This window comes from Pediococcus ethanolidurans (assembly GCF_964062635.1).
Taxonomy (GTDB): domain Bacteria; phylum Bacillota; class Bacilli; order Lactobacillales; family Lactobacillaceae; genus Pediococcus; species Pediococcus ethanolidurans.
Window position 1 is genome coordinate 1903162 of record NZ_OZ061250.1, and the last position, 57671, is coordinate 1960832.

Consider the following 57671-nt stretch of genomic DNA (forward strand, 5'->3'; position numbering starts at 1 on the left):
GTCAGTATCACAATAAAATCCATGTTCCACATTTCCCTTTGTTCCAAAATGAATATCAGGATAAGTTTCGTGAACTGCTGCCTCTAAAACTACAGCTGCCGTATTCCAAACAACTTGTAATCCTTCATTTGAATCCTTAGTAACAATTTCAAGTTTGGCATCTTCGTTTAATTTTTGGTCCAAAGAAACCAACTGATCGTTAAGTTTTCCAGCAACAGCTTTCTTAGCTAAACTAACACTAATTTCTTTTGCAACATCTAACACACTTGCACCGTTTGCAACGGAACGTTTTGCTCCGTCAGCTAATGTAATTTCAATATCTGCCATATTTGCTTCGCTTCTTTCTAATTTTTGGTATAAAAAAAGTCCAAAATACACTTTCATGTACTCGGGACGTTATTAACGCGGTTCCACCCAAGATTGCAAACAATCCGTCTGCATCTCATTGGGTTCGATAACGGGAACAATCCGTCCTGATATTTCCACCAGGCTCAGAAAAGTGGTAGTCATTGGCACTCATAGGTGACTTCCAGTTATAGCCACCACTCTCTGGATGATTTAACAATGATCATGTCTTTTCTTTGATTTCAAAACTAATTAAACCACACTCTGAAAAAAAGTCAATAACAGATTTCACATTTCATTTTAAGAATTGTGCAATTAAGATTGGCGACGATTAACACCTACCATGGTAATTTCAGTAGCTAAAAACTTAATTCTTTCCATCAAACGTTTGGCCTTCAAAGGTTCTGACTCCCCACGTTGATTAACCTGAAGATGTTCTTTTTCTAACTGATTCATTGAAAAATTAGAGCTGAAAAACGTTGGTAATTCATTTTGCATACGATATTCTAAAATAACACCTAATACTTCGTCACGCACCCAACTAGACATTGCATCAGCCCCTACATCGTCTAGCATCAAAATGGGTGCTTTTTTAATGGCATTCAATTTTTCCGTTAAATTATTCTCGCCAATTGCATTTTTCATTTCAACTGCAAAACTAGGGAAATGAACTAAAGTAGACACAAATTCCTGTGACGCCAGTTCATTAGCAATCGCACCTAACAAATAAGTTTTTCCAACACCAAAACTTCCTGATAAATATAACCCCTTATGAAACTGCTGTGGGTTTGCTTCATAGGCTTGAACAAAATCCAACGCCGCGTTTAGAGCAGATTGACGATTGGCATCTGGATAAAAATCTTCAAATCGTGCCCGTCGAATCATTTTAGGCATATTGACAGACTTTATGCGTGAATTAAATGCGCGCTGTTTTTCATCTGCCAACAGTTGTTTACTAGGACGATATGAAACCTCAATTAAATGATTATTTACAATCAAAATCGGCTGGTATCCTGGCATCAAAGTTGGTTCATGACGATTATATTTATTTCTTTCCTGAACATATTCATATAGCTTAGATGCTGAACGAGCCACACTATCAGGTGATAATTCTGTTTTGTGTTTCTGACAAAATGCTAAAACATCGGGATCCTCATACACAGCAGACATTAGATCCTGAAACTTAGTATCTAACTTACGTTTGCTCATAAGTTCTTTTAATACTTCGCGCACATTTTCCATGTCTACTTGTCCTCCTTGTGTTGTTTTCGAAGTGCATTTAACCGTTGATTTAACCGTTCTTGATCATTCTTGTTAATGGTCGTTGTCTGCGTAGATTTATCATTTTTTGCCCAGTCAGGTAAGGTCTCTTTAGTCACTATTCTGCGTGCATTTGCCTGCTTTCGCGTTGTTGCTTTAGATTTTGCAAAGTTTTTAATCTGTAACACAGCCGCCTCTGGAGTTGTGACATGAGCCCGGCTCCAATTATTTGCCATTGTATCAACAAGTTTGTTAGGTAATGTTGTAATTTCACGATCAACCACAATATAAGAAATCAAAATATTAATTACACTAACCGGAAACAAATTACGATCGATTAAATCCTTTAACAATTGTCTTTCACTGTACGTCACATAACCGCCATGAATTGAAAGTTTTAGATTTTCCAAATAAGTTGCCGGTGCATACGCTTTAGCAGCTTTAATTAGTTCTTGATCTTCCTTAGAAAGCTCAGACTTATCCTCTTTACTGACAATTTCTGGTTGCTCGGCTCCGGCAACATACTTCTGTGTTTCCGTACTATGTGCTGTAAAGTCCTTTGAAATCTGCAATTGCAGTTTTTTTGTGTTCAATTTATTGGAAATCAAATCAGTGGCCTGTCCAATTTGACGAGCCATTTCAACCTCATCAATTCCATATAAAAGATGCTCACTTAAAATTAATTTTTGCGCCTCATCTACGGAACTCCACTGGGTAAACCCCTTGCTTACCAACTCTTTTAACAGTTTGAAATCAAAATTTGTATTCTTTAAACTTATCTCTGTTGCCTGATTGGTTTGACTAGCTTTTTTAAATTCTGCCTGAGTTTCACGAATTAAAGAATTGGGTTCTTTAAGCGTTTGTTCAGAAATATGAAAAGCCGTTAAAAAATCAGTTGAAACGTTTTTAAGATCTTTGTTATTAGTTTGAATCAATTTAAAATGATCTGCCAATTCCGAAAAACGTCGCTCGCCAACTGCTTCAAGCAATAGACTGCTTAACAAAGCATCTTTGAAAAAACTATCTGGAAACACCGGTTTATCAAGTTGATAAACAAAAAAGTGTCCAAGTGAATCTTCTCCCTCAAACGACTTTAGCAAACCAATTCCTTCAAGTTTTTGACGGCTTGCATAAAATTCTGGTAAATCACAATTTAGAATATCAAATAATTCTAAATGAGATTTTCTTTCTGAACGGATCCCCACTGGATTCATTTCTGTCCAAAGTGTCAGAAACAAACTAAAAGCCTTTGCTCCTATGATTGGTTGATACAAATAAGTCAGTACTTGTTGATCAAAATTACTCAGATATGCTTGTTGGGTAACTAAAAAACCATCCTTGGGACTTAAATTTGCCCACCCTTTGTTCATTACGCTTCGCCACCATCGTTTTTATCTTTGCCTGTGGTTGTCTTCTTTGTATCTTTTTCTTTTGCCATCATATCTTTTAGTTCTTTCATAAAGACATTCATATCTTTAAATTGGCGATAAACACTAGCAAATCGAATATACGCAATTTCATCTACTTTTGCGAGCAAATTCATGACGTACTCACCAATAATTTGACTTGAAACTTCATTTTCACCTAATCCGCGAACTTTATTTTCAACTTCATCAACAATCTTAGACATTTCATCCGCGCCAACTGGTCGTTTCTCAGCAGCTCGAATAAGCCCACGAAGAATCTTCTCGCGATTAAATTCTTCTCGGGTACCATTTTTCTTAATCACCAATAATGGTGATGCTTCAATACGTTCAAACGTTGTAAATCTAAATCCACATGCTTCACATTCTCTTCTTCGTCGAATAACACGACCATCATCTGTTGGACGGCTATCGACAACACGTGAACCATTATGGTGACAGTGTGGACATCTCATGGGCTACTTACCTCCACTTATTAACGTAACTTACTATTGTCAAGCCATTTTAACACTTGCCGGTGGGTTTCTTCAATAGACGTACTGTTGTCAATAACAACATCAGCCATCAATCGTTTCTTCTTTTGCGACCATTGACTCGAAATTCGTGCTTGTGCTTCTTTCATTGACAACCCATCTCGTTGTCGTAACCGTTGTAACTGAACTGTTGGTGAACTTACTACTACCATAACCTGATCAACCAAGAATTGATAGTTCTGTTCTAAAAGTAAGGGTGCATCCAAAACAATCAATTTTTTTGAACTTTTTTTCAGTTTCTCAATTTGCCGAATAATTTCGGTTTTAATTGCTGGTTGCATTATTTCATTTAGTTTTTTCATATTTTCGGAATCAGAAAACACTAATTGACCAAGTTTTTTTCGATTAAGCTCATCATTATTATCAAATACTTGATCACCAAAAGTTTGTCGCAATTTTTGTGTGGCGATCATTCCTGGCTTCACAACTTCACGGGAAATTAAATCAGCATCAACAACTGGAAAACCCAATTTTCTTAAATACTGACTAACTGTAGACTTTCCTGTTGCAATACTGCCGGTCAGACCTAATACTTGCACCATTAGTCATCAACCTCAACTAATTTTTGACAAAACGGGCAAAAATGAGTTCCACGTTGAGAAACTTTAATTCTTTCAATGGGTGTCCCACACCGTTCGCACGGTTGGCCAGTTCGTTGATAAACGTGCAGTTGATTTTGGAAGCTCCCTGCATGTCCGCTAGCATCTAAATACGAAAAAACTGTCGTCCCTTTGGCGCGAATCGCCAAATCAAGTTCATCAAAAATCTTTTGTCTTAGAATTGCAATTTTATCAACTGGTACTGTATTGGTTGGTTGTAATGGGTGTATTTTGGCTAACCATAAGACTTCATCGCAATATATATTGCCAAGACCAGCAATCATATTTTGATCAAGTAAAAAGGACTTAATCGCCTTATGATGTTTTTTCATCGTTGTTGTTAAATAATCAAGACTCAAAGTTGCTGGTGTTGGTTCAGGTCCAATTGTTTTTAAACCGGCAACCGAATACTCTTCACCAGTTGGTACTACTACCATTCGACCAAATTTTCTTGTATCGTTATAGCGCAACTCTGTTCCATCAGTAAATTCAAAAACAACATGATCATGTTTATTTAGGGGCATTTCATGAGAATGAACAGAGTACTTTCCCTCCATTCGCAAATGAGAAACCATTGACACATTTTGGTCAAAATGAAAAATTAAATATTTACCTCGACGTTCAATTTTTTGAATTGTCCTATTTGTTAATTGTTTAACAAACTCGGTTTCATTAGGCAATACCATTTTAGGATAATAAACATCAATTTTTTTAATTTTTTTACCAGTTACAAGCGCTGTCAATCCACGTTTAACTGTTTCAACTTCAGGTAATTCAGGCATAGTAATTCCTTCTTATTATTTACTATTTAGCGTTGTACCAACTTTTTCCAAAGGCACTTTCTACTTTTAAGGGGACATCAAGTTTTATTGCTGAATCCATTATACTTGGAACCAATTTTTTGATTTCCTCTAATTCGTCATTGGGCACTTCAAAAATTAATTCATCATGCACTTGCAACAACATTTTGGTTTTTAGCTTGCGTGTTTCTAATTGTGCCTGCATTCTAATCATCGCAATTTTAATAATGTCTGCAGCGCTTCCTTGAATTGGCGTATTCATTGCCGTTCGTTCCGCAAATGCGCGCTGATTGTGGTTACTTGAATTAATATCTGGTAAATAACGGCGACGGTGGGCAATCGTTTCAACGTAACCCTTGTCACGTGCGCTTTGTACAATATTTTCAATATATTTTTTTACACCCGGAAATTCTTGAAAATACGTATCAATAAAGGCCTTCGCTTGTTTACGCGAAATACCAATATTTTGTGATAAGCCATAATCACTAATGCCGTAAACAATTCCAAAATTAACCGCTTTAGCCTGACGACGAATATTAGGTGTCACCTCAGAGGCATCTTTTAGGCCAAAAATTCTTACTGCCGTACTAGCATGGATATCCTCATCGTTTTTAAAAGCCGCTTGCAGATTTTTATCACCCGTAATGTGAGCCAAAACACGCAGTTCAATCTGAGAATAATCAGAAGAGAAAATCTGTGAATCTGTTTTACTGGGAACAAAAGCTTGACGAATTTTTCGTCCTTCTTCTAGTCGAATGGGAATATTTTGCAAATTAGGATCAATTGAAGACAACCGTCCCGTCTGTGTTAAGGTTTGCAAATAGGTGGTGTGTACTTTTTGATCAGTTGAATGCACCACCTTCAACAAACCTTTTACATAGGTAGATTGAATCTTAGAAATTTGTCGATAAACTAAAATGTTATCAATAATTGGTGCTTGTCCTCGCAATTCTTCCAAAACACTAACTGCAGTTGAATAACCCGTTTTTGTTTTTTTAGAACTTGGTAATCCAAGCTTTTCAAACAAAATCGTCCCCAATTGCTTAGTCGATTTGATATTGAAGGTTTCACCTGCTTCGTTATAAATGGTTTGCTCAATTTCGCTTAATCGCTCTGTAAACTCACTTTGCATTTGCTCAAGACGATCAGTATCTACCTTAATGCCAGCAATTTCCATTTTTGCCAAAACCAATGCTAGTGGCAATTCAATATTGGTGTATAAATCGAGTTGTTCGTTTTGCTTCAGTTCAACCTGAAGTTGAGGAACCAACTGCTGAATTGCCCGTAATTTAGTTGCCAAATGTTTAAAGAAAAGTGAATCATCCTCAGGAATATGACGTTTCACGCCAGTGCCATAAACTTCTTCATCAGATTGAATATCCTGATAACCATGGCGGTGTGCTAAAGCACCTAAATCATTTGAATTATCGTTGGTATCCAATAAATATGATTGTAATAGAATATCATTTTTTCCATTTGTAAATAAAACACCTAATCGATTTAAACCCACATAAGTCCGCTTCAAATCAAAAACATTAATTTGTTTTTGAGAATCTGAAAACAGTTGTTTGAAAGTGGCATCTGACAATAGGTCTACATTTCGTGAAACATACCATTTTTCATCGCATCCAATTCCAAATCCCGCAAAACTCGACGTATGGTAATTCTTATCAGGCATCTCAAGATAAAACGAAAGCTCACTTGGTAGTTTGGTTACCTCGATTAAATTTTTGGGTGTCAATTCTACGTATGAAATTTCTTGAACTGTTTGCTGATCTTCAAAGCCTTCTGTCGAACGCATTTGTTTTAGAAAAGACTGAAAATTCATTCGTTCATAAAAATCAACCAAAGTAGCCGTATTTTTACCCGAATACTGCAAATCATCTAAGGTTACCTTGATTGGTGCTTGGCGATTAATTGTGGCCAATTTTTTGCTCAGAAAAGCATTGTCGCGATCTTCAACAAGATGTTCTTTAAGCTTAGAAGGTTTCATTTCATCTACGTGCTCATAAACACCTTCAACCGTATCGTACTGTTTCAAAAGTTTAATTGCCGTTTTTTCACCGACTTTAGTGACTCCGGTATAATTGTCAGACGTATCGCCGGCAAGTCCCTTCATATCGATAATTTGTGCTGGTCGTAAACCAAGCTTTTCTTGCACATGAGCTGGTGTATAATGTTCAACTTCGCTAACACCCTTGATCGTCACCGAAACGGTCGTCTTATCACTGGATAACTGCGTCAAATCACGATCCCCAGTAACAACTGTAACTTCATAACCGGCCTCTTCACCTTGTTTGGAAAGTGTGCCAATAATATCATCGGCTTCATAATTAGCTAATTCATAGGTTTTAATGCCATAGCCCTTTAACAATTCCCGTAAATACGGCATCTGTTCGGAAAGTTCGGGTGGCGTTTTCGACCGTCCTCCCTTATAGTTATCAAACATTTCTGTTCTAAAGGTTGTCTTGCCAGCGTCAAAAGCAACTAATGCATCAGTCGGTTGCACAATCTCTAAAATATGATCCAGCATTTTATTAAATCCATATATCGCATTGGTATGTAACCCATCTTGATTTGTAAATTTACTTAGCGCATTATGCAACGCAAAAAACGCCCGAAAGGCCACACTATTTCCATCAATCAAAAGCAATCTTTTATCGGCCATTGTATTCTCCTTTTGTATTCATAATTCCATTTTAACAAATTCCGGACGTTTATTGTGACTATTCGTTTCATAACTTAGATTGGTCAACTCTTTGTATAAAAAAACTAACCTGCAATAACTGCAAGTTAGTTCTAGTAAACTCTATTTAGTCACGGCTGCCAAAGCCACCAAAGATTTGCAATAGGAATTGGAACAGGTTCAAGAAATCCAAGTACAATTGCAATGCCCCTTGAATAGCTAAGCCGCTCATAGAAACCTGATCACCATATTGTAAGTAAAGAGCCTTCATTTTGTTGGTATCAGTCATTGACAATCCAGCAAAAATCATAACACCCACAAAAGAAAACAGATAGTTAATCATCGCACTTCTTAAGAACATATTCACGAGCATAACAACAAACAAAGCAATCAAAGCTGCAAAAAGTTGATTACCAATTTTTGTCATATCCTTGTGAGTTGTGGCTCCAATCACCGACATCGACACAAACGTAATGGCAGCTGATACAAAGGCTGAGGCAATCGTAGGTAAATTAAACGTTAAAAAGATAAACGAAAATTCTAATCCAAAGAACAAGGCAAACAACGTCAGCATCAGAAACCCTGTACTAGCATCCTGAAGCGCTTTTCTGCTTGCCGTTCCACTGAAGACTAGTAAGCCAAGTAAGACAATCAAAAAGATAAACGGATGTCCTGAAAGGATTGGCATAACCTGTGCTCTAAACACGACACCACTCAAATAAGCAACAATTGCGGAAAGTGCCACGGCATATCCCATAAATCCATACATTCTCGTCATAAACGTACTGAGACCAACCTCAGTATTAACAAGATTTCGCGGTTCTTGCATACCAAATTCCTTCTTTCATTCATTTTGAATACATTCTATCAGATTAAAAAAATGAATCAAGGAAAAAGGTCAAAATTAGTCAGTTTTTTTAATTATTTTTAAAACTTAAATTACTAAGTAGTTCTTCGTATGACTTTTCATAACGTTGAACATCCCCAGCACCCATGAAAACAACTACAGCATTATGATAATCCAAAAGTGGTGACATATTATCTGCCTGGAGAATTTCGCCGCCCTTATTAATTTTAGCTCCTAAATCAGCTGATGAAACTTTGCCGTTTTTTTCTCGAACTGAGCTGAAAATATCAGTTAAATAAACTTTATCAGCTAAATTCAAGCTTTTCGCAAAGTCATCTAACAAAGCAATGGTCCGACTAAACGTATGGGGCTGAAAAACAGCAATGATTTCTTTTTCTGGATACTTTTGACGTGCTGCATCAAGTGTCGCCTTAATTTCAGATGGATGATGCGCGTAATCGTCAATAATAGTCATATCTGCAACTTTCTTTTCAGAAAAACGACGCTTAACGCCCTTAAAGTCTAATAATTCATCTTTAATTTCGTTTAAATCAACCTTTTCAAAGTAGGCAACTGCAATAACTGCCAAACTATTCAACACATTATGTTCGCCATACAAATGAATTTGATAATGACCCAGAAATTCATCTTCATGATAAACATCAAATTCTGAACCTAAAGTTGTTCGTTTAATATCACGCGCCTGAAAATCATCATTTTTACCAGTTCCGTAGTAATAAATCGGTACATCAGCTTTTAAGCGACGTAAATTAACATCGTCACCCCAAGCAAAGATTCCCTTTTTAACTTGTTGCGAAACATCTTGGAAAGCATGGTAGACATCTTCAATACCGGTATAGTAATCAGGATGATCAAAATCAATATTGGTCATGATCATATAATCTGGATGATAGGCCATAAAATGACGGCGGTATTCATCTGCCTCAAACACAAAGAAACGTGCATTTGGCGTGCCTTTTCCGGTTCCATCTCCAATCAAGTAACTGGTTGGTGCGACACCGCTTAAGACATGCGAAAGTAATCCGGTTGTGCTTGTCTTTCCATGTGCCCCAGCAACACCAATACTGGTATAACCTGACAACATTTTACCCAAAAATTCATGATATCTAGTGACTGGTAAGCCCATGGCACGCGCTTTTTTTATTTCGGGATGATCATCTGTAAAAGCATTACCTGCAATGACAGTTAAGCCTTCTTTAATATTGTTTTCGTCAAATGGTAAAACTTCAATTCCAGCTTGCTCTAATCCACGCTGAGTAAAAGTATATTTATCAATATCGGAACCCTTTACTGTATAACCTTCATCATGAAGAATTAATGCCAATGAACTCATTCCAGAACCTTTAATACCTATAAAATAATATGTTGTCTTGTTATCCAATTTTCTCTTCCTCTTTATCAGTTTTGTTAATAGTTTACCACAATAAAAAAGCGTTTTTACCGAAATTAAGGCTGTACATCATGAATCTTTTTCAAATCTGTTTGAGTAAAATAAACTTCACGTGGTTTTGATCCACGTGCTGGTGAAACATAATTTTGATTTTCAAGTTGATCAATAATCGTTGCGGCATGATTATAACCAATTGAAAACACTCGTTGTAACTTAGAAGTTGATATCGTATCTTCATCAGCAAGGTACTCTAAAACATCAGGTAATAAATCATCCTGTTCATCAATTTGTTCAACCTGTTTTTTTAACGAATCTGGATCAAATTCGTAATGTGGTTGTGATTCTGACCTAATAAAATTCGTGATTTCGTCAATCTCACCATCTACGTAAGACCCTTGCAGACGAATAGGCGTACTGGCACCATTACCAAGAAACAGCATATCGCCGCGACCAAGTAACCTCTCTGCCCCACTGTGATCCAAAATTGTACGTGAATCAATTTGACTTGAAACCATAAAGGCAACTCGAGTTGGGATATTATTCTTAATTAATCCGGTTACCACATCAACACTTGGTCGTTGCGTTGCGATAATCAGATGAATTCCCGCTGCTCTTGCTTTTTGTGTGATTCTTACAATATAATCTTGCACTTCGGATGAGGCCACCATCATCAAATCCGCTAATTCGTCAATGACAACCACTATATAAGGCAAATAATCAGCAGCATGCCCAGTATTTTCAGCCTTTTGGTTAAATTGTTCAATATTTCGAACACCGGCAGCAGCTAATTTTTCGTAACGTTCATCCATTTCATTGGTAACCCATTTTAAAGCAGCAGATGCTGATTTGGGATCCGAAATAACTGGTGCCAACAAGTGAGGTAAGTCATTATATGGCGCTAGTTCAACGGTTTTAGGATCAATTAAAAGTAATCTGACTTGCCGTGGTGTCGCTTTATACAGAATCGAAATTAATAAACTATTAATAAACACACTTTTACCAGAACCAGTAGCACCTGCAATTAATCCATGTGGCATTTTCCTCAAATCATAAATTCTTGGCTGTCCAAACAAGTCCACTCCTAAAGCAATGGTCAACGGTGATTGACTTTCTTTAAAAGCAGTTGAATTTAGCACTTCCGAAAGCATAACTGGCCGTGACTTAAAATTAGGTACTTCAATTCCCACAGTACTTTTGCCTGGAATTGGAGCCTCAATTCGAATGTCCTTTGCCGCTAATTGCAGTTTTAAATCATCCGTCAAATTAGTAATTTTATTGACCTTTACGCCGCGTCCCAGTTCAATTTGAAACTGTGTTACTGTGGGGCCCACTGTCCAGTCTACAACTTTAGCATCTACCCCAAAAGCGTTCAGAGCACTATTCAAACTCTGAACTTGAGATTTTAGCCATTCTGATTGTGAACTTGCATCTAGTCGTACTGGTGGTTTTAACAAACCAACGGAAGGAAATTGATATCCTTGAGTACTGACCTCTGAAGATGCAATTGCGGAATCCGTTTGACTGGTCGTGGCTATTTTACGAGACTCAAACTGTCGTTCACTTGAAAAAGCTGGATCAGCCTCCACATCAATTTTTGCGGAAGAAACGCTGACTAAGTTCGCGCTTTGAGAGCTTGCAGATACCTCTTTTGTAACTGCTTTAGTTACAGGTTGAGCCGCACTAAAAGCTTCTGTTTCAAAGTTGTCTTCAGCGGGTTTTGAATAAGGTGCTTCCGCCAATGAAGACAAGGAGATCGCCGTACTCTTTGCTCCACTACTTGCCGCACTAGATTCATTTGACTGACTCTTTACTTCAGCCATCGACTGTAAAATTACTCGTTTATCCAAGTTATGAGGCTGCATTGCAGTAATATCAGGCTTAGTCCGCTCACTATCTAAAAATGGCACATTCGTGTGCGTTTGTTTCTCAATCAATGGTTTCCGTCGTTTTTCGCGTTTTTTATTCACTTGTTTATTTAGTGAATCCTGATCTTTTCGAAAAAAAGCAGGACCATCATAGTGTTTCATAATTCTATTCACCCAACTTTATTTTGTGTTAAATAGTTTTGCACCCCGGACAAAATCAAATGGTGTTCCAATTTTAAAATCATCATTTTCAGGTAAAATTAACGCACCTTTTTTCTGTGGTGCATTTGGTAACTGCAATTCTCTTCCAGAACAAATCATACCAAAACTGTCGACACCACGAAGTTGGCCTGGCCAAATTATTAAGCCATTGGGCATCATGGCACCCACTTTGGCCACAACCACTTTAATTTTAGCCTTCATATTAGGAGAGCCACTCACAATTTGTACCCTTTTGCCTTGATCCACAATCGTCTGCGTAATCAACAAATGATCTGAATCAGGATGGGGTTCAGCCGTTTCTACAAAACCAACAATAAATTTGCTTTCAGTGTCTGGTTCAAGTTCTGGTGAAAATTCATTTTCTTTCAAATAATCATTTAATTTGGCAACCTGTTGAGCGGTCAAAACAATTTGGCCGTTTTTAGTCAGTTTGCCAAGTATCTGAGAAACTTCTTTGAAATTAAACCCTAAAGTAACATTAGTCTTGAAATCAAAAATACGTGTCACGTTTCCTTTTGTTTCTACTGATTGCGTTTCTGAGTCCGGATTTAAAATACAAACTAAAACATCACCCAGCTCTGTGGGATTATAACTACTGATTAACATGGTTGTTTCCTTTCTACTTTAACTCATTCTGATATGTTATTTTAAACGATCTTGTTATACTATAACTATAAATAAGATCTTAAAGAGGAGTGATTCATAATGTCAAAACCAGAAACCGCCATTACACAACTCACGATTGGCTCTCTTGGGCTAGCCACTGGTGTTTTAGCAAGTTGGTTTTTATTTCATAAAAAACATGTTTCCGCTAACGATATTTTAGAAACCGTTCGGAAGGCATTTCTAAAAGAAGGTCCAATTGAGGGTTCTTGGATTGAGATGAAACAAGCTCCGTTACAAAAAGTCGCCATCAAAACCACTGTTTATTACGGTGGAATCACTCGCTATGAAGATGGTAACTTGATTCAATATGAATTTTTGGCAGACGCTAAAACTGGCACCATTATTGATATTTACCGTCTCTAAAAGTGTCCCTTTAATTTATAAATTCGTTGACCTTTTTCACTAAACTTATGTTCATATTCTGTTTCGACATTTTCAAGCGCCTCATCACTATGATGAAGATCCAAATAAACACCATCAAAAATAATTCCAAAATTATTCATACTCAAAAGCGAGTATTCGAATAATCTCTGATTATCTGTTTTTAATTCAATAACACCGTGTTCAACCAAAATTGTACGATAAACCTGTAAGAAAGTTTTATAGGTTAATCGTCTTTTTTCATGTCTTGTTTTTGGCCACGGATCCGAGAAATTCAAATAAACTCGATCAATTTCACCGTTGTCAAAATACTCATTTAAATCTGCGCCATCAGCTAGCACCAGTTGAAGGTTGGGTAACGTCTTTGGTAACGCCTTTTTTAAAGCAATAGCTGCTACAGATCGTTGAATTTCAATGCCAATAAAATTTATTCCTGGGTACTTCAAAGCCATTTCAATAATGAAGTGGCCTTTTCCCATGCCAATTTCAATTCGAATGGGTTGAATTTTTTTAAACCGTTTTTGCCAGTTACCTTTGAGTTTTGCAGGTTCCGTAATTATCATTTCTGGATGAGCTTCAATCAGTGGTTCTGCCCACGGTTTGTTTCTAACTCTCATTATATTTCCTCAAATTTTCTTTCAAATTCAGTTACCAATTAATTCTATAGATTGTCCTTAACCCCGTCAAGAATTCATTTTTTTGATTCGGCCTGGAAAATAAAGTTTAATTAAAATCCAAATTTCCACCCCACCTAATAACAAACTTAAAATAGCTTGAATTAGCGAAATATTAGAAATTCCAACTACTACCGCAAACAAAAGCGACGTTGCAATCAGTAATCTTGCGAGTAACCAGTTAAAACCAGCAATTTTAATTGCATTTTTTATTGGATACAAGTGTGTAAATACATTTTCATTATAATTAACCAACAGTGGAAGTAATTGAAAGCTAATCAAATAAATAAACACCACTTGTAAAAATAGTGACAAATAAAGATTAGGCACAAAAACTAAAAGAAGCATTCCTAGAAGTGTCAAGCGAAAATATAATCCACTGTACACGGTACTACGGAGCAAAGCACGAGAGAACAGATACACATATGTGTTATTAGATCGCCGATTAATCATTGACAAAATTCCATCCAAGTATTTACGACGATGCACTGTTCCATGCACATTGGGAACATCAGTAAATAAATTGAAGAATCGATAAATTCGTAACATGCGTTGTTCTTCAATCGTAACCGCTAAATGCCAATTCAATGATCTAGTTGTCCACTGCCGGTTTTCTTGAAAAACTTCTATAAAGCTTTGTACTAATGCAAGAATAACTGCCAGCCAAACATTTACATAAATGCCCACAATAAACCAACAAATTGGCAACAGCCATCTAGTTCCGACCCATAACCACCAAATAAAGGTATGATTTTGGTACAGTTGATTGAGTTCAATTGAAAGTTCACCAAATTTCAAAATAATCAAAGCAAGTCCTAGACCAGCAACCTGCCAACCAGAAAAATGAAACGTAATTACAATAAAAGGAAATAAAATTGCTGTCCCCAAAATCTCGATACAGATACCGAAAAACAAACTGTGCAACCGAGCTTGCTTTAAATAAGCATGCATATCATGTTCACGTGGTAACAAGAAAACGGGATCCGCTTTTTTCAACAGACTCGCTAAACGACCGATTTGTAAAATGATCACTAAGCAAAAAATGATAAGGGGGCCTGCCCACCAACTCGTAGTATGAAAAGTCTTCAAAAAATTTGAATACCCATAGCCAAGTCCACCAACTAAAAACATTAAAGCAATCACAAAATGGTCATTTAAAACGTATCTTAAATATTTCAACATTTCCAGAAAATGAGCATGCTGTCTTCTTTTCCAAAGATCACTCATGCGTTTCACCCTCTCTTGCCAAGCCAAGATAAATATCAGTTAGTGATTGTCCTAATGAAGGATTTTGTTTTCGTAAAGAAGCTAAGTTTCCTTGTGTTTGAATCTTTCCATTATGTAATAAAATGAAACGATCACAATACTTTTCTGCAGTATCCAAAACGTGAGTTGACATTAAAACAGCAGCCCCATGTGATTTTCGTTCGTCAATCAGTTTCAATAAATCATCAGTCGCTAACGGATCTAGACCTAAAAATGGTTCATCAATAATATATAATTTAGCCTCCGTCAAAAAAGCACAGACAATCATTACTTTTTGTTTCATTCCTTTAGAAAAATTATCCGGAAACCAATCCAATTTATTAGCAAGCCGAAAAGTTGTCAAAAGTTCATTTGCACGTTGCCAAGCTTTTTTAGCATCTAATCGATAAGCCATAATAGTCAGATCGATATGTTCCTTCAAAGTTAATTCAGGATATAAAACAGGGAGTTCTGGAATATACGCAATTTGTTTTTTATAGGTGTCGCTATCTTGATAGATAGTTTTATCATCAATTGTAATTTTTCCCTTTTGTGGTGTTAGCAAACCAATAATATGATTGATGGTAGTAGACTTACCGGCTCCGTTTAGCCCGATTAGACCAACTAGTTCACCCTCGTGCACTTCAAAATTAATGTCTTTTAAAACAGGAATTTGTGAGTAACCGCCAACCAAATGTTCAATTTTTAAAACCATTTTAGTTTCTACCTCTTTCAATACTTGATTTGAATTGATTATATCATGAACTCCTTGTTTTCACAGATTTCATGAGCAAGGTTCTTTTGGGCTTCCCCTTAAATATTGGTATAATGAAGCTAATTAAGAAAAAGAGGTAATGAATATGACCAACAAACGTGATGCATCTTGTGTTTTTTGTAAAATTATTGATGGCGAGATTCCAAGTTACACAATATATGAGGACGAGAACATTAAAGCTTTTTTAGACCTTTCTCAAGCTACACCCGGACACACACTGATCGTTCCTAAGACACATGTAAAGGATATTTTTGCATATGATTCAGAGCTGGCAGCTAAAACATTTGCAAAAATTCCAATGATTGCTCAGGCTATTAAAGCTAGTAATCCCAAAATTATTGGCATGAACATTGTCAATAATAATGGTTCAGTAGCTTATCAATCAGTTTTTCATTCTCATTTTCATTTGATCCCCCGTTATTCAGAAACCGATGATTTTAAAATGATTTTTGGTGATCACACAGATTCTTATTCACAAGCACAACTTGGTGAAATCCAAAACGAAATCAAAGCTAATTTAGGAGCGTAAAAAATGGCAAAAAAAAATAAACATCGTTTACTTAAACTTACCTTTCTATCCATCCTTGGATATCATAGTGGTAAATATGTTTTGTCACACCCTAACCTTTTAAATAGTATTCAACAAAGCTTTAAAGAAACCATAGAAAGCATTCGTCAGTTTAGTCGTGCCACTACTAACCTAAAAAAAAGTACTGAAAAGCTACAACAAGCAATTAGTGACAGTCAGCCTACCCTAAATGCCATCCAAAAAGATGTGGATCATTTTCAATATAAATTACAACCACGGCTTGACCGCATTGAACAACTAACCCAAGATATTAATAATCAACTAGATTCAGTTGACAATGAAAAAACTAACAAATAACGATTCGTGAATATAGTTTGAATTTTTATTAAAGATTCATACAGACTTATAAAACGAACTGTTTGTATGTTATGATGAGAATTGAAGTTTTTTCAAACAATTAAGTTAGGATGTGTTTATGGATGAAGAAATGGTTAATTGCATTAGCCAGCGTTTTCATGGCAGTGACTTTAGCTGCCTGCGGTAACAAAACCGTTGCAACAACAAAGGGTGGAAAAATTACTGAAAGTGCTTATTACAGTAGCTTGAAGTCAACTTCGAGTGGTAAACAAGTCCTTCAGCAAATGATTCTGAACAAGGTTCTTGAAAAGGACTATGGTAGCAAAGTTTCCAAAAAGACGGTTACTAAGCAATATAATGCTTACAAGACCCAATATGGTAGTCAATTCAAGAGTGTATTGACACAAAACGGTATGACAGCTTCAAGTTTTAAAGAAGAAATTCGTTCTAACTTGCTGTTGAAGGAAGCCGTAAAGGATAATGATACGATCACAACGGCTGATTTGAAAAAAGAATGGAAGACTTATCAACCAAAGGTTACGGTTGCTCAAATTCTTGTTTCAAAGAAATCAACTGCAGAGACGGTCATCAAAAAGCTTAACAAGGGCGAAAGCTTTACTAAGTTAGCTAAACAGTATTCTACAGATAGTTCTACTAAGAACAAAGGTGGAAAGCTTTCAGCATTTGATGATACAAACACAACTTTAGATTCAAGCTTTACTAAAGCTGCCTTTGCCCTTGACGAGGGTAAGTACACAACAACTCCTGTTAAGACTACTTATGGTTACCAGGTTATTAAGATGCTCAACAAGCCTTCTAAGGGCAAGATGAGTGATCATACTAAAGCTCTTAAAGAACGTATCTGGACAGCTGACATGAGCAGCAGTTCTAAGTTAAAGAGCGTTGTTGCTAAGGTTCTTAAAAAAGGTAACGTTTCAATTAAGGATAGTGACTTGAAGAATGTTCTCTCGGATTATCTTTCAAGCTCAAGTTCTTCATCTAATTAGTTTCATTTCATTATAAAAAGCCCGCTGCTTTCATTTTTGAAAGCAACGAGCTTTTTTATTATCTCTTTATTCCGTTTGATGGCCAATTCGTTTATAGAAGTTACGACCATCCATTCCAAAAATACGTTCCGAAAAAGTACCATCTTTCGTATGACTTAATGCTCCTGTAACCATTTGAATAGAGGCATCCAGATCATCTAATGCATGCAGGACCACCGCTTCTAAAAGCAATGGTTCGATTGGTGAACCATATTCTTTTAAACCATGGTGAGAAACGATCATGTGCCGCAATAACAAAATATCTTCACTACTATCACTTATTTTGAGTTCTTGGCAGGCCTTAACAATCTCACCATCCATGATTACAATATGGCCCAGTAAATTTCCTTCAACAGTGTACGTTGTCGAAACAGGCCCTGATAATTCAATTGTTTTGCCAAGATCATGTAGTATAGCTCCCGCATATAATAACGAACGATCTACTTGCGGATATTGATCACTTACATTCTTTGCCAATCTTAAAATAGAAAGCGTGTGAAAAGCCAATCCGCCTTGAAAAGCATGGTGATTCGTTTTCGCCGCTGGATAGGTATAAAATTGTTGATCATATTTCTGAAGTAAAAAGCGAACCACTCGATTCCAATTAGGATTAGTAATATCAAAAAGAAGTTTACTGATTTCTTCTTTCATATCTGCTACCGTCATCGGTGCTTTTTTTGTGTACAAGCTCGGATTATTGGGCTCAGTTTCGGTAGCCAGTCTCATCCCTAAGATTTTAATCTGAGGAGTTCCCTTATAATTTTCGCGTTTACCATTTAGGAAAATAACCTTACCAGCCTCAAAGTTTTGAATATCTTGTGTATTGGCGTCCCAGAATTTCCCACCAATATCACCAGAACGATCTTCAAACACCATAGCCAAAAAGTCTTTACCATTCTTTGCTACCCGAACCTCTGCACTTTTGATCAAAACAAAAATGTTTAAGGTTTCATCAACCGCAAAGTCAAAAAGTTTTCTATTATCCATTTTTAAATGCTCCTTATCAATTTAGACGAATTATTTGAGCTCCTGTATTTGAATTATCACTTTCATCATCCGCGGTAAAGTAAATAACTTGATGCTGTTCACTAATTTGGTCGAGAAGTGTCATCACATTTTGTTTTCGAACTGAATCAAAATTCACAAATCCATCATCAATAATAATAGGTAAATCAATTAAATCTGCCATAACTTTGACAAATGCTAATCGAATTGACACGTATAACTGCTCGGCGGTTCCTTGAGACAGCTCTCCCACTTCATAATTCTGATGGTTTGCATCAAATACAACAATTGTTTCGTCATCGAAACTAATCTTATTGTAACGTTTATTAGTTAACAAAGAAAAATATTGTTCTGCGTTCGCCATAATTCTAGGTAGGCGTCCCTGACTAGCCACCGATAATGTTTCATCAATCCACTGAGCAGCAAGTTTTTCGGTTAACCAATTACGAGTTTGAGCTAAAATTTCCGCTTCCAAATTGGCCTTTTGCTGTTGTAAATTAGCATACGTTTCATCGTTTGCCAATTGTTGCATCTGTGTACCTAAAACTGTTTTTTGTTCAACTAATTTTTCTTGTTCAGCTCTTAACTGACTTAAAAGTTCTTCTTGCGCATTCAGTTGCTTCTGAATCTCTTCTTGAGTATTAAATTTTTGTAGATCAGTCAGGGTTACTTCTCCAAGTTGTTGTTTCAACTGTGCACATTGAGTCTCAAGATGATTTTGTTCAAGTTGCAAGTCTTTGGCAGTTACAAAAGAATGCCAATCTGTTAAAGATAACTTTTGTAATTGGGTGGTTTCTAAATCCTGATTTTTTTTATTTTCAAGTTTCAATTGATTCAACCGATCTTGATAATACTGCAAGTCTTGTTTTGTTTTTTGAAATTCTTGTTGATCATTAGTAATTTCTTTAAAGTAAGTATCAATATTTTCTATTTGTTGATCAATCGTACCCGTTAAAACGACCCAATCTGCTAATAATCTAATTTTTTTAGTGAATTCTGAAATTGTTTGTTGATTTTTTTTAATTTGAGATTCATTTGTTTGCTCTGATTGTGTTAATTGTTTAAAACGTGTTAAATCATTTTGCATGGCTGGCCATGTTTGCGGGTCACTTTGTTCAAGACCCTTTTCCCCTCCAGTTTCAGTGATTTGGTTATTCAAATCATTTAATTGCGCCGTGATTTCTTGTAGTTGTTTTTTTAAACTTTCCAGTTGTTCATTTAAATCAGCATTCGAAGCTTGTTTCTTATTAGCAAACAAAAAGTGGCTGCCAACAACTCCTAACAAACCTAAGACTAATAATCCCAGTTTTATACCCAAAGAAAGGTTAACTAACCAAGGTACAATAATGACTAGTATACTTATTGCTAAAAATATACTTTTAGGTTTTCCGGCGAATTGTCCTTCCCCACTGTTACTGGTCTGCAATAATTTATTTTGTAACTCAACAATTTGTGCCTGGATAGTTTGCTTTAAATGATCCTTTTCATTCTTTTGTTTTAAATCAGCTTGAAGGTTCATAAATTCAGTGTTATCAAAAGGTTCAGGAACTCCTTCCTTGGTACCTATTTGAAGCTGAATTTGAGCTTTTTCCTCGTCAATTTCAGACTGTGCCTTTTTCAAACGGCTAGTTTGTGTTGAAGTATTTTGAATACTTGTTAAATTTTGCTGAATCTCTTTGAGTTGCTGTTGATGATTCCTATAAAATAAGATTCGCGGATTTTCTTGTTTTCCTTGTTCTAAATTATTAATTTTTTCTTGTAAATTTTTAATTACTTGCTTAGTCTCTTCAAGTTGTTGATGCAGATGTTCAATCGTTTCGATTGAATCTGATGGCATTTTTGAAAACTTCACATCCAATTTAGAAGAAATTTCTAAATAACGTTGATAAGCTTCCCAACCAGATAAATCGTGTTTTAACTTATCTAATTGCGCATTTCTTTCGCTGATTTCTTTCTGCAGTTTAATTAGTTTAGTTCGATTTTCATTAACAGAGGCTAACTGACTTTTATATTCCGCTGTCTCTTTGGCAGCTGTTTGAATTTCCTCACTAAGAGTTTCGTACTTCTTTAATAATTTATTTAAAGGACGGACTCTTCCTTTGGGGGCATAAATCTTATCAGCACTCTTTTCAAAGGAGCTTTGAAGACCAATCCACTGATCACTTCCAACTGCACCAATTTTTAAAACTCTTTTCCTAAATTCATCTCGATTTAGCTGACGAACTTCAGCCAGTTCAGTTTGACTAAAACTAAACATTTCGTTAAAAAGAGTCTCATCAACTGGTCCTAATAAGTTTTCTAAGGTTTCATTAGGTAACACAGCTTGCGTTTTAACGTTTGTAACAGTTAATTTTCCCCCACTTTTTCCTTTTACTCGCGTTATTAAAAACTGTTGACCCTGAGCTTCAATTAAAAGTTCACCACCGTATTTTGAACCATTTTTGGGTTCATACCTTAAATAACGGTCAGCACCCCTTTTAGTTCGAAAACCAAATAAAACACTTAAAATAAACTGACGTAAAGTAGATTTTCCAGCTTCATTAGGTCCCGAAAAAACGGTTAAACCAGAGGCCAGATCAAATTGTTGATCCTGCCATTTACCAAATCCATATACATTAATCTTTAATATCTTCATCGTTTTGCTCCTCACGACCACCATTTTCAAGTAGTAAAGTTTCCGCTAATTCTTGAAGTTGCGTATCCTGAGATTCATCATCCAGTTCTTCCGTAATGAATTTGTAGTTCAACAACTTTCCCGCTGTTTTATCTATATTCTCTGCAGTAAAAACTTTTTTACGACTCTGCTCCCAAAATTCGTTATCCAATGCACTTAAATTAGAAATTTCATGTGTCGGTACGGGGGCAATTTCATAAACCCAAGACGAACTGCTTTTGAGTAGTTTTTGTTGGACAACTTCTAATAAACTGTCATCTTTAATTCGTATTAAAATCGAGTTTCCTAAGGCTTGCGCATTTTTGATTTTGACATCAACAAAAGTAGGCTTCTTATCGAATAGGTTTTCAATTGCGTTCAAAATCTTTTTAACAATATTATCAAACGAATCTTTTGCTTCGGCATCAATTATTACCGTTTGCCAGTCAACCACTGAAGCTGCAATAAATTCAGGATTAAGTTTTTGGCCTTCGCTTGAAACTAAGTAAAATCCCTTTGCACCTGGTTCATTTTTATGCCGTCCCTGTAAGTTACCAGGGTAGATAATGGCTGGATCTTCATTCAAAATCTGACGTTTATGAATATGTCCAAGTGCCCAATAATCATAATGTAACGCTAATAGTTCACCTTTTGAGAAAGGCGCATAGTTTGCTTCAGGAGCATTAAGGGTGTCCAAACTACCATGAACGGTGCCAATTTCAAAATCGGTTTGACTCCTAGATGGGAAACCACTCACAACATCTTCTTTAACTGCCTGTTTATCATAACTAAAGCCAACAATCGTAACGGTTGTACCATCTTTTAAAGTTAGGTATTCTTCTTGAGGTTGCTTTGGGAACACGTGAACATTTTTTGGATAATCAATGATTTCGGTATTTTCATTTAAATAATCATGATTACCATAACTTAAATAAACCGGAATTTGCTGTTGATTCAATCTTTCAAACTGATCATTAACAAACAAATCTGCTCGAATGCTATGTTGAATCTGATCAAATAAATCACCAACAATTAAAACAAAATCAACGTTCTCATTGATTGCGGTGGATACCATATTAGCAAATGCATGGTAAGTTGAATCATGGATCAGATTCCAAATTTGATCTGGTGCTTTGCGCAACCCTTTAAACGGACTGTCCAAATGAATATCTGCTGCATGAATAAATTTCATAAAAAATACCCCTTGATTCATAAAAAAGGGTCAGAACAAATCATCATCATTTGTCTAACCCTGTTTGTATTAAACTACGCCATATAAAATGTGCTCAATCTTAATCTTGATACAATTCTTGTATTGGTTTAGTGATAATTTGATTAATGTCATTTAATAACTGATTTAAACTACGTTCTTTATCCATCAAAGTTTTAATCACATCAACATTGCCAACTTCACTAGCAATTTCACGCGCATGCTTCATCTCATCATCAGTTAGATCTTCACCGTTCATTTGTTTCTGCTGTAAACTAACTTGAACTTCTTGAAAATCTTTAAAAAGATCATATGCTTTAGGATCTTTTTTCATTTCAGCATATGCTGCAACCAAATTAGTATACTCAGTTGTTTGACGAAGCTCTTCTTCCATTTCGTTTGCAGTATCGTAAATATTAACAGCCATTGTCTTCCTCCTAGATGTTTACGCCTTTTATTATACTGATATTGTATCATACCAAACTTGTTTTGATACCTGCATTAATGAACTTTAGTTCCCACCAAGAAAACTTTTGGCTTTATCTACCCATTCACTAGCCTTTTGTTTAAATGCTTCTGTTCCCTTTGAAAAACTCTTTTCCGCACTAGACGTTCCGTTTTGAATACTATTCCAGATACCCGACCCGGAGCTGGAACTTTCTGCCGTTGCCAAGCTGGAAGCATTACTTGTATTAAAACTAGTGCCAGCCGTATTAGGTAAAATGCCTTCCATTTCCGACTTGAAAAGAGAACTTAATCCAACACCACTTAGATTCTCCAAATGATTTGTCTTGGTCGTGTCATCAAAGCCTTCCCAAGTTGCCACTACCATGTCTGGTGTATACCCAATCATCCACTCATCAGTTGTAGCGTCACTACTTGAAGAACCATCTAACTCGGTACTTCCTGTTTTACCGGCAATTGTATAACCAGCTGGTTTAGCGCTTACACCTGTACCATATGAATCACTATAGACCCCAATCATCATACTGGTCATTTCTTTAGCTACCTTTTTGGAAATCACGCGTTTAGTTTGCGTCGTATTATTTACAATTGTTTTACCAGATGAGTCAACAATTTTTCGAATAAATCCAGTTTGCGCTAGTTCTCCTTCATTAGCAAAAGCTGTATAGGCACTGGCTAATTGATAAGGTGAAATTCCAGTGGTCAATCCACCTAAGGCGAGTGCCAAATTCTTGTCACTTTTATCGACATTTAAACCAAATTTTTGTACCGATGCATAACCTTTTGCAACTCCAATTTTATTGAGTAACCATACTGCCGGTGCATTGCGACTTTCAGCTAATGCCTGATACATTGGTAAAGAACCGACGTACTGATTATTGTAATTTTCGGGACGATACTTATTTGTTCCATAGGACTGTAATTTATCGGTTACCGTTGAATCATAAGAATAACCACTGGACAATGCCGGTGCATAAACCGCAATTGGTTTGAGCGTCGATCCCGGTTGTCGCTTCATTTGTGTGGCACGGTTAAATCCTCTAAAAACATGTTTGCCTCGGCCACCAACAACGGCAGCAACCCCACCTGTCTTGGGATTAATCGCTATTGAAGCTGCCTGCACTTTCGTCCCATCAGAAGCGTTTGAAGGGAAATAACTGGAATTTTTGAACTTGTTCTGCATACTGGTCTGATCACTTTGATTTAAATACGTATAAATCTTATAGCCGCGATTCATAATATCAGACTCAGTTAGCCCATAGCGACTAATTGCTTCGTTAATTACAGCATCAAAGTAATAAGGATATTTATAATCACTCGTATCTGCATAAGCGTTGCTAGTGATTAAAGTTGTTTTTTGATATGTTTTTGCTTGTGCTGTGGTCAATTTTTTGTTTTCAGCCATTAAACCTAGTACCACATTGCGCCGTTGCTTTGATGCTGCTGGATGATCCACTGGGTTATAAGCACTTGGTGAAGTTAACATACCTGCCAAGACAGCCGCTTGCGGTACTGTCAATTGACTTGCAGAAACTCCAAAATACCGCTTAGAGGCATCTTGTACGCCCCATATACCATTACCAAAATAAGCATTGTTTAAATACATTGCCAGAATTTCTGATTTTGTATACACATTCTCTACTTCAATTGATAAAAATAACTCTTTTGCCTTTCGTGTAAAGGTTTGCTGTTGCGACAAGAAGGCATTTTTAACTAATTGTTGGGTCAATGTACTACCGCCACCACTAATATAGTCACGACCTAAAACTTTGTTCATGCCATATAGCAGCGCTGCTCTTCCAATTCCCTTGACTGAGAAACCGTACTCTTTATAAAATCCTCGATCTTCTGTAGAAATAACCGCATTTTGCACATTTATCGAGATTTTATTTAAACTGACCCAGGTTCCTTTTTGAGAATAGAGCGATCCTGCCTTATTATTTTTAGCATCATAAACGGTAGTTGGTTTCTCGAGCGCACTTTTCAAATCACCAACATTAGCCGTTTTGGCTTGATAGGTTAAATAGGCACTCATCACAAGAAAGAAACTTAAAAAGAGGATAATCAGCCAACGTGTTAACTGAAATCTTCGCCAGTAACGTCCAAAAAATCTACTAGCTTGATGCCAGTATGGTGCGAGAAAATGACCAATTTGTTTAATTATCTTTATAACCGAAGAAAAGAAATTATTAGTTTTCATAAAAGTCTCCGTTTGAAATTGAATGTTAGCTGTATTGTATCACAGTTTAAGAAGCCTTTTGAAATCCTGACCACGACTTAAAAGACCCTTAAAAATCATTCTTTTGTTTTCAAGACAACAAAAACAGAGTAAGACATCAATCTTTTAAGTTAGATAATCATCACTTAAAATTCGATGTCTCACTCTGTCCTTATTAACTTTAGCCTTCTGTAGATAGATACTTACTTAATTTTTGATGCAATTGCGTTGCTAATGTTTCGTTAGGACTAAAAACGACAATCGTATCAAACCCGGCTATGGTGCCAACAATTTCAGTCATTTCAATGTCATCAAAAACGGCAGCTAGTCGATTTCCATCATTTGGCGTTGTTTTCACAATATTAACAAATTGAATTTGATCAATCTTTTGTGCCGTTTGCTTAAAAGTTTTAAAAAGAATTTCTGTTGGATCCTCATCATTAGTCTCAAAAATCATGTATCGTTGATTTCCCTCATGATCAGCACCCTTAACAATGTGCATTTCACGCATATCACGGGAAATGGTTGCTTGCGTTGCCACAACATCACGGTCCTTTAACAAAGTCATTAAATCATCTTGTTTAGTGACTAATTGATTGACAATAAGATCCTTAATAATATTTTGACGTTCACTTTTTTTCATAATCGCACTTCACTTCCGTATTGACTCTCTCAAGTATAGCAAAATTTAAAAACGCATAACAGTCTGTCCTTAATCAGATTCACTGGACGGAAAGAAAAAGTATTTACGCGAATACTTAAGAACATCTTGTGCAATCAAGTCATGAATTACTTGACCAGCAGTTTCACGAGTTGTTCCGGCAATTGAAGCAATTTCTTTAATTGGCAATGGAAAGGGAATTTTTCTGCCAACCTCTAAATCAACTCCGTGCTTATCATTTAAATTGTATAATACCTGAATAACGCGTGTTCTGGCAGACGAAGTAACTGTTTTTTGAATAAAAATTTCATTTTCCGACATAACTTCTTGCATTTTTCTAATAATAATTAATGAAAATTTATGGTTACTTTGTAATAAATCTTCAAACACTTTGGTTGGAATATAAAGCACCTCAGCATTTGTCAACGCCGTAACCGTATAACAATAAAGGCTGTCCACAAATGTGCCCCTTAAAGGAAAAAGTCTATTGGGACTAAGAAAACTAATATAAGACGACTCTTCATCGGCATCAAACGATTTAATTTTCAGAAATCCTTTTTTTAACATAAAGGTATAATTTCGATCATCATGCTGATCAATGAGATTTTGTCCCTTAGCGACTTTTTTATAACGAAGATTTTTCATAACATTCTTATATTCAGAATTTTCCAAAACATGACAACCGGGGACATGAGACAAATAATGTTCATATTTCTTTTGTTGCTTGGGGTTAATCATAAAGTTAGCCTCTTTTCAAGAAAATTATAATGTTCCCATTATCCCAGAAACAAGTATAAAAACCAAGTATTATTCTCAAATAAGCTTATTGTTTTATCTTAAGCACACTTTTTAAGAAAATCGGCTAATTCTTGAAGTCCCATCTCTAAAGTCTTAGTATCTGTACAATAACCAACCCGAGCATGACCCGGCATATCGAATCTTGAGCCAGGAACAAGCAACACACCTGTTTTTTTAACAACCGTTCACAAAAATCCTCATCACTCATTTTAATATTGAGTTTAATACAAGCTGTTGAAACCTGTTCTGGCATGATAATTTCTACTTTAGGCTGTGAAGCAACCCACCGCTTTAAAATTTCATGATTATTTTGCACTAATTTTCCGTTACGTTGTAAAATCGCCTTACGGCTTCGTAAAGTTATACATGCTAAAGTATCGTTAATGACGCCACCTGAAATCATGGTATAATCTCGATATTTTCTGAATGTATCAGCAAGTTTTTCAGATTGAGTTGCAATCCAACCAATACGTAGCCCAGGAACAGAATAGGTTTTAGAAAGACTGTTCACAGAAATTCCTTTTTCATATAAATCGGCGATGTTGGGAAACTGATCGATTTTATCAACTGGTTGATAGACTTCATCCGCTAATATATACGCATCCACTTTTCTTGCCAATTTAACGACCTGTTCTAATAACGGCTTGCCGAGGAGGCTGCCTGTGGGATTTTGTGCATTATTTAGACAGATCATTTTTGTTTTTGGCGTGATCAGACGCTGCAGTTGATCAAGGCTTGGTTGCCAGTTTAAATCCTCTTCAAGATCCCATTCATCCACCTTTACACCTAATGATTTAGGCAAATCGTAAAGTTGCTGATAACTTGGATACAAAGAAATTATGTGATCCCCCGGATTTAACAAACTAAACAATGTTAAAAAGTTACCACCGGTTGCGCCATTTGTTTGCAGAATATTTTTACTGTTGACGCGTTTATACAACTGTGCGACTAACTGCTTAAATTCAGGTGAACCTTCAATCCAACCATAATTTAATTTTGTATTTAAATATTTTGTGAATGCTTCTGCTGAATCTTGACCATCAAAGTTAAGTAATTCCCCCAAAGTTAGTGAACTAATTGTACTTTGTGAAATATCAAATTGAGCCGCTTTTTCATTTTCATTTAGCCATTCTTCAACACCGAAGCCTTTAATTTCCATGGTTATTTCCTCCTCAAACTATGATTCGGCTCAATTAATACCTCAACAATTATATTGTATCAGGTCTAAATTTTGCCTGCTTCTTGATTTCGTATTTCAAAATGCGAAATATTTCACATTTTATCTATATTAAAAGCATGAGAAAAAATTTCCCATGCTTATTGAATTTACATTTCTGATGGTGCTTGTACTCCTAAAAGATTTAATGCAATTTCCAACACAATGCTGACACTTTGAACAAGTGCCAAACGGCTGTTCAACTGATCATCTTTCACTAACACTTTAGAATTTGCATAGTACTGATTAAATGATTTTGCAAGATGAAGCGCATATTTCGCAATAATTGATGGTTCATATTCCCTAACTGCTCGCAAAACAGTTTCTGGAAATGCTTGTAAAAATTTCAAAGTTTCCCAAACATTTGGATCCGATAACTTCAAATCAGCAACTGCTACTTTGTGATCTGCTTTTCTTAAAATACTTTCAGCACGTGCCCGTGTGTATTGAACGTACGGACCTGTTTCACCTTCAAAACGAACAACTTCATTCAAATCAAAATCAAACGAATTCATACGTTCATTTTTTAAATCATGAAAAATGACAGCACCAACACCGACTTCATGAGCAACTTGATCAGCATTTTTTAAATCAGGATTCTTAGACTGAATTTGTTGCTTTGCCAAATCAATGGCATCATCTAAAACTTTATCTAATAAGACAACTCGCCCAGAACGAGTAGATAGCTTTTTACCATTTAAAGTAATCAATCCAAATGGAATATGATGAATATCATCCGACCAATCAAAACCCATTTCTTTCAGTACTGCTTTGAGTTGCTTAAAATGATTAATCTGTTCTGCGCCAACCACATACAATGATTGAACAAAATCATAAGTACGTTTACGGTAAATAGCAGCCGCCAAATCACGCGTAATATAAAGTGTTGCTCCATCCGTTTTTTTTATCAGTGCAGGATTTAAATTATATTTATCAAGATCAACAATTTCTGCACCCTGACTTTCTTTTAATAATTTTTTATCTTCAAGAATTTGAACAACTTCATCCATTTTGTCATTATAAAAGGCTTCACCCTTGTATGAATCGAAGGTAATACCTAATTTATCATAGATACGTTTGAAAGATTGTAAAGAAACCGAACGGAACCACTGCCAAAGCTGAATAGCCTCGTCATCACCGTCTTCAAGTTTTTTAAACCATTTGCGCGCTTCATCATCCAGTTCTGGGTGATCTTTATCTTCTTTATGAAAACGAACATAATATTCAAGTAATTTATTAATGGGATCTGCTTTGACTTCTTCTTCGCTTCCCCAAAGTTTGTAAGCTTCAATCAACTTTCCAAATTGCGTACCCCAATCACCCAAATGATTAATTTTGACTGGTTGATAACCAGTTTTCGTAAGCAAATTAGCCAAAGAATTTCCAATCACTGTTGAGCGTAAATGGCCCATTGAAATAGGTTTAGCAATATTAGGTGAAGACATATCAATAGGAACTTTTCCATTATTTCCAACTGTAGCGTCACCATAATGACTATTTTGCGTTAAAACAGTTTGTAAAACTTCATCACTAAACGTACTTTTATCTAAGAAGAAATTAACATATGGTCCTGCCGCTTCAACTTTTTCATAATTAGTTTGATTGATCTGATCAACCAAATCCTTTGCGATCATTTGTGGTGCCTTGTGTAAGGTTTTAGCTAAGATAAATGTTGGAAAAGCATAGTCACCTAAATTTACGGTTTTAGGTACTTCAATTTTTTCATAAACAGACTGTTCTTCTAACTTACCGTCCAAAGCTTTGACAATACTTTGTGCAATTTGTTTCTTATAATCCATTTTTAGTTCCTCCATTTGTAAATTCAAAAAAAGTCTCTTACAAATAAACATTGTAAGAGACGAGTTAACCCGCGGTACCACTCTAATTGATTTTTAAAATCCACTCAATTTTTTAGTTTTAAACATAAAAGCACGTTCGCTAATATTTTCTATTCGGCTTTCACCATTCCGAACTCGCTAAAAGAAAAAGACTTAGGTACTACTCTCTTACGAAAAAGCGGGCAACGGGAATCGGACCCGCGACGCAAGCTTGGGAAGCTTGAATTTTACCACTAAACTATGCCCGCAAACACAAAAGTAAGTATAGCATAATGCCAAATTTTTGTCATGACTGATTTTTGCCTGCACAACTACTTATCCGCCACTTACCTACTTACTTAAAATTAATTATTTTTTCTTAATTTGGTTGCTAATTCGATCGATTTATCAACCAATATCGATTGAGAATCAGCAATTGGTATCTCTAGTTCAGGAGCTAATTCCTGGGCATAAGACAATTCTGTGCAGCCTAAAATCACAACTTCCGCACCTTGTTTTTGTACCATTTGTTTAACAATTTCATGGAAAAGTTCACCATCAACGTAATTTTGGTTCTTAATATCTTCAAAAATCAATTTGGTTGTCAACTTTTGAATTTGATCAGTTGGCTTGATAACCTCTAAATTTTGCTTAATCAGTTCACGATCATAAATGCCATCAGTAGTTGTTCCCTTAGTCCCAATAACCCCGACCTTTTTAACATTAGGATATTTTTTCTTGATGTATTTAACTGTCTCGCGTGGCATATGCACAATCGGTACCGTCGTCACCGCTTGTAATTCATCATAAAAATAATGTGCCGTATTACATGCAATTACAAAGAAACTAGGGTTTAGTTGGCTTTGTTGTTTAATATCTTCCAACAAATCCGGTAATGGACTAGGTTGCGTATGGTCCATTAAATAAGTCGAACGATCCGGAACCGTTGCATGATTTACTAAAACATAATTGAAATAATCTTGATCCTGATGAGCAGGGGTTCGTTTATTTAATAAACGTAAATAACTTTCCGTTGCCGGTGTCCCCATACCACCAATAATTGTAAAGAAATCCTTCATTTAACTCATCCCTTATTCTCTTCAAAATAACGATCGAAGTTTTTAACATAATTATGATTCATCCAGGTTAACAACGCAAATCTTTTGAGATTCATATCTTTTTTATCAAAAGCAGTCATCCCATATCGTTTTTGTTTGATTAATTGTAATGCCGTTAATTTATCACGATTGTTACGTGCATATTTTTTAAATACTTTGATCGGAACACCTAACCATAACTGATGCGTGTCTTCTGATCGATTAGCATAAACAGTTGGTTTGTTTTTTAAATCTTCACTTACATAATCTTTGACAACCCACTGAGCTAAATTATAACCATTCAAAGTGACAAAGAAACTACTGCGTCCTTGACGTAAATTAATTTCGAACAATTTAAACGTTTGATCACGTGAATCATATTTCAAATCAAAGTTTGCATAACCTGTAAAATTAATTTTTTCTAGAAAATCTTGAATTGTTTTATAAATGGTTGAATTATACTCTGGCAAAATAGCAACATAGTTACCAATTGCCGCTGGAGCAACATCTTCTAGTAATGGATGTCCCAAGCACATCATCTTAACATGATGATACTGATCCACATATGCATTAAGGACACGCATATTACTATCATCGCCCGGAACAAAATCCTGCAAAATTAAATCCGAAGTATAGCCATTATCATAAATTTTCCCGACAATTTCATCAAATTCCGCGCGCGATTGAATGCGAAATGCCTTTTTTCGTCCTTCAAAATGAATATCAAGCCATTCAACGCTATTGGCAGGCTTTAAAGCAACTGGATAACCAAATGGTTCTTCAATTTTATCAGAACTCTCATACTCTGCTTTGGTAATAATTCGTGTCTTCGGATAAGGCAAATCGAACTTATCACAAATTTCATAGAAACGCTCTTTGTTATTGAGTTTCCTTAATAGCGCATAATCCACATAAGGGCAGATAAAAGTCTTGGCAAGTTCATCTTTATGCTTTGAGATTAATTCCGCATAGCCATCGCCCATTCCAAGTAAAATAACTTTTTCAGAACGATTTTCATAGCGTTTAGCAATCTTTTTCATTGTTTCGAAAAAAACTGGATCTTCTGAAAAACCAGGAATTAGTTCCAAATCTACAATTTTTGTAAATCGCGTTGGTGCTAATTCTTTTTCAGCAAATGCTTTAACTTTTTTTCCGGTCATTTTGTAAAATGAACGGGCCATTCCATAAGCATTAAAATCACTACCTAATAACACAGGAATATAATCATTTTTTGAGTTTTCCATTACGCCAATCCTTTCAAAACTTCTTTAGCAACCTTCATATCAGTTGGCCATGGCGTATTAACACCCCTAACTTTCTGATAGGGATCCTCCCCCTTAGCCGCTAAGATCACAACATCCTCTGGACGACTAATTGTAATTGCCTGCTTAATCGCTGAATAACGATCAACAATTTTTTTAACCTGCACTTTTTTATGATCAATATAACTGTCAATCACTTCTATAATCGCATTAGGATCTTCGAAACCTGGATCATCGGTTGTCAAAATTGCGACATCCGCATGTGCCGTCAATGCTTCACCAAATCCTTTTCGCCGAGAAATTCCTTTATCACCGGGACTTCCTACAACTACAATCAAACGACCATTTGGATACTGACTTCGCAAAAAACTAAGTAAAGCATTCATGCTGGCATAATTATGCGCATAGTCAACGTAAATAACACCGTGATGTTTCGAAACAATTGATTCCATTCGACCAGGAACTTTTATTTTCGTTAATAAGTCGTGTGTTTGTTCATAGGTTGCACCGACTAATCCCGCGGCAATCAAAGCACTAGTTGCATTACTTTGGTTATAATCTCCCGGCATACTTAAATCATATAGCCCGTCAATATGTAACGCCTTAGCTTTTGGACTAACCGCTTTAACTTCTATTTCAGTCAAACGCAAATCATCACGATCATTGTAATAAACAACGTCAATTGGAACCGCTAAATTAATTTTAGCATTCGCCTGCTTAAATAAATAAATTTTTTGAGGATCTGTTGTTGCTTTAGCTGCTTGATATATTTCTTCAAGATGAGCCGTTTGTGCGTTGATAACACAAACATCTGAGTTAACCAATAATTGCATTTTGCAATGCAAATAGTTTTCAAAAGTTGGATGTTCGTTCCGACCAATATGATCTGGGGTGATATTTAAAAATATCCCTACATCATAATGTAAGCCATATACACGATTTCGTAAATAGGCTTGGGAAGATACTTCCATAACAAGTGAATGCATCCCATTGTTAACTGCTTCACGCATATCGTGAAACAAATTCAGAGATTCTGGCGTAGTTAAATCAGATTTAAACTCTTGGTCTGGTTTTGAACCAGTAATACGATCAATAGTTGAAAATAGTGCTGCCTTATTTCCAGAAATCGATTTTAAAATATGGTGCGTAAAATATGCGGACGTTGTTTTTCCCTTAGTGCCAGTAAAAGCAATGATAAATAAGTCGTTTTGAGGATAATCATAAAAAGCAGCACCAATCAAAGCCATTGCTTTTGAAACATTTGTCACTACGATGCCACACATCTTAGGAACTTCTTCAAATTGCTGTTCTGCAATATAGACCGTTGCACCATTAGTCTGTGCAACTTTTAGATAAGCTGGTTTAAAATTACCCTTACAGAAGAAAAGATCGTTGGCAACTGTGTGACGTGAGTCATATTTAACTCCCGTAATTGTTTGATGATCGCCTTTAACATTATTTACTACCTGTTTTAGCAAATGATGTTCTTTCAAAATCATGGTAATTTCGGCAATCTCGAGTGCCATATTTTCCATCTCCAAAATATTAAACTTGTGTGCGATGAACTAACTTACTTGTTGTGGCTGTAGTATTTTCTGGAAAATAAACTTCATACCACAGAATAAATGTATAAATTGTAAAGATCTTTTGCATACTTGACTTTCCGTTTATATGTTCATGCAAGATATGCATCAAAGCTTCCGGTTTAAAGAAACGTTTAGCAACATCTGAATTAAATGCCGTCTCAATGCGTTTACGATATTTATCCTCTTTAATCCAACTAGCGATTGGGGATGGAAAGCCCATTTTTTCTTTCTTAGCTACTCGTTCCGGAAGTTCACTTTCGGCAGCAGTTCTCAAAGAAATTTTGGTTTCATCTTTATGAATTCGTGTTTTGATTGGCATAGTTGCCGCGAATTTAGCCACTTCTTTATCAACCAATGGTGTTCGTACTTCTAATGAGTTACACATACTCATTCGATCAGCCTTATGCAAGATATCAAAAGGTAACCAAGTATTGATATCAAAGTATTGCATTTGGGTCATTTCATCTTTGCCTTTAACTTCATCAAAGATATGTTTTGTGTAAGCACCAGAATCCACGTTTATACTTGGATCACGTAAGATTTCATCACGTTCATGCTTATTAAAAACATAGTTAACGCGATAATAGCGCTCACTTAATGGCTGCGCACCTCTGACTAAGAAACGTTTGCCATGAAATCTAGGCAAATTTTGAACTAGTCGTGCTAAACCGGTTCGAACAAACTGAGGAACCCACTTTTGATAACGTTCAAAAGGAAAGGCTTCCAAATAAGTATTATAGCCTCCAAAGAACTCATCAGCCCCTTCACCAGATAAAGCAACCTTAACATGTTCTCTGGTTCCTTTGGAAAGGTAATAAAGTTGCATTGCCGAAGGATTAGAAAGTGGTTCATCCATGTAATACATGATCGTTGGCAAGATATCAAAATAATCATCGCCGTCCATTGTTAATGGCGTGTTTTGTTGATGAATTTCTTTAGCAAACTCGGTAGAATAACTTAATTCACTGTATTTGGAGTCATTAAAGCCAAGAGAAAACGATTGAATTGGTTTGAGTTTAGCTGCTTCTGCCAAAACATAGCTTGAATCAATACCACTTGACAAAAAACTTCCCACTTCAACATCAGCTATCATATGTGCTTTAACGGAATCTTTAACAATTCCACGAATCTTTTTAGCATCTTCGTCAATTGTTTGTGATTCGTCAATATGGTCGTAGTTGAATTTGAAATACGTATGGGTTTCCGTTTTACCATCTTTATGCAAGAAATAGGTACCAGGTAAAAGTTTATAAACATTTTTAAACATGGTTTCTTTTGAAGGAATAAACTCAAAACTTAAATGAATTGGTAATAGCCGTTCATTGAATTCCTTATGAAAATTAGGATGCTCTAAAAATGCCTTAATTTCAGATCCCCATAGGAATGAGTCACCATCGTCATAATAATAAAGTGGTTTAATGCCAAAGTGATCACGAGCACCAAAGACTTCTTTTTTCTGGGTATCATAAATTACAAATGCGTACATACCTCGCAACTTCTGTAAGAGATCTGCACCCCAAGCATCATAACCATGAATTAAAACTTCTGAATCCACGTCTGTTTGAAATTTGTAACCTAATTTTTTTAATTCTTCGCGAATTTCTTGATAATTATAAATTTCACCATTAAAGGTTAAAACCTTCGTTTTAGTTGAGTTCAGCATTGGTTGCTTACCATGTGCCAAATCAATAATCGAAAGACGTCTGAACCCTAAAGAGGCTCCTTCATCTTGAAAGTAGGCTTCATCATCTGGACCACGATGTTTAATTCGGTCCGCCATTGATTTAATGACATCTGTATTGACGTCATTTTGGTTAAGATACCCCACAAATCCACACATTTTATAAACTCCCTTTTTTTAAATCATTAGTTATGTTCAGTAGATAATTTTGAAAATAAAAATGCATTATGAAAAATCACCGTAACACGAATTATTTTACCAAATTTAGCACTAAAATTCTACAGGCAGTCTAATGGTAAAGTTGCCATCTCCTTCTAATACTAAGTCTAAATTCCATTGTCTTAAATGTAGTTTCTGAAAATCATTGAAAATTGCTGGTCTATATGTAATAGTTAGATTAATAAACAATGAGAAAACGATGAGCCAAAAAGAAAGGCGTTAATTTACATGCAAAATAAACCTGTTTTAATCACTAATATGTTAGTTAATATGGGAATTGGTCTTATCATGCCAATTACTACGCTTTACATTCATGGTACGTTGAACAAAAGTCTGGTAACTGCTGGTTACGTTCTTTTTTGTTTTTCTGGTGCAATGATGATTGGTAATTTAATCGGCGGCAAACTTTTTGACAGTTGGCAACAGAAACCACTGATGTATTTAAACGGAACTGGGGTTGTCATTGCTTTATTTTTACTGGGGTTCTTTCCTCAATGGCCAATTTATCCAGTCTTAATAACTTTATATGGCCTTTTCTTGGGTGGCTTAAATTCTTCAATCAACGGCTATATTGCTTTCTTGCAGGTTAAAGATCCAAATATCTTCAATAATGGATATTGGTTTGCTAGTTTAGGAATGGGCTTGGCCACTTTTTTGTCAGGAATTTTATTCGGTATCAGTATTCGCGTTGTGTTCTTCAGTTCAGCGATTTTATTTCTGCTGACCACTTTACTCATAAAACTAACCTTTCACACTCTTCAAAAACAACCTGTCATGGCTAAAAAAAATGATAAGCAAAAGAAATCAAATCATGCTTTTATGAGTATCCTTTTAATCTGTGTTGTGATGATTATTATTTGGATTTGTTACGAGCAATGGAACAGTAATGTTTCAGTTCTAATGATCGCCAAACATATTTCAGTGCCTAAGTATAGTCTCCTTTTTACGATCAGTACGATAGAAGTTGTTTTAGTTCAGCCATTTATGAATCGTTTCTTTAAACCCAGTTTCAAATCAGAAAAAATGCGAGTTGTTTTTGGACTCCTTTCATTTGCATTTTCTTATTTAGCTATTATTAATACAGGAAGTTACTGGCGTTATGTTTTAGGTATTACACTGGTAACTTTTGGCGAAATGTTGGCACTTATTGCTATTCCAGCCATTCTAAATCGTTTTGCTGATGATCAAAATCGGGGCACAATTCAATCTTTAGGTAGTTTTGCCGGTTCAATGGGAAGAGCACTAGGTCCGTTATTTGGAGGATACTTTATCACCACTTTTAACTATAATTGGACCTTTTTTTGGAATGTTTATTATGCACTTGCTCCTCATTTTACCGATCTTTACGCTTAAACTTGGCAAAGCAAAATAGCTTTTCATTTTACTGGTAATTCACAGCAACTTCATCTATAATGTGTTTAGAATCATTCTAAATAAGAAAGAAGTTGCACTGTATGAAACATACGACAAAATTCGCCTTAGTTGTTCTTCTTGGTGTTTTAGCACTTTTTCTAGAGTTTTCATTTCATCTTCATTTAGCCGCTCAGATTATTATCACGGTGGTTGGCATCTTCATTTCAATCACAATGTTAATTGAAATGATCAAAACTTTGCGATCTGGCAAATATGGAGTTGATTTACTGGCAATTACCGCCATTGTTGCCACATTGGCAGTTGGTGAATATTGGGCAAGCATTGTGGTATTGATCATGCTTACTGGTGGTGATTCCTTGGAGGACTATGCTGCTCATAAAGCTGGCAAAGAACTACAGAATCTTCTAGACAATTCTCCTCAAAAGGCTCATGTTTTATCAGATGGACACCTAACCACTAAATCTGTGGAAGCAGTTCAAGTAAACGATCAAGTGGTCGTTAAACCCGGTGAAGTGGTACCCGTTGATGGGATTGTCTTATCTGGATCATCAATCTTTGATGAATCCTCACTAACAGGTGAACCAAATCCAGTCACTAAATCGATCAGCGATGATCTTATGTCAGGTTCCATAAATGGCGATGGTGCAATCACCATGAAAGTTACAAAAATTGCGGCTGATAGTCAATATCAAACCATCGTTAAGTTGGTTAAAGCTTCTGAAGCTCAACCAGCTCATTTCGTAAGACTAGCTGATCGTTATGCTATTCCATTCACGCTCATTTCTTATTTAATTGCTGGAATTGCCTGGTATATTTCCAAAGATCCAGTTCGTTTTGCAGAAGTTCTGGTTGTGGCTTCCCCATGTCCTTTGATTTTAGCGGCTCCAATTGCGCTTGTTTCCGGCATGAGTAGTGCTAACCGTAATGGTATTATTATCAAAAACGGCACAACCATTGAAAAATTTGCAACCGCCAAAACAATCGCTTTCGACAAAACAGGAACTTTAACAAAAGGGATTTTGGCTCTTGATCAAATTAAGAGTTTTCCTCCCTACTCAACTGATCAGTTGTTAGCAATTGCGGCTAGCGCAGAACAACAGTCAAGTCACATCTTGGCACGTTCGATTGTAAATGCGGTTGACAAAAATGTTCTTTTACCAGTTTCAGAAATTCAAGAAGTGACTGGGATGGGAATTACAGCTCAAGTTGATCAACATCACGTTAAAATTGGTCGAAAGAAATTTGTCACTACTGAAACATTCGAAACGCCTAAGCAAACCGCCATCTATATTTCAATAGATGATAGATTTGCAGGTTACATTACCTTTTCTGATCAAATTCGCCCAGAAGCTTCAATTACAATTACGCAATTGAACAAACTAGGCATTAAAAATACATTGATGATTAGTGGCGACCAAAAAGCTACTGCAAACATGGTTGGTAATCAAATTGGGATTGCCAAGGTTTATTCCGAATGTTTACCCAAAGATAAAATCGCCGTTTTAAAAGACCAAGAGAATCATCTACGTCCGGTTGTCATGGTTGGTGACGGCGTTAATGACGCTCCTTCTCTAACAGTTGCTGATGTCGGAATTGCCATGGGCGCTCGTGGCTCAACTGCTGCAAGTGAATCGGCCGATATTGTTATTTTAAAGGATGATCTAGGTCGAGTTGCCCGTACTTTGAGTATCTCTCAATACACAATGAAGATCGCCAAGCAATCCGTATTAATAGGAATTTTTATTTGTATTGGCCTAATGTTAATTGCGGCTACCGGGATCATTCCTGCTTTAATTGGGGCACTCTTCCAAGAGGTTGTGGATACCGTCACTATTCTTTGGGCACTGTTGGCTCATCGAGATAATGCTGATTTAAAGCAGTTAATTGTTCAACAAAAAAATGTTTAATCATTTACAAAAGACGCGGAACAAAGGATTTAGTAGTTATCCTTTACTCCGCGTCTTTACTTTATTTAATTACATTGCTTCTTCAACATCTTTAGGTTGACGAATTTTGGCCAAGGCAGCATCAATTTGTCCCAATACTATTTCTACATTCTTTGGATTTTCCAAATCATATTTTTGTAAGTCAATTTTAATTTTTGGACTGGCATCATAGTCACGATACCACTCTTTATATGCTGTCCACATTTTCAGATAGTAATCTTCAAGTTCTGGATTATTATCAAACTGTTCATAATCACGGCCACGTTTTTTAATTCGATATAAAATCGTGTCAAAATCCGTTTCTGCATATACCATCAAATCAGGTGCTTTTTTAGGAAGATCATTTAATTCGTTCATCATATTATCAAGAAGGCTTAAATAAACACCAAATTCAGTATCTGTAATATTACCCTCTTTATTATTTTCTCGAGTAAATAATGCGTCTTCATAAATAGAGCGATCCAAAACGTTATTATCGTCAGAAAGTGCTTTTTTAATCATCGCAAAACGTTTATTTAAGAAATAAATTTGTAGCAAAAAACCATAACTCTTTTGATCAGAATAATATAATGGTAAAACCGGATTGTCTCCAACTGGTTCGTAAAAAGCTTTTGAACCATAATGACTTGCAATCTTGCCAGTTAACGTCGTTTTCCCAACACCAATCATTCCTGCTGTAATTATCACCATACAAGGCCCCTCTTTATCTTTAATCAAGATTTAGTATAGCATATATTTTTAGCATACAACATCTTGCGTTTTAATTAAATTTATGCAGTACTTCTCTTAAAATTTTCAATCCCGTTGTTATGCAATTTAAACAAATTAACTTTGATACAAATAACCAATTTGGTTAAATTAAATTAATATAAAAAGCTCTACTGCAAAACACAAAAAATCAACGGCATCAACTGATAACCAAAAACAATATTTTTTTGCTTTTTCAGCCGAAAGTAATTTAATTTGATATTTTTCTTGAATTTCAACAGATTGCTTACTCCAATAATCATGTGTTATTTTGAAATTACTTTTTGTTTGATAAAGGTTTTGTGTCAGTCGATTAAGTGTAATTTAGTACTTTCAAACTTTCATTTTCTAATTTCAGCCATTAAGCATAAAAAATAGGCATGAACTAGCATACCATATTTCAAGTCAATTTTATTTTAACAACGTGTAACATTTTTTATTTTTAAAACTTCAAAGCTTGGCTTAGTCTTTTAATTTTTAAGAATATAGTGTAAAATAATTACTGTTGTTTAGCCCCAGTGGCGGAACTGGCAGACGCGCAGCGTTCAGGTCGCTGTATGGGCAACCATGTACAGGTTCGAATCCTGCCTGGGGCACTAAAAATAAAAAACAGAAATGCGGATAATTTGAAGCATTTCCGTTTTTTTATTTATCCAATTTAACCACAGTTCCATACCCAACTACAATTAGAAACTTAGGTGCAACACCTACATTGGCAACCTCTGTATTAAAATGAACGCCAATTAAACCATCACCATCTTTGAGTTCAGCTCTTTTTGTTAATTTCCTTTTGGTTTCTTCAATAAGCTGATCAAACATTTGATATTGATCAATTTCGTCAGCTGCCAGCATAATCCGACTTGTTGCTGAAACAATTCCCACAATTGTGTGACCCACATTGATCTCTTCCGTAGACATAAACATAGCGATCCCTCTTTACTTCTCAGATTTATCTTTCTTTGCCTCGGCCTCTTCTTGCCGCTGCATGGCAAGTAATTTAATTTTAAGCTCAACGACGGTAACTGTAATCATGGCAACTAAAAAGCCAACAATCCAAAGGACAATGATGAGCCAAAATGGTAATTGTGTAAATAACGTAATTAACACAAGCGCTACTGCAATCAAACCAGGAACGCCCACTAATGTAGCCTTTAACATTTTGTTCCTCCATCAATTTAAATTAAAGTACAAACTTGTCAATTGCTTCAGCCACACCAGTTAAATAATTATTTTTGGTCACATATTTGGCTAAGCTCTTTGCTTCCTCGGTACCGTTGGCTACAACCACTGGCATCCCCACTTTACGTAACATTGGTAAATCATTACTATTATCTCCTAGAGCTAAAACTTCATCTTTCTTAATGCCTAAAGACGCCGCCAGTTCCAAAGTGGCGGTACCTTTATCAGTGCCCAAATGATTAAACTCGGCGTACATTCCAGAAGAATAGCTGGCATTTAACTGGTTATCAAAAGCATGCATCACTTCATCATGAACCGACTCTAACTTTTTTTGATCAGGATTCATCGTAATAACTTTCATGATTTTATCATTTTTGAAGATTGAAAAATCATTATTTTCCATAATCTGGTATTCAACATGACGAGGTTTTAAATACGCCAAATCTTCCTCACGAGGATTGTAGATATACAGCTTATTTAAAGTATATACGTGCGTATCATTATGGGGGTACTTCGATGTAATATCAAATACCCCCTTTGCTTCTTCAAAAGTCATTTCATTAGTTTGGAGCACTTTATTGTTTTTGTTTTCAATAATAGCTCCTCCATTATATGAAATGACAAATTCATTAGGTTCTTGATATAAGCCTAATTTTTGTAATAGAACTTGTACCGATGCAAAGCCGCGACCAGTATTAGGGACAAACTTGACTCCCTTTTTTGAGGCGGCCTTAATAGCTTCAATATTTTCTTGGGAAATTTTTCCATCGCCACCAAGTAAGGTTTCATCTAAATCACTAACGATTAATTTATACACTTTTGATCATCGACTTTCTTATTTACTAACCCTACCATATCGAAAATTGAAGTCGTTTTCAATGCTATTTTTAATATTTAGTAATTCTTTTATTTGGTAGCAGCTGAATTCGAATCGCTTTGCGTCAAAACTGCTAACCATTGTCGTATGACTGTTTCAATTTTAAAAGATTGAATCCGTTCCAATGATTTTTGCGCATACGCATGTCGCAAAGGCTCACTTACCATAAGCTTATTAAGTCCTCTCACAAAATCTGGCACGTCTTGTGCTTTGGTTAGCAAACCGTACTGGTTATGTCCTAAGAATTCTGCTGAACCCGTATTTTCCATTGCCACAATGGGTAACCCAAAGGCCATCGCTTCCCCAATTACAAGGGGCATTCCCTCCCAGCGTGAAGTGGAAACGAAAATCGAAGCCGTTTCGTAATGGGCTTGTAAAGCACTATCTTTCAGCGCGCCTCGATAGATAATCTTATCCGTAACATTAAACTTTTCAATTAACTGGCGAAACAACGTCATTTGTTCAGGTACACCTTGTCCTGCAATGGCAATTTTCCAATCAGTTGGTAAAAACTGTGCAGCTTCCAGTAATAAGTCGATTCCCTTGTGCGGAATCGCTATTCGCGCCGTAAACGCAATTAGATGAGATTTTAAATCGGATTGTTTTTCTGGCAATAAGGTTAACGGATTATATATTTTGACAGTGTTGGCATTAAATTGACGATAATTCTTTAGATCTGAGTTTGTTAAAACAACAACCGTGTCTGCTATCTTCAAACCACTAACAAATTCTTCACGCATCCGTTGATAATACTGGGTCATGTACGTTTTGTAATTATTGTGCATCCAAACAATTATTTGAAGATTAGGAACCCGTTTTTTAATCAGTGGCGCAAAACTGGTTGTTAAACCAGCAGCCAAAACGACACTTTGAAAGTTTTCATTCTGAATGAAATCACACAAATCCTCAATTTGTTCACTGTATTTTTCATAAGGTTTTTCGCCAAAATAATTCAATACATGTCCTGGATCAGGACGTTTGGCCACAACTAATTTTGCTTGTAATTCGTAGTACGGTGTCACATCTTCCAATGAATAATACGTCACATCAGCATGTTCGGTTAATGCATTGCCCATCACAGTAGCAGCACGTTTAACACCATCCATGACAACATTTTCAAGAACAATTAATATTTTCATAGGTTAGATTACTAAGGACCCTTTTCCCTAGTCTCTCCTCTCCATAATTATTTTTAAATTAGTTAATGCCATAATCTTTTATTTAAAAAAACTAATGGCGAAATATTTATTTGCCTATTTTAAACAACCATTCCGCCATCATAACCTAGTTTTCTTCATTGCATTATTTATCTAACTACCATTACATCTGCTAAAGAATGCTCTAAAATATAAGTGGTATTCGACCCTAAAAACATCTGTGCCACTCGGTTTGCACCAGTTGCACCAATATAAATCAAATCGATTTTTTCGGTTTGCTGAATATTTCTGGCTAATTCTTCACGTGGACTACCAATTTTAACAATGCTGGTTACGTCTTGCACGCCTTTATCTTTTGCCTGAGCTACCACGTCATCTAAAAGCACTTTTTGTTCTTTTAAACGACTTTCATCATCTATATCTGTTTCCACAACGCCAAATCCAATAGAAGCTCTTCCAACTGTTGATAGCTGTGGTTTTAAAATTTGAGCGATATACAACTTTGCCTTATTTCTGATTGCTGCATCGATTGCCTTATCCAAGGCATGCATTGACGTTTCAGAACCATCAATTCCGACTAAAATGTTTTGATATTGTTGACTTTCCATGGTACTCATCTCGCTTTCTGGTTTATCTAGCTTTATTGTAGCAAAAGCTTATGAATTCTAATAGTAAAAGGACCTTCTGATTTAAATATTCAAAAAATTTCGTTATACTAATCACATGGAGGATTAACCTTATGAAAGTAATTACGCAAGCCATGGTTGCAGCAACCATAAAAAAAAGAGCTGTGGAAACTCACAAAGGGTCGTTTGGAAAATTATTGGTAATTGGCGGCAATGCACAGTATGGTGGTGCCATCATTTTAACTAGCAGTGCGGCCGTTTATTCAGGATGCGGTTTAGTCACTACCGCTACTCATCCAACTAATTTTGCCAGCCTTCATGCTCGGCTTCCTGAAACGATGGTGATTGACTTTCAAGAAAATGAAGCATTAATAAAAATGATCAAAAATGTAAACACAGTTGTGATCGGCCCCGGTCTGGGGGAAGATTCAGTAGCCTTAAAAATATTACATACCATTTTTCAAACTATTCAGACTTCACAACATTTAATAATTGACGGCTCTGCCATTGATCTTGTTGCTACCCATAATTTGAAATTACCAGATGCTAAAGTTATTTTCACACCACATCAAATGGAATGGCAAAGACTATCGACTATCCCAATTTCTGACCAAACAGAAAATAAAAATAAACTGACTCAGCATAAATTGCACGCCACCGTTGTTTTAAAAAAGCATCACACTGAAATCTATACCGATCAATCTGTTTATCAATTACAACTGGGTGGCCCCGCAATGGCTACTGGTGGGATGGGAGACACACTTGCTGGTATGATTGGTGCGTTTGTCGCGCAATTTCCTGATCAAGAGGCTGCTGTTATTAGTGCAACGTATTTGCATAGCTTTATCGCTGACAACTTAGCTGAATCGCAATATGTTGTCCTACCTCATCAAATAATTAATCAAATTCCACAAGCAATGTCTCAGTTTGCGCGCAAATAATTAAAGTATCGCTTGCAATTGAATAAACAAAAATTGAGAATGAGGAAGACAGCTTCCCTATTCTCTATTTTTTTATTTGTGGACTTGTTATCTAAAAAATAGGAAACAAGGTAGATTTCTTCGATTGGTTTCGTTTGAAATCTAAATACCTTATTTTCCACTTTCATTGTCCATATATTTCAGATTTTATTTAGTTAGCTCCAGTAATTCATCCACTTCTTTTTGGCTTAATTCCCGATAATTTCCGGGTAATAAACCTACATCAATTGCCAAAGTTCCCATTTTAATACGTTGCAAACGAACCACTTTTTGCCCTACTGCACCAAACATACGCCGTACCTGGTGATATTTACCTTCTTGTATTTGTACGTGCACACGCGTCGTGTTTTCAAGCTTGTTATAATTCAAAATTTCAAGCTTAGCCGGATAAAGCTCTGTGCCGTCTTTTAACGTAATCCCATCAGTAAACTTTTGAATAACTTGTTCATCTAATTTACCAGTTACAGTTGCTTCGTACGTTTTTTTGATATGATGCGCTGGCGATAGAAGTTTATGCGCCAAATCGCCATCATTGGTAATCAAAAGCAGCCCTTCCGTATCCTTATCAAGCCGGCCAACCGGAAAAAGATCTGGTCGATAATCCGATTTATTAAATAAGTCCATCACCGTTTTTTGATGTTTATCCGTAGAGGCTGAAATGACGCCCAAGGGTTTATTGAGTAAGTAATAATAATGAACTTGATACTGTATTTCGCGTTCACCCAATTTCACCAAATCTTGCCCTGGTTTCAATTGCGTTTTACCAGAAACTACTTGACGCGCGTTCAAAGTGACAGCTCCCTTTTTTATCAGTTGGGTAATTTGACTGCGTGTGCCAATATTCATCTGATGCAAAAATTTATCAATTCGCATAATTACTCCTTAATGAATTCGTAAAATTCGTCGAATGCGTTCTACACGGCTTCCTAACATCATATCTGCAAGTCGAGTTCTTAATGTGGCATATAGATACACGAATCCACCTAAACAAGCTGCACCCACAGAAACGAATACTGACATGAACTTACTATTAGGATTCAATACTAAATAACTTAAATGAACCGTCGCAAACGCCACAATAAACGTTAAAAGACTAAAAATAAGAATGCCAGCAAATGGTTTGCTGATCCGTTGAAAACTAATCCCATACTCACGATTTAAATGTCGTAAAATTAGCCAACTCACCACACCAAAACCAATTCCTGTTGAAACTAAGGGTCCCATTACCCCTAAATAAGCCACAAGCGGGTATTGCAAAGCTAATTTCACTACCACGCCAATGGCAAAATAACCAACTGCCCGAACGTTTTCAGAAATTCCCTGCATAATTGCCGAAATAACCGTAAAAAGTCCAAGTATCACAGAAACATACGATGACACTTGTAAAACTAATGTCCCCACAACATCATAATGATAAAACAGTGTGTTAAGTGGCTGGGCAATGGCTGCCATGCCCAATGCTGAAGGAATCATGAAAAACGAAAATAGTAACAATGCATCGGTAACTTGATTGTTAATTTCACGTTTATCCCCTCGTGTTTTGGCCTCCGAAAGCATTGGCACCGCTGTAATTGCCATTGCTGAACCTAACGAAACGACAATCATAATTAGTTTATTGGAGTTAAATGCAAAATCCGCATAAAGAGTATTCACAACACTGTTTGAATAATTAAATGCACTCTGCATAATATTGAAAAATGTGTACTGATCAATCAATTGAAAGATGGTAATGGCAGAACCGATAATAATAAACGGCGTTGCCTGAGCAATAATTTCCTTATAAAGCTGTTTTGCGGGAATAGCCAGTTCTTGCTTACTATTTTCGGCCAGTTCTCGCAATCGTGCTCGATGCCGAAAGTAATACCACACAAGCACCAGCATACCACCGATGGCGCCAATAAAAGCTGCAAAGGTCGATTGTGAAACGGCACTAACCCAACTACCATGATGAACCTGCATGATTAAAAACGCAGTAATCAACATGTACGCCACACGAGCTAACTGCTCAACAAATTGAGAAATTGCCGAGGGTGCCATTTCTTGATAACCCTGGAAAAAGCCTCGCGTTAAACTCATGGTTGGAATAATTAGCACCGCCCAGGCCAACGAATGTAATATTGGAATCACATTGGCATCATTGTTAGAAAGTGCTGGTGCGCCAAAGTATAAAATTAGTGCACAAATAATTCCAGTAGCACCTGATAGCAGTAATCCACGTTTAAACAGTCGTTGTCCCACCGCAAACTCATTAATCGTATTGTAATGGGCTACTTGTTTGGCGATGGCTGAAGGTATCCCGGCAATCGCCGCAATTAAGAAGAAGCTGTATATGTTATAACCTTTTGCAAATAAAGCATTGGCCTCATCACTCATGCTGCCAAACCAAATTACCCAAGGAATAATATAAACGGCTCCTAATAAGCGAGAAAAAATACTCCCCGCCGTCATCCAGGCCGAGCCCTCGATCATTTTATCTTTTGAAGTAGATTCTTTATTTATTTGTCTCAGCGGTTGAAAACCCGCTCCATTTTCCTGTGTTTTGTTTTGAGGCGTCTCAGCCATAATTTATCGCCCTACTTTCGAATACTCAATCTTAACCATTTTATCATGACTACGAGGCAATTCAAATTAAAATTCAATTCATAAGAAAATATAAAGGATTACAAATTATTCAATAAATCTAATTTTCACTTTTTAAAATTATAACAAAAAAGCAATTAGTCAGTACTTCAACTAATCACTTTTAAAATACTTTGATTTAGTTAGCAACCACATTCACAATTTTATTAGGAATAGCAATCACTTTTCGAACAGTTTTACCATCTAACCACTCTTTCATGGTTTCATCGGCTAAGGCTAATTTTTCAAGATCAGCCTTGTTTGTATCCTTAGCTACCTTCAAATGTGAGCGAACTTTTCCATTCACCTGCAATACGATTTGAACGGTGGCCTCTTCCAATTTACCGGCATCAAACTTTGGCCACTCCGCGTACGTAATGGTTTCGTGATGTCCCAATAGTTGCCATAATTCTTCGGCGACATGAGGAACAACTGGTGATAACATTTTAACAAAGCCTTCCATGTATTCTAATGGTAATGCCTCAGCTTTATAACTTTCATTAACAAAAACCATCATTTGTGAAATAGCAGTATTAAAATGTAACTGCTCGAAATCTTCAGTAACCTTCTTAACTGTCTGGTTATAAACTTTATCAAGTTTACCATCATTAATAGTTGTTACCCGATCACGCAGATGGTTATTTTCATCAATCAGCAAACGCCAAACTCGTTCAATCCATTTCTCACTTCCGTGAATGCCATCTTCGCTCCATGCAACTGATTCCGTAAGGGGACCCATAAACATTTCGTATAAACGTAAAGTATCGGCACCATATTGATCCACAATATCATCAGGATTAATGACGTTACCCTTAGATTTGGACATTTTTTCATGGTTATCGCCTAAAATCATCCCTTGATTAACTAACTTCTGGAATGGCTCTTTGGTTGGTACCACACCTAAATCATACAAAACCTTGTGCCAGAAACGTGCATACAATAAATGCAAGACCGCATGCTCGGCACCACCAATATAAAGATCAACTGGTAACCACTCTTTTAAAAGATCCTGATCCGCAATTTGTTTTGAATTGTGAGGATCAATATAACGTAAATAGTACCACGAACTACCAGCCCATTGTGGCATGGTGTTCGTTTCTCGACGGCCCTTACGACCATTTTCGTCAACAACGTTAACCCAATCTTTTAAATTAGCTAATGGACTTTCACGGGTACCAGAAGTTTGCAAATCTTTGGCAGCTGGTAATTTTAAAGGTAATTCGTTTTCCGGAACTAAGGTTGTTTCTCCATCTTCCCAATGAATAACAGGAATTGGTTCACCCCAGTAACGTTGACGTGAGAAAATCCAATCACGCAACCGGTAATTAACCTTTTTCTTGCCAACTCCCTTATCTTCAAGCCATGTTAACATTTCATTGATGGCTGTTGGTTTATCCATGCCATTTAAGAATTCGGAATTAATGTGGACACCATCTTCAGTATAGGCAGCATCTTCAACGTTACCACCTTCAATAACTGGTTTAATAGGTAGATCAAATTTCTTAGCAAAGTCCCAATCACGTTGATCATGCGCTGGTACCGCCATGATTGCACCAGTTCCGTAAGAAGCAAGTACATAGTCAGCAATCCAGATTGGCAATTTTTCACCGTTTACAGGATTAATTCCGTAAGCACCAGTAAATACACCAGTTTTATCTTTATTTAAATCCGTTCTCTCCAAATCAGATTTAGTTTCGATCTTCTTTTCATAGGCCTCTACAGCATCCTTTTGAGCCGCTGTGGTGATCTTCTTAACTAACTTATGTTCTGGTGCGATAACCATATAGCTTGCGCCAAACAACGTGTCAGGCCGTGTTGTGTACACCTCAATTTGTTCATCTGTTCCATCCACTTTAAAATTGATGCTGGCACCGGTTGAGCGACCAATCCAGTTACGTTGCATCTCTTTAATGCTTTCAGGCCAATCAATCAAATCCAAATCATCCAATAAACGATCTGCATAGGCAGTAATTTTCAACATCCATTGCTTCATTGGGACTCGATAAACTGGGTAACCGCCGCGCTCAGTCTTACCATTCACAACTTCTTCGTTAGCAACCACGGTTCCACCCATCATGTCAGGAGCCCAGTTAACAAGGGTTTCCTTCTCATAAGCTAAACCTTTTTTGTACATTTGTTCAAAAATCCATTGTGTCCATTTATAATAATTTGGATCAGTTGTATTGATTTCACGATCCCAATCATATGAAAAACCTAACGAACGAATTTGACGCTTAAAGTTTTTAATATTTTGCGCCGTAAACTCACGAGGATTATGACCAGTTTTTAGGGCATACTGTTCTGCTGGTAATCCAAAGGCATCCCAACCCATTGGATGCAAAACTTTGAATCCTTGCATGCGTTTAAAACGAGCCATAATATCTGTAGCCGTATAGCCTTCTGGATGGCCAACATGTAATCCTTGTCCAGATGGATAAGGGAACATATCTAAAACATAGTACTTAGGTTTCTCTGAAGCCGAATTTGTTTTAAATGTTTTATTTTCACGCCAGTAATGCTGCCACTTACGTTCAATTATTTCGTGATTATATGCCAATTTATCTACACCCTTTCTATATAAAAAAAGCCTATAAGATATCAAAAAATATCTTATAGGACGAATTTTCCGCGGTACCACCTATATTTACGATTGAATTACTCAGTCGAACACTTCAATTCTTAACGCGAATTCACGTTACAAGCTACTAATTTCACCAGTAAATATCAAAAGATGAGTTCGGTATAATTCCAATCTATACTCACATTATCCGTATAGTTTCTGAAAAGGGTTCTACACTTACTACTTCTTTTCAACAATTATTAATGGATTAATCCTATCAAATTAACTCTAAAAATGCAAGAAACCTTTTAAAAATCTGATATACTAGAAGCGCATTACGAAACGACAAAGGAGTCATTCATGCAAACTAGCAAACAACATCGAAAATGGTTAGATCTAAGTTTACTTACTGGTATTTTTTTCATTATGATCTTAATTTTAGTTGTAACCAACGCTAACTTAATTCACACGTTTGATCACATAATTGCCGAACTTGTTCAAAACAACCGAACCGCAAGCAAAACACACTTTTTCGTGTTTATAACGACCCTTGGTAATCCCCTTCCTAATATTGGCTTCACGCTTATTTTGGTTGACTGGTTAGTTTACAGCAAATATTATCGACTTTTAAGCTTTGCTGCTCTCAGTATTTTACTTGGAACTTTAGGAAATTCAGCCATTAAGTTACTTATTCAAAGACCTAGACCATTACATAAATTAATTTCAATTGGTGGTTATAGTTTTCCAAGCGGTCATTCAACGAGCTCAATTATCCTGTTAAGTGTTTTGATGATCATTACGGCAAATTTAGTCAGGCACAAATGGCAGCGCATTTTAATTGATCTTTTGGCCATTATCATGATTTTATTAATCGGTTTATCAAGAATCTATTTAAATGTGCATTACCCTAGTGACGTATTGGGCGGTTATCTATTTGGCATAACGATTGTCTTAATAACGGATTATTTAATTTTACCAATCAAAACGGAGGACGAAAATAAATGAATTTAGAATCTGCATTACGTTATAGTCATACTTTACTTGACCAGGTGGTTCAACCGGGAGACACTGTGGTTGACGCAACGGTTGGTAACGGAAACGACACTATTTATTTGGCAAGCGCCGTAGGTAAAAATGGGCGTGTCTACGGATTTGACGTGCAAGCTGCCGGTTTAGCAGCTACGAAAACTCAACTTGTTTTAACTGGTTTAAGTTTGCAAACTAGCCTCATTCACGATGGCCATGAACATTTATTAAAACATCTCCCTGAAAATACACAAATTTCGGCTGCTATCTTTAATCTTGGTTACTTGCCCGGGAGTGATAAATCTATTATTACCCATGCCAAAACTACCATCTCTGCAATCAAACAATGTCTGCAAATCCTGCAACGAGGCGGATTAGTAATTTTGGTGAGTTACTATGGTCATCCAGGTGGCAAGGACGAACTAAGAGAATTACAAACCTTTTTACATCAAATACCGCAAAAGCAGTTTCAAGTTTTAAACTATCAATTTATTAATCAGCAAAACAATCCACCAATTTTATTTGCCATTCAAAAACGTTAAAAAATTGCCTTCTAAACATCGTTTAAGTGTTCAGAGGGCAGTTTTTAGATAGTTTCTAAAGGTTGAAAGTATCAAGATCACTTCAATAACTGCTGTTAAACGACTTAGACTCCAAAAAACAGTTTAACTGCCGTCCTGCGGCTCACTCGGTCTGGAAGACGGCATTTTAATCTAATTTTGTTACCTATGAACATTTTTGTGTCAGGCAATTAGATACATTTTTGTGCTTTCAACCTTTAGATAGTTTGCTTTTTTCGATGATCCACCGCATTAATCACAATGGCCAAAATAATCAAACAAACTCCGGCTAAATAAATATTATGCAGTGCTTGATATAAAATGGTTCTTAACGTTGGTAATAGTTTTGCTTGTAATGATGAGGCTGTTTGTGGATTAATTAACTTGTTCATCATCCCTAAATTCAAATTATTATGTTGCGCAATACCACTGTTCATTGTGCCATTCATGATAATACCAAAAATAGACATCATTATAGTCTGTCCCAGTGTTCGTGCAAGGGTATTAAAGGAAGTGGCAACCCCCATATCTTTAGCTTCAACCAATCGTTGTGACGTAACTGTTGTTGAAGTAATGGTAATTCCGAATGCAACACCTAACACGGTGGAAATCACAAAGAACAGCCAAAACGGCGTGGTCTGTGGTAACAACGCCAACCAAGAACTACCAATCAGTAATAAAGCCAAACTAATCATCAAAGTCTGTTTAGGGGTAAGTTTGAGAATAAATTTACCTGCTAAGAATGAACCAAAAATCCACATTACTGAACTTGGTGTTACTGCAAAACCGGCTAACGAAGCTGGTAATCCCAGTAACCCTTGTGTCCAAGTTGGAATATAAACTTCAAAACCGATTAAAAAACCTGATACTAACATGGTAGCTACATTTTGAGTGATAAACGTGCGATTCTTAAATAATTTTAACGAAATAATTGGATCATCCGCTTTTTGTTCTCGTTTAATAAATAGAAAAATAGCAATAACAGTTACTGCAAAACAAGTTTCAACCGTTTCCCATGTAAAGCTCGTTTCACCAAGCACTTGAAAGCCGTACATTAAGCTAAGTAACGCAATCGTCAGCCAAAGTGTCCCTAAATAATCAATTTTAGCTGAAATTGTTCGCGCATCTTCATGAAGATATAGTGCAATCATGGCTACAGTTATCAAGCCAATCGGAATATTAATAAAAAATACCCAGTGCCATGTTAATTGATCAACAATAAAACCACCTAATAATGGTGCCACAATGGCTGCAATCCCCCATGCTGCGCCATTTAATCCCATGACGCGTGCACGTTTTTCAAATGGATAAATATCAGCAATAATGGTGTTAGCAACTGGCATGATACACCCTGCACCAACCCCTTGTAACGCTCGCCAGCTAATCAGTGTTGGCATTGAATTGGCAGTTCCACTTAAAGTTGAACCAATAATAAAAATAAGAATACCAATGATAAATATTCGTTTGCGTCCAAAAAGATCTGCCAACTTTCCGTAAATTGGTGTGGCAACTGCATTTGTTAATAAATAAATTGAAACTATCCAGTTCATTAAATTAACGCCATGAAGATCACCAACTATTGTTGGCATTGCAGTCGAGACAATGGTTCCCTCTACGGCCGTTAAAAATGTCGCTACAAAAATAGCAATTGTGACCAACGTAACGTTTGTTTTTTTCGCTGTCATTATCCACTCTCCATCTAAAAAATCTCTTCCACTTAATTTGCAGAAGAGATTTTATTCATCATCATTACTTCAATAATGCTTTTAATTCATCAACTTTATCAGTGTGTTCCCATGGTAAATCAATATCCGTACGGCCAAAGTGTCCGTAAGCGGCTGTTTTCTTATAAATTGGTCGTTGTAAATCTAACATTTTAATGATTCCAGCTGGTCGAAGGTCAAACACCTTTCGAATAGCAGCAGCAAGTTTTTCCTCAGAAACACTTCCTGTCCCAAACGTATCAACTGAAACTGAAACCGGTTGGGCAACGCCAATCGCATAAGCTAACTGAACTTCAACTTTATGAGCAAAACCTGCAGCCACGATATTCTTGGCAATGTAACGAGCTGCATAACTGGCAGAACGATCAACCTTTGTAGCGTCTTTTCCTGAGAAAGCACCACCACCATGCCGTGCAAAACCACCATAAGTATCCACAATGATCTTTCGACCTGTTAATCCGGCATCACCTTGTGGACCACCGATGACGAAACGACCCGTTGGATTAATAAAATATTTAGTTTTATCATCAAGTAGGTTCGCCGGAATCACAGGTTTAATAATATGCTCAACAACATCTTTTCGAATTGTCTCCAACAACACATTAGGATCATGTTGTGTACTTAAAACAACGGTATCGACGCGAACTGGTTTTTCGTTATCGTCATATTCAACGGTAACTTCAGCTTTTGCATCAGGTCGTAAATACTGTAGCTCGCCAGATTTGCGAACTGCGGCTGTTTTTTGCATCAAGTGATGACTTAACATAATTGGTAATGGCATTAGTTCAGGTGTTTCATCGATCGCAAAACCAAACATAAGGCCCTGATCACCAGCACCGATCTTGTCTAATGGATCTTCATCGCCTTCACGATTTTCCAAAGAATCATCGACACCTTGGGCAATATCTGGTGACTGCTCATCAATTGCAACCATAACAGCACAATTATCACCATCAAAACCATATTCACCATCTTTATAGCCAATATCTTTGATAGTTTGACGAACAGTTTTTTGAATATCAACGTAAGCTGTCGTACTAATCTCACCCACAACAACTACTAAACCAGTTGTAACGGTAGTTTCGCAGGCAACGCGGGCCTGTGGATCTTGTGCTAACATCGCGTCTAAAATTGCATCACTAATTTGATCCGCAATTTTATCTGGATGTCCTTCTGAAACTGATTCAGAAGTAAATAAATGTCTTTCTTGCATGTGAAAATTTCCCCCTTATTAATAACGGTTACAAGGCATCTTTGCTATAAAGGCAAATCCTTTCGGGAACAAAATTACGTTTGTTCGATTGTTATAACCCGTGCTTTATAACTCTCAAACTTTCCATGATCGCTTTATTATTAGACTGTAATCATTCTGACAATATTCTTGATCACGAAAAATTTGAAAGCCATCTTAACAATCTTATCACAAATGAAAATCCTTTAAAAGTCGGATTTTAGTTGACGTTTAACAAAACTTTGTTTACGATTGAAGTATTTCACATAGGAGAACTAACAATGCAAAATATACGTTTAACTAATGTAAATAAACAAACATTGTTTCCATTGATTCTTACGGCAGTTCAAACATTCATAACCTGGTTTGTACCGACTCTTTATAGTCACCAGCTCAATACAAATATACAGCATACCGTTAGCAATCAAGTTTTAATTGTACTGTTTGTTTTTATGTTCAACTTTCTTATCTTTGATCGTTTTACAAATAAAATATCCGCTCCAATTTTTTTAGGCATGTCCGGAATTGCCGTTTTAATTGCAGCCTTAGCCTTTTCAAGCATTTCACCAACAATTAGCCTATTACTTTTTTTGAGTTTACTTACGCTAGTAACGTTTTTTCTCTCTTTCAAAACTAACTGGGCAGGGTTAGTTTTATTTACGGTCAGTTCGGAATTTATCTTGCCAGAAATTTTGTTTTATATACAGTGTGGCTTTTTATCTACGAATTTTCTATCAATTTTAAGTATTCCAACTTTAAGTTTTGCTTTTTTCTTCCTGCCGCAATTTATTAAGGATTCTAACTTTAGTATAATTATTCGCTTGGTTTTAGGCGTGCTGTGCATCCTTCTTTTATTAATGACCCATTTCACCACATTTGGATTGGCCTCAATGGCACTCATTATTATTTCTGCAATTTTGCAACAATTTTTAAAACAACGAAAACTTCAGCTCATTATCAATGTTTTTTTAAATCTAGTTTTTAACCTACTATTCTTTCTGTAATCCATAGCTCACTAACTACTTTTTATCATCGATAGTGAGTTTTTTTCTTTCTATTTTTTAATTTCTTCATAAGATTTAATTAAATAATTCAGACTCTCTCAATATCATTCGCTGATCCGGAACTCGCGCCCCGTTCCAGACCATGCGAGCCGCAGAACGGCAGTTAAACTATTTTTTGAAGTTTAAGTCATTTAACAGCAGTTATTAAAGTGATTGTGATACTTTCAACCTTTACGTTCCAGTTCAAATTTGCTGGAAAACGGCAGTTTAATCTAATTTTGTTACCTTGATTGTTTTTATATCAGGCAACGAGATGTATTTTTGTAGTTTTAAACTTTAGATTTTCAATGGTATTCTCTCTATAATGTTTGGCTCTATATTTTTTTCTGTTGATAGATTACTAATATGATAATCCAGTAACAGAATTTTTTTGTAAACAAAAAAAACCGATATGATTTCTCATATCAGCGTAAATTTAACAGTTAAGAACGATCACTTTGCGTGACGGTTCCAACGAGACTCGAACTCGTGATCTCCTGCGTGACAGGCAGGCGTCCTAAACCAACTAGACCATGGAACCATAATTGCGGGAGCAGGGTTTGAACCTGCGACCTTCGGGTTATGAGCCCGACGAGCTACCAGACTGCTCCATCCCGCGATAATATATAAATGAAAATGACCCGTACGGGATTCGAACCCATGTTACTGCCGTGAAAGGGCAGTGTCTTAAACCACTTGACCAACGGGTCATAAAACAACGGAGAAGGAGGGATTTGAACCCTCGCGCCGCTTACGCGACCTATACCCTTAGCAGGGGCACCTCTTCAGCCACTTGAGTACTTCTCCAATGGGCCTAAATGGACTTGAACCATCGACCTCACGCTTATCAGGCGTGCGCTCTAAACCAGCTGAGCTATAGGCCCATCATATAAAAAAGCGGGTGACGAGAATCGGACTCGCGACAACAGCTTGGAAGGCTGTGATTTTACCACTAAACTACACCCGCAGAACTATATTAGAGATGGCGCGGGACGGAATCGAACCGCCGACACACGGAGCTTCAATCCGTTGCTCTACCAACTGAGCTACCGAGCCATTAACGGTTCCAACGAGACTCGAACTCGTGATCTCCTGCGTGACAGGCAGGCGTCCTAAACCAACTAGACCATGGAACCATAATTGCGGGAGCAGGGTTTGAACCTGCGACCTTCGGGTTATGAGCCCGACGAGCTACCAGACTGCTCCATCCCGCGATAATCAAAAAGGAGGATGAGAGATTCGAACTCTCGCGTGGTTTGACCCACCTGACGGTTTTCAAGACCGTTCCCTTCAGCCAGACTTGGGTAATCCTCCATTACAATATACGGTTTTCATTGTCCACTAATATATCTTTAAAACACATTAGATGGACCTTGTAGGACTCGAACCTACGACCGAACGGTTATGAGCCGTCTGCTCTAACCAACTGAGCTAAAGGTCCAAGTTCGTATATTAAAACCTATCGCGGCGGGGGGGATCGAACCCTCGACCTCCCGGGTATGAACCGGACGCTCTAGCCAGCTGAGCTACACCGCGATCTAAATTGACTTAAATGCATAAAAAAACATTTAATCGGGAAAACAGGATTCGAACCTGCGACCCCCTGGTCCCAAACCAGGTGCTCTACCAAGCTGAGCTATTTCCCGAAAATGCACCCAGTAGGAGTCGAACCTACAACCTTCTGATTCGTAGTCAGACACTCTATCCAATTGCGCTATGGGTGCTTATTAAAATGCCGAGGACCGGGATCGAACCGGTACGGTCATCACTGACCGCAGGATTTTAAGTCCTGTGCGTCTGCCAATTCCGCCACCCCGGCAACGTTTGTAGTAAAAACTACAAAGCGGAAGACGGGATTCGAACCCGCGACCCCCACCATGGCAAGGTGATGTTCTACCACTGAACTACTTCCGCATAATTACAAAATGCCGACTAGAGGATTCGAACCTCCGACCCCCTGTTTACAAGACAGATGCTCTGCCAACTGAGCTAAGTCGGCATCATTTTATAATTAACTATGAAATTCTTATTGACATTTAGTGTCAATGAGCCGTGGCAGCCTCGAACTGCCGACCCTCTGATTAAAAGTCAGATGCTCTACCAACTGAGCTAACGGCTCAAATGGAGGATACAGGGCTCGAACCTGTGACCCTCTGCTTGTAAGGCAGACGCTCTCCCAACTGAGCTAATCCTCCATTATTCGCATGGCAACGTCCTACCCTCGCAGGGAGCGATCCCCCAACTACTCTCGGCGCTAAGAAGCTTAACTTCTGTGTTCGACATGGGAACAGGTGTATCCTTCTCGCTATCGCCACCACACTTCTCCGATCCACCTTCGTGGCTCGTGTGAAAGAAATTTATTCTCTCAAAACTAAATAATATCGAATCCTTCTCTTTGAGAACACCACTTTGTGGTTAAGTCCTCGACCGATTAGTATTGGTCCGCTCCATGTATCACTACACTTCCAC

General features: G+C 36.7%; 47 protein-coding genes, 21 tRNA genes, 2 rRNA genes, 1 pseudogene, 1 riboswitch and 1 other annotated feature (2 of these 73 only partly in view). Of the genes and pseudogenes, 11 read left to right on the forward strand and 60 right to left on the reverse strand.

The annotated features are described in order from the left end of the window. From thrS to ytpR, 11 genes are all read right to left on the reverse strand, one after another. Positions 1–327: the 5' end (the start) of a threonine--tRNA ligase gene (gene thrS / locus AB3219_RS09405; RefSeq protein ID WP_263749491.1), read on the reverse strand. The gene continues 1647 nt to the left of window position 1, outside the view; only the first 327 of its 1974 coding nucleotides appear in the window; its start codon is at positions 325–327; the stop codon falls past the left edge of the window. A gap of 333 nt (positions 328–660) precedes the next feature. Further along, on the reverse strand, positions 661–1587 hold the full coding sequence (gene dnaI, locus AB3219_RS09410; protein WP_216753862.1) for a primosomal protein DnaI: 927 nt from the start codon (positions 1585–1587) through the stop codon (positions 661–663). Between the two features lie 2 nt (positions 1588–1589). Then, positions 1590–2975 carry a replication initiation and membrane attachment family protein gene (locus AB3219_RS09415; protein ID WP_263794648.1) on the reverse strand — a complete coding sequence of 462 codons (1386 nt, stop codon included), beginning with the start codon at positions 2973–2975 and terminating at the stop codon, positions 1590–1592. Then, positions 2975–3484 (reverse strand): transcriptional regulator NrdR, encoded by a 510-nt coding sequence (nrdR, locus tag AB3219_RS09420; protein ID WP_057806421.1) that lies wholly within the window; start codon positions 3482–3484, stop codon positions 2975–2977. The genes AB3219_RS09415 and nrdR overlap by 1 nt, the downstream gene beginning before the upstream one ends. Positions 3485–3504: 20 nt before the next feature. After that, the gene (gene coaE / locus AB3219_RS09425) at positions 3505–4104 is read right to left on the reverse strand and encodes a dephospho-CoA kinase (RefSeq protein WP_216753864.1); all 600 of its coding nucleotides are present in this window, start codon (positions 4102–4104) and stop codon (positions 3505–3507) included. After that, entirely contained in the window at positions 4104–4943 is an 840-nt protein-coding gene (mutM, locus tag AB3219_RS09430) for a bifunctional DNA-formamidopyrimidine glycosylase/DNA-(apurinic or apyrimidinic site) lyase (RefSeq protein WP_216753865.1), read from the reverse strand. The genes coaE and mutM overlap by 1 nt, the downstream gene beginning before the upstream one ends. 22 nt (positions 4944–4965) lie before the next feature. Then, positions 4966–7629 carry a DNA polymerase I gene (polA, locus tag AB3219_RS09435; protein WP_260365273.1) on the reverse strand — a complete coding sequence of 888 codons (2664 nt, stop codon included), beginning with the start codon at positions 7627–7629 and terminating at the stop codon, positions 4966–4968. 145 nt (positions 7630–7774) lie between these two features. Further along, positions 7775–8476 carry a Bax inhibitor-1 family protein gene (locus AB3219_RS09440; RefSeq protein WP_367369410.1) on the reverse strand — a complete coding sequence of 234 codons (702 nt, stop codon included), beginning with the start codon at positions 8474–8476 and terminating at the stop codon, positions 7775–7777. Positions 8477–8564: 88 nt separating this feature from the next. Further along, positions 8565–9896 (reverse strand): UDP-N-acetylmuramate--L-alanine ligase, encoded by a 1332-nt coding sequence (murC, locus tag AB3219_RS09445; RefSeq protein WP_057806413.1) that lies wholly within the window; start codon positions 9894–9896, stop codon positions 8565–8567. 65 nt (positions 9897–9961) lie between these two features. Continuing rightward, entirely contained in the window at positions 9962–11932 is a 1971-nt protein-coding gene (locus AB3219_RS09450) for a DNA translocase FtsK (RefSeq protein ID WP_367369411.1), read from the reverse strand. Between the two features lie 18 nt (positions 11933–11950). Next, the gene (ytpR, locus tag AB3219_RS09455) at positions 11951–12598 is read right to left on the reverse strand and encodes a YtpR family tRNA-binding protein (protein ID WP_216753869.1); all 648 of its coding nucleotides are present in this window, start codon (positions 12596–12598) and stop codon (positions 11951–11953) included. A gap of 99 nt (positions 12599–12697) precedes the next feature. Here ytpR and AB3219_RS09460 point away from each other — a divergent pair, with 99 nt between their 5' ends. Continuing rightward, positions 12698–13021: a PepSY domain-containing protein gene (locus AB3219_RS09460; protein ID WP_367369412.1), complete on the forward strand. Its 324-nt coding sequence runs from the start codon at positions 12698–12700 to the stop codon at positions 13019–13021. Here the strand turns inward: AB3219_RS09460 and trmB are convergent. From trmB to AB3219_RS09475, 3 genes are all read right to left on the reverse strand, one after another. Further along, complete coding sequence (gene trmB / locus AB3219_RS09465) at positions 13018–13656, reverse strand: tRNA (guanosine(46)-N7)-methyltransferase TrmB (RefSeq protein ID WP_216762513.1); 639 nt, start codon at positions 13654–13656, stop codon at positions 13018–13020. The two genes, AB3219_RS09460 and trmB, sit on opposite strands and share 4 nt — an antisense overlap. Positions 13657–13722: 66 nt before the next feature. Beyond that, positions 13723–14940 (reverse strand): ABC transporter permease, encoded by a 1218-nt coding sequence (locus AB3219_RS09470; protein ID WP_216753872.1) that lies wholly within the window; start codon positions 14938–14940, stop codon positions 13723–13725. Next, positions 14933–15673, reverse strand: coding sequence for an ABC transporter ATP-binding protein (locus tag AB3219_RS09475; protein WP_216753873.1), 741 nt, complete (start codon positions 15671–15673; stop codon positions 14933–14935). The genes AB3219_RS09470 and AB3219_RS09475 overlap by 8 nt, the downstream gene beginning before the upstream one ends. Positions 15674–15818: 145 nt before the next feature. Between AB3219_RS09475 and AB3219_RS09480 the strand changes: the two genes are divergently transcribed. From AB3219_RS09480 to AB3219_RS09490, 3 genes are all read left to right on the forward strand, one after another. After that, positions 15819–16262: an HIT family protein gene (locus tag AB3219_RS09480; RefSeq protein WP_057806400.1), complete on the forward strand. Its 444-nt coding sequence runs from the start codon at positions 15819–15821 to the stop codon at positions 16260–16262. Positions 16263–16265: 3 nt separating this feature from the next. Next, on the forward strand, positions 16266–16619 hold the full coding sequence (locus AB3219_RS09485) for a hypothetical protein (RefSeq protein ID WP_216753874.1): 354 nt from the start codon (positions 16266–16268) through the stop codon (positions 16617–16619). A 122-nt stretch (positions 16620–16741) separates the two neighbouring features. After that, positions 16742–17626 (forward strand): peptidylprolyl isomerase PrsA, encoded by an 885-nt coding sequence (locus AB3219_RS09490; RefSeq protein WP_216762511.1) that lies wholly within the window; start codon positions 16742–16744, stop codon positions 17624–17626. 66 nt (positions 17627–17692) lie between these two features. Here AB3219_RS09490 and AB3219_RS09495 read toward each other — a convergent pair whose 3' ends face one another. The 14 genes and pseudogenes from AB3219_RS09495 to asnB all read right to left on the reverse strand — a co-directional run bounded on the left by AB3219_RS09495 (position 17693) and on the right by asnB (position 35493). Then, complete coding sequence (locus AB3219_RS09495) at positions 17693–18652, reverse strand: 3'-5' exoribonuclease YhaM family protein (protein ID WP_216753876.1); 960 nt, start codon at positions 18650–18652, stop codon at positions 17693–17695. 16 nt (positions 18653–18668) lie between these two features. After that, a complete protein-coding gene (locus tag AB3219_RS09500; protein ID WP_216762510.1) occupies positions 18669–21305 on the reverse strand; it encodes an AAA family ATPase in 2637 nt (878 codons plus the stop codon). Then, the gene (locus AB3219_RS09505; protein WP_216762509.1) at positions 21286–22515 is read right to left on the reverse strand and encodes a DNA repair exonuclease; all 1230 of its coding nucleotides are present in this window, start codon (positions 22513–22515) and stop codon (positions 21286–21288) included. The genes AB3219_RS09500 and AB3219_RS09505 overlap by 20 nt, the downstream gene beginning before the upstream one ends. Before the next feature lie 100 nt (positions 22516–22615). Further along, positions 22616–22960 (reverse strand): YlbF family regulator, encoded by a 345-nt coding sequence (locus AB3219_RS09510; RefSeq protein WP_057806389.1) that lies wholly within the window; start codon positions 22958–22960, stop codon positions 22616–22618. Between the two features lie 84 nt (positions 22961–23044). After that, positions 23045–25198 carry a PBP1A family penicillin-binding protein gene (locus tag AB3219_RS09515; RefSeq protein ID WP_216753879.1) on the reverse strand — a complete coding sequence of 718 codons (2154 nt, stop codon included), beginning with the start codon at positions 25196–25198 and terminating at the stop codon, positions 23045–23047. 199 nt (positions 25199–25397) lie between these two features. Next, the gene (locus AB3219_RS09520; protein ID WP_216753880.1) at positions 25398–25859 is read right to left on the reverse strand and encodes an arginine repressor; all 462 of its coding nucleotides are present in this window, start codon (positions 25857–25859) and stop codon (positions 25398–25400) included. A gap of 69 nt (positions 25860–25928) precedes the next feature. Further along, the gene (locus AB3219_RS09525; protein ID WP_057806383.1) at positions 25929–26615 is read right to left on the reverse strand and encodes a Crp/Fnr family transcriptional regulator; all 687 of its coding nucleotides are present in this window, start codon (positions 26613–26615) and stop codon (positions 25929–25931) included. A gap of 98 nt (positions 26616–26713) precedes the next feature. After that, positions 26714–27834: pseudogene (locus tag AB3219_RS09530) on the reverse strand (aminotransferase). Between the two features lie 167 nt (positions 27835–28001). Continuing rightward, positions 28002–29690, reverse strand: coding sequence for an arginine--tRNA ligase (gene argS / locus AB3219_RS09535; RefSeq protein WP_216762508.1), 1689 nt, complete (start codon positions 29688–29690; stop codon positions 28002–28004). A 216-nt stretch (positions 29691–29906) separates the two neighbouring features. Further along, positions 29907–29977 (reverse strand) — tRNA-Gly (locus AB3219_RS09540). Positions 29978–30073: 96 nt separating this feature from the next. After that, the gene (locus AB3219_RS09545; protein ID WP_216753883.1) at positions 30074–30787 is read right to left on the reverse strand and encodes an aspartate/glutamate racemase family protein; all 714 of its coding nucleotides are present in this window, start codon (positions 30785–30787) and stop codon (positions 30074–30076) included. 5 nt (positions 30788–30792) lie between these two features. Further along, positions 30793–32049, reverse strand: a complete 1257-nt coding sequence (locus AB3219_RS09550; protein ID WP_216762507.1) for a carboxylate--amine ligase — start codon at positions 32047–32049, stop codon at positions 30793–30795. After that, positions 32049–33593 carry a UDP-N-acetylmuramoyl-L-alanyl-D-glutamate--2,6-diaminopimelate ligase gene (locus AB3219_RS09555; RefSeq protein ID WP_216753885.1) on the reverse strand — a complete coding sequence of 515 codons (1545 nt, stop codon included), beginning with the start codon at positions 33591–33593 and terminating at the stop codon, positions 32049–32051. The genes AB3219_RS09550 and AB3219_RS09555 overlap by 1 nt, the downstream gene beginning before the upstream one ends. A gap of 19 nt (positions 33594–33612) precedes the next feature. Continuing rightward, positions 33613–35493 (reverse strand): asparagine synthase (glutamine-hydrolyzing), encoded by a 1881-nt coding sequence (asnB, locus tag AB3219_RS09560; protein WP_216753886.1) that lies wholly within the window; start codon positions 35491–35493, stop codon positions 33613–33615. Positions 35494–35781: 288 nt separating this feature from the next. Here asnB and AB3219_RS09565 point away from each other — a divergent pair, with 288 nt between their 5' ends. Both AB3219_RS09565 and AB3219_RS09570 read left to right on the forward strand, forming a co-directional pair. Next, the gene (locus AB3219_RS09565) at positions 35782–36906 is read left to right on the forward strand and encodes an MFS transporter (protein ID WP_216753887.1); all 1125 of its coding nucleotides are present in this window, start codon (positions 35782–35784) and stop codon (positions 36904–36906) included. 101 nt (positions 36907–37007) lie between these two features. Further along, complete coding sequence (locus AB3219_RS09570) at positions 37008–38834, forward strand: heavy metal translocating P-type ATPase (protein ID WP_216753888.1); 1827 nt, start codon at positions 37008–37010, stop codon at positions 38832–38834. 69 nt (positions 38835–38903) lie between these two features. On the opposite strand, the gene AB3219_RS09575 is transcribed toward AB3219_RS09570, so the two are convergent. Next, positions 38904–39563, reverse strand: a complete 660-nt coding sequence (locus AB3219_RS09575; protein WP_216753889.1) for a deoxynucleoside kinase — start codon at positions 39561–39563, stop codon at positions 38904–38906. Positions 39564–40132: 569 nt separating this feature from the next. Here AB3219_RS09575 and AB3219_RS09580 point away from each other — a divergent pair. Then, positions 40133–40216, forward strand: a tRNA-Leu gene (locus AB3219_RS09580). Between the two features lie 49 nt (positions 40217–40265). On the opposite strand, the gene AB3219_RS09585 is transcribed toward AB3219_RS09580, so the two are convergent. The 5 genes from AB3219_RS09585 to AB3219_RS09605 all read right to left on the reverse strand — a co-directional run bounded on the left by AB3219_RS09585 (position 40266) and on the right by AB3219_RS09605 (position 43441). Next, complete coding sequence (locus AB3219_RS09585) at positions 40266–40544, reverse strand: hypothetical protein (protein WP_216753551.1); 279 nt, start codon at positions 40542–40544, stop codon at positions 40266–40268. A gap of 12 nt (positions 40545–40556) precedes the next feature. After that, on the reverse strand, positions 40557–40778 hold the full coding sequence (locus AB3219_RS09590) for a hypothetical protein (RefSeq protein WP_216753552.1): 222 nt from the start codon (positions 40776–40778) through the stop codon (positions 40557–40559). A gap of 22 nt (positions 40779–40800) precedes the next feature. Beyond that, on the reverse strand, positions 40801–41616 hold the full coding sequence (locus tag AB3219_RS09595) for a Cof-type HAD-IIB family hydrolase (RefSeq protein ID WP_216753553.1): 816 nt from the start codon (positions 41614–41616) through the stop codon (positions 40801–40803). A gap of 89 nt (positions 41617–41705) precedes the next feature. After that, a complete protein-coding gene (locus tag AB3219_RS09600) occupies positions 41706–42815 on the reverse strand; it encodes a glycosyltransferase (protein WP_216753554.1) in 1110 nt (369 codons plus the stop codon). Positions 42816–42982: 167 nt separating this feature from the next. After that, positions 42983–43441: a universal stress protein gene (locus AB3219_RS09605; protein ID WP_057806357.1), complete on the reverse strand. Its 459-nt coding sequence runs from the start codon at positions 43439–43441 to the stop codon at positions 42983–42985. A gap of 131 nt (positions 43442–43572) precedes the next feature. On the opposite strand from AB3219_RS09605, the gene AB3219_RS09610 reads away from it, so the two are divergent. After that, positions 43573–44400: an NAD(P)H-hydrate dehydratase gene (locus AB3219_RS09610; protein WP_216762501.1), complete on the forward strand. Its 828-nt coding sequence runs from the start codon at positions 43573–43575 to the stop codon at positions 44398–44400. Between the two features lie 186 nt (positions 44401–44586). Here the strand turns inward: AB3219_RS09610 and AB3219_RS09615 are convergent, their stop codons facing one another. The 3 genes from AB3219_RS09615 to leuS all read right to left on the reverse strand — a co-directional run bounded on the left by AB3219_RS09615 (position 44587) and on the right by leuS (position 49615). Continuing rightward, the gene (locus AB3219_RS09615; protein ID WP_057806352.1) at positions 44587–45312 is read right to left on the reverse strand and encodes a pseudouridine synthase; all 726 of its coding nucleotides are present in this window, start codon (positions 45310–45312) and stop codon (positions 44587–44589) included. A gap of 9 nt (positions 45313–45321) precedes the next feature. Beyond that, positions 45322–47001, reverse strand: coding sequence for a polysaccharide biosynthesis protein (locus tag AB3219_RS09620; protein ID WP_263765771.1), 1680 nt, complete (start codon positions 46999–47001; stop codon positions 45322–45324). Positions 47002–47197: 196 nt separating this feature from the next. Continuing rightward, complete coding sequence (gene leuS, locus AB3219_RS09625; RefSeq protein WP_216753557.1) at positions 47198–49615, reverse strand: leucine--tRNA ligase; 2418 nt, start codon at positions 49613–49615, stop codon at positions 47198–47200. Positions 49616–49668: 53 nt separating this feature from the next. Continuing rightward, positions 49669–49881: a binding site (T-box leader), on the reverse strand. Positions 49882–49978: 97 nt separating this feature from the next. Between leuS and AB3219_RS09630 the strand changes: the two genes are divergently transcribed. Together AB3219_RS09630 and AB3219_RS09635 are read left to right on the forward strand one after the other, a co-directional pair. Then, a complete protein-coding gene (locus tag AB3219_RS09630) occupies positions 49979–50623 on the forward strand; it encodes a phosphatase PAP2 family protein (protein ID WP_216753558.1) in 645 nt (214 codons plus the stop codon). Continuing rightward, complete coding sequence (locus tag AB3219_RS09635) at positions 50620–51186, forward strand: class I SAM-dependent methyltransferase (RefSeq protein WP_216753559.1); 567 nt, start codon at positions 50620–50622, stop codon at positions 51184–51186. Before AB3219_RS09630 ends, AB3219_RS09635 begins: the two co-directional genes overlap by 4 nt. A gap of 236 nt (positions 51187–51422) precedes the next feature. Here AB3219_RS09635 and AB3219_RS09640 read toward each other — a convergent pair whose 3' ends face one another. After that, positions 51423–52889 carry an MDR family MFS transporter gene (locus tag AB3219_RS09640; protein WP_216762499.1) on the reverse strand — a complete coding sequence of 489 codons (1467 nt, stop codon included), beginning with the start codon at positions 52887–52889 and terminating at the stop codon, positions 51423–51425. Positions 52890–52953: 64 nt separating this feature from the next. Continuing rightward, positions 52954–54141, reverse strand: a complete 1188-nt coding sequence (gene metK, locus AB3219_RS09645; RefSeq protein WP_216753561.1) for a methionine adenosyltransferase — start codon at positions 54139–54141, stop codon at positions 52954–52956. Further along, positions 54139–54223, reverse strand: a riboswitch (SMK box riboswitch). It overlaps the preceding gene by 3 nt. A gap of 217 nt (positions 54224–54440) precedes the next feature. Here metK and AB3219_RS09650 point away from each other — a divergent pair. Further along, the gene (locus tag AB3219_RS09650) at positions 54441–55163 is read left to right on the forward strand and encodes a hypothetical protein (protein WP_263749499.1); all 723 of its coding nucleotides are present in this window, start codon (positions 54441–54443) and stop codon (positions 55161–55163) included. A 505-nt stretch (positions 55164–55668) separates the two neighbouring features. Here the strand turns inward: AB3219_RS09650 and AB3219_RS09655 are convergent. From AB3219_RS09655 to AB3219_RS09755, 21 genes are all read right to left on the reverse strand, one after another. Next, positions 55669–55743 (reverse strand) — tRNA-Asp (locus AB3219_RS09655). Between the two features lie 4 nt (positions 55744–55747). Next, positions 55748–55821 (reverse strand) — tRNA-Met (locus AB3219_RS09660). An 18-nt stretch (positions 55822–55839) separates the two neighbouring features. Further along, positions 55840–55912 (reverse strand) — tRNA-Glu (locus AB3219_RS09665). 9 nt (positions 55913–55921) lie between these two features. Next, positions 55922–56009 (reverse strand) — tRNA-Ser (locus AB3219_RS09670). Between the two features lie 2 nt (positions 56010–56011). Next, positions 56012–56086: transfer RNA gene (locus AB3219_RS09675), tRNA-Ile, on the reverse strand. Between the two features lie 12 nt (positions 56087–56098). Continuing rightward, positions 56099–56169, reverse strand: a tRNA-Gly gene (locus tag AB3219_RS09680). Positions 56170–56185: 16 nt separating this feature from the next. Then, positions 56186–56258, reverse strand: a tRNA-Phe gene (locus tag AB3219_RS09685). Positions 56259–56263: 5 nt separating this feature from the next. Further along, positions 56264–56338: transfer RNA gene (locus tag AB3219_RS09690), tRNA-Asp, on the reverse strand. Positions 56339–56342: 4 nt separating this feature from the next. Beyond that, positions 56343–56416: transfer RNA gene (locus AB3219_RS09695), tRNA-Met, on the reverse strand. Between the two features lie 10 nt (positions 56417–56426). Next, positions 56427–56516: transfer RNA gene (locus AB3219_RS09700), tRNA-Ser, on the reverse strand. A 53-nt stretch (positions 56517–56569) separates the two neighbouring features. After that, positions 56570–56643, reverse strand: a tRNA-Ile gene (locus tag AB3219_RS09705). Between the two features lie 21 nt (positions 56644–56664). Beyond that, positions 56665–56738 (reverse strand) — tRNA-Met (locus AB3219_RS09710). A 36-nt stretch (positions 56739–56774) separates the two neighbouring features. Further along, positions 56775–56848 (reverse strand) — tRNA-Pro (locus AB3219_RS09715). Positions 56849–56852: 4 nt separating this feature from the next. Continuing rightward, positions 56853–56926, reverse strand: a tRNA-Arg gene (locus tag AB3219_RS09720). A 9-nt stretch (positions 56927–56935) separates the two neighbouring features. After that, positions 56936–57021, reverse strand: a tRNA-Leu gene (locus tag AB3219_RS09725). Positions 57022–57044: 23 nt separating this feature from the next. Beyond that, positions 57045–57116: transfer RNA gene (locus AB3219_RS09730), tRNA-Gly, on the reverse strand. A 12-nt stretch (positions 57117–57128) separates the two neighbouring features. Beyond that, positions 57129–57201, reverse strand: a tRNA-Thr gene (locus tag AB3219_RS09735). 47 nt (positions 57202–57248) lie between these two features. Next, a tRNA-Lys gene (locus tag AB3219_RS09740) sits at positions 57249–57321 on the reverse strand. Between the two features lie 3 nt (positions 57322–57324). Beyond that, positions 57325–57397: transfer RNA gene (locus tag AB3219_RS09745), tRNA-Val, on the reverse strand. Between the two features lie 7 nt (positions 57398–57404). After that, positions 57405–57521: ribosomal RNA gene (gene rrf / locus AB3219_RS09750) — 5S ribosomal RNA — on the reverse strand. 92 nt (positions 57522–57613) lie between these two features. Beyond that, a 23S ribosomal RNA gene (locus tag AB3219_RS09755) occupies positions 57614–57671 on the reverse strand (it continues 2866 nt past the right edge of the window).

Excerpts from the sequence above, each read along its gene's own strand:
- dnaI (WP_216753862.1), bottom strand. The coding sequence starts at position 1,587 with ATGGAAAATGTGCGCGAAGTATTAAAAGAACTTATGAGCAAACGTAAG.
- AB3219_RS09415 (WP_263794648.1), bottom strand. The coding sequence starts at position 2,975 with ATGAACAAAGGGTGGGCAAATTTAAGTCCCAAGGATGGTTTTTTAGTT.
- nrdR (WP_057806421.1), bottom strand. The coding sequence starts at position 3,484 with ATGAGATGTCCACACTGTCACCATAATGGTTCACGTGTTGTCGATAGC.
- coaE (WP_216753864.1), bottom strand. The coding sequence starts at position 4,104 with ATGGTGCAAGTATTAGGTCTGACCGGCAGTATTGCAACAGGAAAGTCT.
- mutM (WP_216753865.1), bottom strand. The coding sequence starts at position 4,943 with ATGCCTGAATTACCTGAAGTTGAAACAGTTAAACGTGGATTGACAGCG.
- polA (WP_260365273.1), bottom strand. The coding sequence starts at position 7,629 with ATGGCCGATAAAAGATTGCTTTTGATTGATGGAAATAGTGTGGCCTTT.
- AB3219_RS09440 (WP_367369410.1), bottom strand. The coding sequence starts at position 8,476 with ATGCAAGAACCGCGAAATCTTGTTAATACTGAGGTTGGTCTCAGTACG.
- AB3219_RS09450 (WP_367369411.1), bottom strand. The coding sequence starts at position 11,932 with ATGAAACACTATGATGGTCCTGCTTTTTTTCGAAAAGATCAGGATTCA.
- ytpR (WP_216753869.1), bottom strand. The coding sequence starts at position 12,598 with ATGTTAATCAGTAGTTATAATCCCACAGAGCTGGGTGATGTTTTAGTT.
- AB3219_RS09460 (WP_367369412.1), top strand. The coding sequence starts at position 12,698 with ATGTCAAAACCAGAAACCGCCATTACACAACTCACGATTGGCTCTCTT.
- trmB (WP_216762513.1), bottom strand. The coding sequence starts at position 13,656 with ATGAGAGTTAGAAACAAACCGTGGGCAGAACCACTGATTGAAGCTCAT.
- AB3219_RS09470 (WP_216753872.1), bottom strand. The coding sequence starts at position 14,940 with ATGAGTGATCTTTGGAAAAGAAGACAGCATGCTCATTTTCTGGAAATG.
- AB3219_RS09475 (WP_216753873.1), bottom strand. The coding sequence starts at position 15,673 with ATGGTTTTAAAAATTGAACATTTGGTTGGCGGTTACTCACAAATTCCT.
- AB3219_RS09480 (WP_057806400.1), top strand. The coding sequence starts at position 15,819 with ATGACCAACAAACGTGATGCATCTTGTGTTTTTTGTAAAATTATTGAT.
- AB3219_RS09485 (WP_216753874.1), top strand. The coding sequence starts at position 16,266 with ATGGCAAAAAAAAATAAACATCGTTTACTTAAACTTACCTTTCTATCC.
- AB3219_RS09490 (WP_216762511.1), top strand. The coding sequence starts at position 16,742 with ATGAAGAAATGGTTAATTGCATTAGCCAGCGTTTTCATGGCAGTGACT.
- AB3219_RS09495 (WP_216753876.1), bottom strand. The coding sequence starts at position 18,652 with ATGGATAATAGAAAACTTTTTGACTTTGCGGTTGATGAAACCTTAAAC.
- AB3219_RS09500 (WP_216762510.1), bottom strand. The coding sequence starts at position 21,305 with ATGAAGATATTAAAGATTAATGTATATGGATTTGGTAAATGGCAGGAT.
- AB3219_RS09505 (WP_216762509.1), bottom strand. The coding sequence starts at position 22,515 with ATGAAATTTATTCATGCAGCAGATATTCATTTGGACAGTCCGTTTAAA.
- AB3219_RS09510 (WP_057806389.1), bottom strand. The coding sequence starts at position 22,960 with ATGGCTGTTAATATTTACGATACTGCAAACGAAATGGAAGAAGAGCTT.
- AB3219_RS09515 (WP_216753879.1), bottom strand. The coding sequence starts at position 25,198 with ATGAAAACTAATAATTTCTTTTCTTCGGTTATAAAGATAATTAAACAA.
- AB3219_RS09520 (WP_216753880.1), bottom strand. The coding sequence starts at position 25,859 with ATGAAAAAAAGTGAACGTCAAAATATTATTAAGGATCTTATTGTCAAT.
- AB3219_RS09525 (WP_057806383.1), bottom strand. The coding sequence starts at position 26,615 with ATGATTAACCCCAAGCAACAAAAGAAATATGAACATTATTTGTCTCAT.
- argS (WP_216762508.1), bottom strand. The coding sequence starts at position 29,690 with ATGGATTATAAGAAACAAATTGCACAAAGTATTGTCAAAGCTTTGGAC.
- AB3219_RS09545 (WP_216753883.1), bottom strand. The coding sequence starts at position 30,787 with ATGAAGGATTTCTTTACAATTATTGGTGGTATGGGGACACCGGCAACG.
- AB3219_RS09550 (WP_216762507.1), bottom strand. The coding sequence starts at position 32,049 with ATGGAAAACTCAAAAAATGATTATATTCCTGTGTTATTAGGTAGTGAT.
- AB3219_RS09555 (WP_216753885.1), bottom strand. The coding sequence starts at position 33,593 with ATGGCACTCGAGATTGCCGAAATTACCATGATTTTGAAAGAACATCAT.
- asnB (WP_216753886.1), bottom strand. The coding sequence starts at position 35,493 with ATGTGTGGATTTGTGGGGTATCTTAACCAAAATGACGTCAATACAGAT.
- AB3219_RS09565 (WP_216753887.1), top strand. The coding sequence starts at position 35,782 with ATGCAAAATAAACCTGTTTTAATCACTAATATGTTAGTTAATATGGGA.
- AB3219_RS09570 (WP_216753888.1), top strand. The coding sequence starts at position 37,008 with ATGAAACATACGACAAAATTCGCCTTAGTTGTTCTTCTTGGTGTTTTA.
- AB3219_RS09575 (WP_216753889.1), bottom strand. The coding sequence starts at position 39,563 with ATGGTGATAATTACAGCAGGAATGATTGGTGTTGGGAAAACGACGTTA.
- AB3219_RS09585 (WP_216753551.1), bottom strand. The coding sequence starts at position 40,544 with ATGTTTATGTCTACGGAAGAGATCAATGTGGGTCACACAATTGTGGGA.
- AB3219_RS09590 (WP_216753552.1), bottom strand. The coding sequence starts at position 40,778 with ATGTTAAAGGCTACATTAGTGGGCGTTCCTGGTTTGATTGCAGTAGCG.
- AB3219_RS09600 (WP_216753554.1), bottom strand. The coding sequence starts at position 42,815 with ATGAAAATATTAATTGTTCTTGAAAATGTTGTCATGGATGGTGTTAAA.
- AB3219_RS09605 (WP_057806357.1), bottom strand. The coding sequence starts at position 43,441 with ATGGAAAGTCAACAATATCAAAACATTTTAGTCGGAATTGATGGTTCT.
- AB3219_RS09610 (WP_216762501.1), top strand. The coding sequence starts at position 43,573 with ATGAAAGTAATTACGCAAGCCATGGTTGCAGCAACCATAAAAAAAAGA.
- AB3219_RS09615 (WP_057806352.1), bottom strand. The coding sequence starts at position 45,312 with ATGCGAATTGATAAATTTTTGCATCAGATGAATATTGGCACACGCAGT.
- AB3219_RS09620 (WP_263765771.1), bottom strand. The coding sequence starts at position 47,001 with ATGGCTGAGACGCCTCAAAACAAAACACAGGAAAATGGAGCGGGTTTT.
- AB3219_RS09630 (WP_216753558.1), top strand. The coding sequence starts at position 49,979 with ATGCAAACTAGCAAACAACATCGAAAATGGTTAGATCTAAGTTTACTT.
- AB3219_RS09635 (WP_216753559.1), top strand. The coding sequence starts at position 50,620 with ATGAATTTAGAATCTGCATTACGTTATAGTCATACTTTACTTGACCAG.
- AB3219_RS09640 (WP_216762499.1), bottom strand. The coding sequence starts at position 52,889 with ATGACAGCGAAAAAAACAAACGTTACGTTGGTCACAATTGCTATTTTT.
- metK (WP_216753561.1), bottom strand. The coding sequence starts at position 54,141 with ATGCAAGAAAGACATTTATTTACTTCTGAATCAGTTTCAGAAGGACAT.
- AB3219_RS09650 (WP_263749499.1), top strand. The coding sequence starts at position 54,441 with ATGCAAAATATACGTTTAACTAATGTAAATAAACAAACATTGTTTCCA.